Source organism: Levilactobacillus muriae, assembly GCF_045862015.1.
GTDB lineage: Bacteria > Bacillota > Bacilli > Lactobacillales > Lactobacillaceae > Levilactobacillus > Levilactobacillus muriae.
The window spans coordinates 1-49852 of sequence record NZ_BAAFRU010000018.1; the positions used below are offsets into that span (position 1 = coordinate 1).

44 protein-coding genes, 1 tRNA gene, 1 rRNA gene and 1 pseudogene are annotated in these 49852 nt (G+C 48.6%); 12 read left to right on the top strand and 35 right to left on the bottom strand.

Going from position 1 to position 49852, the window contains the following annotated elements; all coding sequences use genetic code 11:
- Positions 1-71: 71 nt before the first annotated feature.
- The 23 genes from ACKTSF_RS11490 to trpS all read right to left on the bottom strand — a co-directional run bounded on the left by ACKTSF_RS11490 (position 72) and on the right by trpS (position 22558).
- Positions 72-386, bottom strand: a complete 315-nt coding sequence (locus tag ACKTSF_RS11490) for a type II toxin-antitoxin system RelE/ParE family toxin (RefSeq protein ID WP_407889560.1) — start codon at positions 384-386, stop codon at positions 72-74.
- A gap of 324 nt (positions 387-710) precedes the next feature.
- Positions 711-1061, bottom strand: a complete 351-nt coding sequence (locus ACKTSF_RS11495; RefSeq protein ID WP_407889562.1) for a DUF3899 domain-containing protein — start codon at positions 1059-1061, stop codon at positions 711-713.
- Positions 1062-1170: 109 nt separating this feature from the next.
- Positions 1171-2151, bottom strand: coding sequence for a ribose-phosphate diphosphokinase (locus ACKTSF_RS11500; protein ID WP_407889564.1), 981 nt, complete (start codon positions 2149-2151; stop codon positions 1171-1173).
- 83 nt (positions 2152-2234) lie between these two features.
- Entirely contained in the window at positions 2235-3614 is a 1380-nt protein-coding gene (gene glmU, locus ACKTSF_RS11505; RefSeq protein WP_407889566.1) for a bifunctional UDP-N-acetylglucosamine diphosphorylase/glucosamine-1-phosphate N-acetyltransferase GlmU, read from the bottom strand.
- Positions 3615-3625: 11 nt separating this feature from the next.
- Positions 3626-4465 carry a pur operon repressor gene (purR, locus tag ACKTSF_RS11510; protein WP_407889568.1) on the bottom strand — a complete coding sequence of 280 codons (840 nt, stop codon included), beginning with the start codon at positions 4463-4465 and terminating at the stop codon, positions 3626-3628.
- A gap of 476 nt (positions 4466-4941) precedes the next feature.
- Positions 4942-5739, bottom strand: a complete 798-nt coding sequence (locus ACKTSF_RS11515) for a metal ABC transporter permease (protein WP_407889570.1) — start codon at positions 5737-5739, stop codon at positions 4942-4944.
- A complete protein-coding gene (locus tag ACKTSF_RS11520; RefSeq protein WP_407889572.1) occupies positions 5732-6430 on the bottom strand; it encodes a metal ABC transporter ATP-binding protein in 699 nt (232 codons plus the stop codon). Before ACKTSF_RS11520 ends, ACKTSF_RS11515 begins: the two co-directional genes overlap by 8 nt.
- Positions 6430-7365 (bottom strand): metal ABC transporter solute-binding protein, Zn/Mn family, encoded by a 936-nt coding sequence (locus ACKTSF_RS11525; protein WP_407889574.1) that lies wholly within the window; start codon positions 7363-7365, stop codon positions 6430-6432. The genes ACKTSF_RS11520 and ACKTSF_RS11525 overlap by 1 nt, the downstream gene beginning before the upstream one ends.
- A gap of 91 nt (positions 7366-7456) precedes the next feature.
- Entirely contained in the window at positions 7457-8392 is a 936-nt protein-coding gene (locus tag ACKTSF_RS11530) for an alpha/beta hydrolase (RefSeq protein ID WP_407889576.1), read from the bottom strand.
- Between the two features lie 505 nt (positions 8393-8897).
- Positions 8898-9476, bottom strand: coding sequence for a uracil-DNA glycosylase family protein (locus ACKTSF_RS11535; protein WP_407889578.1), 579 nt, complete (start codon positions 9474-9476; stop codon positions 8898-8900).
- A gap of 19 nt (positions 9477-9495) precedes the next feature.
- Positions 9496-10350 (bottom strand): 4-(cytidine 5'-diphospho)-2-C-methyl-D-erythritol kinase, encoded by an 855-nt coding sequence (gene ispE, locus ACKTSF_RS11540; protein WP_407889580.1) that lies wholly within the window; start codon positions 10348-10350, stop codon positions 9496-9498.
- Positions 10351-10539: 189 nt separating this feature from the next.
- On the bottom strand, positions 10540-10776 hold the full coding sequence (locus ACKTSF_RS11545; protein WP_020089174.1) for a Veg family protein: 237 nt from the start codon (positions 10774-10776) through the stop codon (positions 10540-10542).
- A 98-nt stretch (positions 10777-10874) separates the two neighbouring features.
- Positions 10875-11765: a 16S rRNA (adenine(1518)-N(6)/adenine(1519)-N(6))-dimethyltransferase RsmA gene (gene rsmA, locus ACKTSF_RS11550; protein WP_407889582.1), complete on the bottom strand. Its 891-nt coding sequence runs from the start codon at positions 11763-11765 to the stop codon at positions 10875-10877.
- Complete coding sequence (gene rnmV, locus ACKTSF_RS11555) at positions 11758-12327, bottom strand: ribonuclease M5 (protein ID WP_407889584.1); 570 nt, start codon at positions 12325-12327, stop codon at positions 11758-11760. Before rnmV ends, rsmA begins: the two co-directional genes overlap by 8 nt.
- Positions 12314-13093, bottom strand: coding sequence for a TatD family hydrolase (locus ACKTSF_RS11560; protein WP_407889586.1), 780 nt, complete (start codon positions 13091-13093; stop codon positions 12314-12316). The genes rnmV and ACKTSF_RS11560 overlap by 14 nt, the downstream gene beginning before the upstream one ends.
- A gap of 976 nt (positions 13094-14069) precedes the next feature.
- Positions 14070-16112: a methionine--tRNA ligase gene (gene metG / locus ACKTSF_RS11565; RefSeq protein ID WP_407889588.1), complete on the bottom strand. Its 2043-nt coding sequence runs from the start codon at positions 16110-16112 to the stop codon at positions 14070-14072.
- A gap of 206 nt (positions 16113-16318) precedes the next feature.
- Positions 16319-17167 (bottom strand): DUF72 domain-containing protein, encoded by an 849-nt coding sequence (locus ACKTSF_RS11570; protein WP_407889590.1) that lies wholly within the window; start codon positions 17165-17167, stop codon positions 16319-16321.
- Between the two features lie 11 nt (positions 17168-17178).
- Complete coding sequence (locus tag ACKTSF_RS11575; protein ID WP_407889592.1) at positions 17179-17505, bottom strand: hypothetical protein; 327 nt, start codon at positions 17503-17505, stop codon at positions 17179-17181.
- Between the two features lie 10 nt (positions 17506-17515).
- Positions 17516-18214: an NAD-dependent protein deacylase gene (locus ACKTSF_RS11580; RefSeq protein ID WP_407889594.1), complete on the bottom strand. Its 699-nt coding sequence runs from the start codon at positions 18212-18214 to the stop codon at positions 17516-17518.
- Between the two features lie 124 nt (positions 18215-18338).
- A complete protein-coding gene (locus ACKTSF_RS11585) occupies positions 18339-19304 on the bottom strand; it encodes an IpaB/EvcA family protein (protein WP_407889641.1) in 966 nt (321 codons plus the stop codon).
- 15 nt (positions 19305-19319) lie between these two features.
- Complete coding sequence (locus ACKTSF_RS11590; RefSeq protein ID WP_407889596.1) at positions 19320-20585, bottom strand: hydroxymethylglutaryl-CoA reductase, degradative; 1266 nt, start codon at positions 20583-20585, stop codon at positions 19320-19322.
- A gap of 12 nt (positions 20586-20597) precedes the next feature.
- On the bottom strand, positions 20598-21518 hold the full coding sequence (locus tag ACKTSF_RS11595) for a Ppx/GppA phosphatase family protein (protein ID WP_407889598.1): 921 nt from the start codon (positions 21516-21518) through the stop codon (positions 20598-20600).
- A 20-nt stretch (positions 21519-21538) separates the two neighbouring features.
- Positions 21539-22558, bottom strand: coding sequence for a tryptophan--tRNA ligase (gene trpS, locus ACKTSF_RS11600; protein ID WP_407889600.1), 1020 nt, complete (start codon positions 22556-22558; stop codon positions 21539-21541).
- Between the two features lie 642 nt (positions 22559-23200).
- Here trpS and helD point away from each other — a divergent pair.
- The 4 genes from helD (at position 23201) to ACKTSF_RS11620 (ending at position 27160) form a co-directional block, all read left to right on the top strand.
- Complete coding sequence (gene helD / locus ACKTSF_RS11605; RefSeq protein WP_407889602.1) at positions 23201-25507, top strand: RNA polymerase recycling motor HelD; 2307 nt, start codon at positions 23201-23203, stop codon at positions 25505-25507.
- 115 nt (positions 25508-25622) lie between these two features.
- On the top strand, positions 25623-25979 hold the full coding sequence (locus tag ACKTSF_RS11610) for a hypothetical protein (RefSeq protein ID WP_407889604.1): 357 nt from the start codon (positions 25623-25625) through the stop codon (positions 25977-25979).
- 88 nt (positions 25980-26067) lie between these two features.
- Positions 26068-26379 carry a hypothetical protein gene (locus tag ACKTSF_RS11615; RefSeq protein WP_407889605.1) on the top strand — a complete coding sequence of 104 codons (312 nt, stop codon included), beginning with the start codon at positions 26068-26070 and terminating at the stop codon, positions 26377-26379.
- A gap of 184 nt (positions 26380-26563) precedes the next feature.
- Complete coding sequence (locus ACKTSF_RS11620; RefSeq protein WP_407889607.1) at positions 26564-27160, top strand: SdpI family protein; 597 nt, start codon at positions 26564-26566, stop codon at positions 27158-27160.
- Positions 27161-27252: 92 nt separating this feature from the next.
- Here the strand turns inward: ACKTSF_RS11620 and ACKTSF_RS11625 are convergent, their stop codons facing one another.
- Together ACKTSF_RS11625 and ACKTSF_RS11630 are read right to left on the bottom strand one after the other, a co-directional pair.
- Positions 27253-27711 carry a hypothetical protein gene (locus tag ACKTSF_RS11625; protein WP_407889609.1) on the bottom strand — a complete coding sequence of 153 codons (459 nt, stop codon included), beginning with the start codon at positions 27709-27711 and terminating at the stop codon, positions 27253-27255.
- A gap of 138 nt (positions 27712-27849) precedes the next feature.
- Entirely contained in the window at positions 27850-29034 is a 1185-nt protein-coding gene (locus ACKTSF_RS11630; RefSeq protein WP_407889611.1) for a cation:proton antiporter, read from the bottom strand.
- A gap of 304 nt (positions 29035-29338) precedes the next feature.
- On the opposite strand from ACKTSF_RS11630, the gene ACKTSF_RS11635 reads away from it, so the two are divergent.
- Positions 29339-30331, top strand: a complete 993-nt coding sequence (locus tag ACKTSF_RS11635) for a serine hydrolase (RefSeq protein ID WP_407889613.1) — start codon at positions 29339-29341, stop codon at positions 30329-30331.
- 69 nt (positions 30332-30400) lie between these two features.
- Here ACKTSF_RS11635 and ACKTSF_RS11640 read toward each other — a convergent pair whose 3' ends face one another.
- Positions 30401-31012: a TetR/AcrR family transcriptional regulator gene (locus tag ACKTSF_RS11640; RefSeq protein WP_407889615.1), complete on the bottom strand. Its 612-nt coding sequence runs from the start codon at positions 31010-31012 to the stop codon at positions 30401-30403.
- A gap of 122 nt (positions 31013-31134) precedes the next feature.
- Between ACKTSF_RS11640 and ACKTSF_RS11645 the strand changes: the two genes are divergently transcribed.
- Positions 31135-32016: an NmrA family NAD(P)-binding protein gene (locus ACKTSF_RS11645; protein ID WP_407889617.1), complete on the top strand. Its 882-nt coding sequence runs from the start codon at positions 31135-31137 to the stop codon at positions 32014-32016.
- A gap of 106 nt (positions 32017-32122) precedes the next feature.
- Here ACKTSF_RS11645 and tnpA read toward each other — a convergent pair whose 3' ends face one another.
- A complete protein-coding gene (gene tnpA, locus ACKTSF_RS11650) occupies positions 32123-32542 on the bottom strand; it encodes an IS200/IS605 family transposase (RefSeq protein WP_407889619.1) in 420 nt (139 codons plus the stop codon).
- A 130-nt stretch (positions 32543-32672) separates the two neighbouring features.
- On the opposite strand from tnpA, the pseudogene ACKTSF_RS11655 reads away from it, so the two are divergent.
- Positions 32673-33554 (top strand): annotated as a pseudogene (locus ACKTSF_RS11655) (RNA-guided endonuclease InsQ/TnpB family protein); the annotation flags it as partial.
- Positions 33555-33845: 291 nt separating this feature from the next.
- Here ACKTSF_RS11655 and ACKTSF_RS11660 read toward each other — a convergent pair.
- Positions 33846-34385, bottom strand: a complete 540-nt coding sequence (locus ACKTSF_RS11660) for a GNAT family N-acetyltransferase (RefSeq protein ID WP_407889620.1) — start codon at positions 34383-34385, stop codon at positions 33846-33848.
- Between the two features lie 650 nt (positions 34386-35035).
- Between ACKTSF_RS11660 and ACKTSF_RS11665 the strand changes: the two genes are divergently transcribed.
- Positions 35036-35614, top strand: a complete 579-nt coding sequence (locus tag ACKTSF_RS11665) for a hypothetical protein (RefSeq protein ID WP_407889622.1) — start codon at positions 35036-35038, stop codon at positions 35612-35614.
- A 10-nt stretch (positions 35615-35624) separates the two neighbouring features.
- Positions 35625-35828, top strand: coding sequence for a helix-turn-helix domain-containing protein (locus ACKTSF_RS11670; protein ID WP_407889624.1), 204 nt, complete (start codon positions 35625-35627; stop codon positions 35826-35828).
- A gap of 222 nt (positions 35829-36050) precedes the next feature.
- Here the strand turns inward: ACKTSF_RS11670 and ACKTSF_RS11675 are convergent, their stop codons facing one another.
- Positions 36051-36884 (bottom strand): hypothetical protein, encoded by an 834-nt coding sequence (locus ACKTSF_RS11675; protein ID WP_407889626.1) that lies wholly within the window; start codon positions 36882-36884, stop codon positions 36051-36053.
- 1231 nt (positions 36885-38115) lie between these two features.
- Here ACKTSF_RS11675 and ACKTSF_RS11680 point away from each other — a divergent pair.
- Positions 38116-38346, top strand: a complete 231-nt coding sequence (locus ACKTSF_RS11680) for a hypothetical protein (protein WP_407889628.1) — start codon at positions 38116-38118, stop codon at positions 38344-38346.
- Positions 38347-38693: 347 nt separating this feature from the next.
- Here ACKTSF_RS11680 and ACKTSF_RS11685 read toward each other — a convergent pair whose 3' ends face one another.
- Both ACKTSF_RS11685 and ACKTSF_RS11690 read right to left on the bottom strand, forming a co-directional pair.
- Positions 38694-40028 (bottom strand): dihydrolipoyl dehydrogenase family protein, encoded by a 1335-nt coding sequence (locus ACKTSF_RS11685; RefSeq protein ID WP_407889630.1) that lies wholly within the window; start codon positions 40026-40028, stop codon positions 38694-38696.
- Positions 40029-40263: 235 nt separating this feature from the next.
- Positions 40264-41523 carry an MFS transporter gene (locus tag ACKTSF_RS11690; RefSeq protein WP_407889632.1) on the bottom strand — a complete coding sequence of 420 codons (1260 nt, stop codon included), beginning with the start codon at positions 41521-41523 and terminating at the stop codon, positions 40264-40266.
- Between the two features lie 104 nt (positions 41524-41627).
- On the opposite strand from ACKTSF_RS11690, the gene ACKTSF_RS11695 reads away from it, so the two are divergent.
- Both ACKTSF_RS11695 and ACKTSF_RS11700 read left to right on the top strand, forming a co-directional pair.
- Positions 41628-42512, top strand: a complete 885-nt coding sequence (locus ACKTSF_RS11695; RefSeq protein WP_407889634.1) for a helix-turn-helix domain-containing protein — start codon at positions 41628-41630, stop codon at positions 42510-42512.
- Positions 42513-42719: 207 nt separating this feature from the next.
- Positions 42720-43250, top strand: a complete 531-nt coding sequence (locus ACKTSF_RS11700) for an NUDIX hydrolase (protein WP_407889636.1) — start codon at positions 42720-42722, stop codon at positions 43248-43250.
- Between the two features lie 1301 nt (positions 43251-44551).
- On the opposite strand, the gene ACKTSF_RS11705 is transcribed toward ACKTSF_RS11700, so the two are convergent.
- The 4 genes from ACKTSF_RS11705 to rrf form a co-directional block, all read right to left on the bottom strand.
- Complete coding sequence (locus tag ACKTSF_RS11705) at positions 44552-47956, bottom strand: hypothetical protein (RefSeq protein ID WP_407889638.1); 3405 nt, start codon at positions 47954-47956, stop codon at positions 44552-44554.
- Between the two features lie 447 nt (positions 47957-48403).
- Entirely contained in the window at positions 48404-49303 is a 900-nt protein-coding gene (locus ACKTSF_RS11710) for a C39 family peptidase (protein ID WP_407889639.1), read from the bottom strand.
- Between the two features lie 282 nt (positions 49304-49585).
- Positions 49586-49658, bottom strand: a tRNA-Thr gene (locus ACKTSF_RS11715).
- A 69-nt stretch (positions 49659-49727) separates the two neighbouring features.
- Positions 49728-49844, bottom strand: a 5S ribosomal RNA gene (rrf, locus tag ACKTSF_RS11720).
- Between the last annotated feature and the right edge of the window lie 8 nt (positions 49845-49852).

Here is a 49852-nt window from a genome sequence, read left to right on the forward strand (position 1 = left end):
TACAACGGCCAAAATTTTGAGCGAACGCATCGAGGTTTCAAGCAAATTCAAGATACGTTAGAATCCATGTATTAGAAGCTAGCTAATGGGAGAGGACTTCCATTTACACAAAAAATTTGACACTCCCTATTTTCTGCATCAACACCTCTAAAGATTAACCGTACGTTCTGCGTAACATCAATTGCAAAGCATCCTGAATATTTCCCTAACAAGGCGTGTAGCCTTTGCGGTGGCAAGTGCGAAATCTCATCCAAGTTTTCAGCGATCCTTAAATCTTGCATTCTCCGGTGAACGCCTGCCGCAACCTTGGGTCCAAACTTCCTGGTAAGCATCGTTTTACTTTTAAAAAACTTTTCTAACCGCCCATGTTCAAATCGAATTTCCACTTACATTCGCCCTTCCTAGAAAGCTCCTGCGAGCTCCTAAGGACTAACTCCGTAATTGCGATCGAAATAAACCTGAGATTATCAACTTTTAAAAGTTTCCGTCAATGTGGTTGGTGTAGCTCATATTACACGACTCCCCAGTTGATTGATAGGAAAAGCAGTCGTAATCGTATTGATGGTCGAAATGGTTAAGTTTAAACACCGTCATTGTTTAAAATCAATTTCATTTTCCACCACCTATCATTAAATCACCGAAAAAAAGGGATGCTCGCCACCAGGCCAGCATCCCATCATACTTTGATTTAATTCTTAACAGCCGAACGTCTAAAACAGGGTCAAAATAACACCAACAATGATATAGCAAGCCCCCGCCAACAAGCCAAAACGAGCACCAGCATTCACAACAATCGGTGAATTTTTCACACTTGCCACATGACGCACGTCGACCTTTTCTCCAGGTAGTGGCTCCTGCCCTTTCTTACGTCGGTGCCGCCAACCGGTAAACATGTGTCCCTTAGCCAAAACACAGATCAAACCAAAGAGCACCAAAGCTAGCCCCACCATGAATAAAAGGTTCCCAATCACCATCAAGGGTTGCCCCAAGATGCGCATAGCTAAGGCCACTAGCAGGCCACCGGCAACCCAGCCCGTAGTCCATCTCTGCCAACTTCCCATTGCATAAACTCCCTTCAGCGTTAGCCAGACAACTAACGGGTTTTATTTCAAAACGATATGAGAAAAAACTTGAGCCAACGCCCAGCGCCGCTCAAGTTCTTTGCCTGTTTTATTGCTCGTGACTCCGGAAACGATTCTTGAACAATGGGCTGACTGGCCGATTTTCGTTGATCCGCTTGATGGCTTGGCCAATCAGGGGACCGACAGAAATTTGTTGAATCTTTTCAATCTGCTTGTCGGCAGTCAATTGAATCGAGTCCGTCACCACTAATTTCTTGATTGGTGATTTCTTGATTCGCTCGATTGCGGGACCGGACAATACCGGGTGGGTACAGCTAGCGTAGACTTCCTTAGCGCCAGCGTCCATCAAGGCTTGAGACCCTAACGTAATGGTCCCAGCGGTATCGATCATATCATCGATCATGATACAACGCTTACCCTTGACGTCCCCAATAATATTCATAATTTCCGCAACATTGGCCCGTGGCCGCCGCTTGTCAATAATGGCAATCGGCGCCTTCAGGAATTCAGCCAACGCCCGTGCCCGCGTCACCCCACCATGGTCAGGTGACACAACAACGGCGTCTTCGTCCAAATGATTGGTCAAGAAGTAATCGGCCAACAATGGCGCACCCATCAAATGGTCAACTGGCACGTCGAAGAAGCCTTGAATTTGGGCAGCATGCAAGTCTAAAGCCAAGACCCGCGTAACGCCTGCCGTTTGTAACATGTTTGCCACTAATTTCGCCGTGATTGGTTCTCGTGACCGGGCTTTCCGGTCTTGACGAGCATAGCCGTAGTATGGAATGACCACGTTGATGGTCGCCGCACTCGCGCGCCGCAAAGCATCGATCATGATCAACAGTTCCATCAAATTGTCGTTGACGGGAGCCGACGTCGACTGAATCACGTAGACGTGACAGCCCCGCACACTCTGTTCGATGTTAATGCGGATTTCACCGTCGCTGAACCGGTCCACCGAAGTCTTCCCCAATTCAACACCAACTTCGTTAGCAATCTTACGGGCTAACGGTTTGTTGGAGTTCAACGCAAAGATCTTTAATTTAGGGTCAAAATATTGCGTAGCCATAATTTCCTCCAATAGCAAGTTATCTGCCAGAATTCACTACAATAATTTTATGCTATCGGGTCCCGAAACACAAGACCTTCAGCTTAATCTTCACCGCGATAAGGCAGTTTCTGGTAATAATTTGGCTTGTTGGTCTGCCGTTCCCGAGCAATTGCCATGTCATACTGATTAACGGCATCGGTAATGGTAGAACCCGCTGCGATAAAGCTATGATCAGCCACATCCAATGGTGCCACTAAGTTTGAGTTAGAGCCGATGAAGGCGTCGTCGCCCACAACCGTTTCATGCTTGTTCTTGCCATCATAGTTGACGAAGACCACACCACAACCAACGTTGATGTTCTTACCTAATTTGGCATTCCCAACATAGGTCAGATGACCCACCTTGGTGCCCTCACCAATCGTGGCCTTCTTCACTTCGACAAAGTTACCGAGGTGAACCTTAGGCCCGATATGAGATTCTGGACGTAAATGACTATTCGGTCCAATGTTAGACCCACTGGCCATGTCGGAATCTTCCAATAGGGAAGACGTCACAGTCACGTGATCCGCCAACGTGGCATTCCGTAGTTCGGAGTGAGATCCGATGTAGCAGTCGTCACCGATAACGGTGTTTCCCTTTAATTGGACACCGGGTTCAATGATTGTGTCAGCACCGATCTTTACGCCGGCATCGATGTACGTCGTAGCGGGGTCGACCAGAGTCACACCGTCACGCATGTGTTGGTCATTGATCCGTTCGCGCATAATCTTCGTAGCGTTAGCCAATGCAATCCGGTCATTAACTCCCATGGATTCATCGAAGTCAGCCATCTTGTAGGCTGCCACAATGTCGCCGTCGTGCTTCAGAATTTCAACAACATCAGTCAGGTAATATTCTCCCTGAGCGTTATCGTTAGAGGTCTTGTGTAAGGCCGCAAAGAGTTTCTTGTTGTCAAACACGTAAACACCAGTGTTGATTTCATGAATCTCTTGTTCTTCAGAGGTCGCATCTTTTTGCTCCACGATCTTTTCCACGATACCGATATTGTTCCGCACGATCCGGCCGTAACCGGTAGGATCTGGCGCAACGGATGTCAAGATCGTAGCGGCCGCATGCTTGGCTTCGTGATAGGCGAAGAGGTCTTCAAACGTCTGTGCTTGGAACAGAGGCGTATCCCCACTCACAATCAGTGTGGTTCCCTCTTCATCTTTCAAAATGGGTTCTGCTTGTAAGACAGCATCCCCGGTTCCGAGTTGCTTGGCTTGCAGGGCGTATTGCGTCCGTTCACCTAGTGTGGCCTTCACGTCATCGGCACCGTAGCCGACGATTGTGACAACCTTATCCATGTTGGTCTTTTCAACTTGGGTCAGCACGTGGTCGACCATGGCCTTGCCACAAACCTTGTGTAGAACCTTATACAGCTTTGACTTCATCCGCGTACCCTTACCGGCTGCGAGGATAATCGTATTTCTCGTGCTCATTCCGATATCTCCTAATTTAATGACTTATTTTCATCGCCGAAGATCTGGGTCAGGTAATTTCCTGGCGCCACACGGATCTGCTCGTCCGCGGTCTGAATCTTCAGTAATGAGGTGTACTTGCTAACCGTTCGTTGCCCATCAAAATCACCTTCGGCAAAGACTGCCACGCCGGCGAGTTGTGAATCAAACTCATCCACCAGGGAACGCAAACCACCAACGGTCCCGCCACCCTTCATGTAATCATCAACGATTAACACACGTGAATTTGGTTTCACGCTACGCTTGGACAGCGCCATCCGTTCGATGCGCTTAGTCGAGCCGGAAACATAGTTCACACTCACCGTTGAACCTTCGGTAATCTGAGAGTCGTGGCGCACAATGACAAATGGCACATTCAGGTAGCTGGCAACACTCTCAGCCAACGGAATCCCCTTGGTAGCCACCGTCACGACAACATCGACGGACTGGTTCAGATACTGCGTTGCCAGGATTCGACCAATCTGCCGCAAAGCTGCGGGCCGGCCCAGAATATCTGACATATAAACGTAGCCACCGGGCAGATACCGGTCAGCTTCGGACAATTCGGTCATCATTTCATCAACAAATTGTTCGGCTTCTTCTCGTAAAATGTAAGGGATAAAACGGGCACCACCAGCGGCGCCGGGAACGGTCTCCAGTAGACCAGTCCCACGTGCTTGGAGAGTCCGTTTCAAAATAGTCAGATCTTCACTGATGGAAGACTTGGCCGATTCATACCGCGCTGCAAAAAATGTCAAAGACACCAGTTGGTGCGGGCGTTCTAATAAATACCGAGTCATATCGACCAAACGGTCACTTCTTCTGACTTTCAACCTTTTCACCTCATCTATTTCTTTAGAGTTAATTGTAAGCCCAATTTTAGCATAAATGTTCGGGTTTTTCGTTACATTTCGGTTAGAATTAATAATTTCTTGGGACTTTTGTCAAAATGAAAGCATAATCCGAGATTATCTGACTATGAAAGCCAAGAAAGGTCTGAACCATTGACGATTAACCGGCCTCGTTTGTCGCTAATCCTGCCGCTTCCAGTTATCAGCCTATAGGTTTCCCCAGCCACTTTCAACTGATTACCATCGCAAAATACACAAAAGCTGCGACGAATCAACACTAAACGTTGATTCGCCACAGCTTTAGACTATTTTTGATTTAACGACTACAGGTTGAAAGCCGTCATACACGCTCATACCTGATGACGTCTTTGGAGACTGACGCGTTTTGTCAGGCTTCACACCGAGCCGGAGGACCGTTTCTCAGGCCGCAGGCGGTAATTTTTGCACTGTATGTTAGCTCATTCCGCAGTCTGTAGCCGTTGCCACCCCAGGGCAATGAAGTAGAAGATGGCTTCGATGGCCGCGATAAAGAATGACACGGGGTAGTTCGTCACGTAACTCAGGACCAAGCCGCTCCAGACTCCAATCAGGGCCAGCGCAATAGCCAGCACCATCATCCCCCCAACCGTGTGGGCGAAATACTTGGCCGTAGCGGCTGGCAGCGTCAGTAAGATAAAGATTAACAGAGACCCCACGATTTGGGCGGCCACACTAACACTCAACGCCAACAGTACCAGAAAGGTAATCGACAATGCATTGGTCCAAAGCCCCTTGACCCGAGCGCCAGTGTGGTCAAACGAATCAAACTTCAAAAAGCGATAGATGATGAAGACCACGACCAGCACGAGCAGTGACAGCCACAACATCTGCTGCACATCACTGGCACTGATTCCAATAACACTCCCGAATAGAATGCTCGTAGCGTAACTGGCATTCTTGTTGGCTAGCGACAAGAACAGAATCCCTAGTCCAATGAATAGCGCCGAAATAGCACTGGTTGCCGCCTCTCGCCGCTCGGACCGCGCCGAAAGTTGGCCAACAATGACTGAACTCACTACCGTAAACAGGAGCATCCCATTCAGCGGTGCCCAACCGGCGAAGACCCCGAAGGCCGCCCCGGAAAAGCCAATCTCAGATAGCGTATGCGTCAAAAAAGACATGTTTCGGGCAATCACGAAGACTCCCATGATGCCACAGATGATGGCAATAATGGTCCCGGCCGCGAAGGCGTTTCGCATAAATTCATAACTAAACATTTTCGCCCTCCCACACCTTTTCGGTCGTTAAATTCGCGATAGGTCCCTGTTCTACTTTACCAGGGGTCATCATCAAGTAGTGCTGCGTATACTTCTGCGCCATTGGAATATCGTGGGTCACGAAAAGCACCGTCAATTTAAAACGCTGATTCAACTCCGTCACGAGGTCCAAGAGTTCCGTCTTGGTCACGGGATCCAGACTAGCCGTCGACTCGTCCAGAATCAACAAGTTTGGCGCTTCCACCAAGGCCTGGGCAAGATAAGCCTTCTGCTTTTCCCCACCCGAGGCTTGACCGATGGGCCGCTTAGCCAATTGCTTGAGACCCGTCTGGTCCAGAATCTTTTGAATTTTGTTCCGTTCCTTAGCAGAGAGCCATGGCAGCTTCCAGCCGGTCAGATTCAATCCAACAAAATCCTTAATGGTCAATGGATAGTCGGCGTCGATGTTTCGAAACTGCGGCACGTAACCAATTGTCACGTCGCCTTGACTCGGCAAATATGAAATTTTCCCGTGAGTCGGGTGCAATTGGTGAAGGATTGTCCGCATCAGCGTCGTTTTGCCGACCCCATTTTTACCAATAATGCTCCAGATTTCTCCCTGGCGAATCGTCAGATTAAGGTCGTTAAATACCGGGTGATTTGGAAAGGTCACACCGAGATGTTCTAATTTTAAAATGGGTGCACTTTCCATTAGGATTGTCCCTCCTTCGCTTGAATGCGTTGAACCTGCTGATACTGTTTCAGCATCCAGGTCCGGTAGCTTTGATTGGCCGGCATCGTTTCGGTCACCTTGACGATGGGAATACCGTATTTTTTGGCAAGATTGACCATCGCCGTAACGTTCTTACTGGTATTCTGTGTGTTTTCCACGAAAAATGCGATCTGGCGATGCTTGATTTGATTTTGTAGCTTCGTGATGTCAGCTGGCGTGGGATCGCTATCCTCTTCAATCGACTGGGCAAAATGACCATCACTGATCCGATAGCCCATTGCGCTTAACGCAAAATCAAAGACGGGCTCACTCACGGCGACCTTCTGCCGATTACTGTGTTTCGCAAGTTGCGCAGCGAGTTGTGGCAAAATCCGCAATTGTTTCTCATAGGCGGCTCCCCGGCGTTTGAACTCGGCAGCATGTTTCGGCTCAAGTTTGCTGAACTGGGCAACCAAGTGGCGGGTCACCTTGACCATCGTCGTGGGGTCCGTCCACAGGTGCGGATTATCCCCAGTTTTTTTACCCATGAGGGTGCCAATCGTTAACTTCTTTGTCTGAGCGTCATCGTTAGCCGCTACAACCCGGTCCATCCAACTATCGTAGCCCAGGCCATTCTCAATGACGACATCGGCCTTAGCGACCTTCTTAGCCGTCTTCACGTCTGGCTCATAACTTTCGGCATCGATACTGGGACTGTTGATGACCGTGGTCACCTGACCGCGATCGCCCAGAATGGCCTTGGCCGCTTCACCGTAGAAGCCCAGTGTGGCCACCACATGGATCCGATTGTCGGCATGCTTAGTGGTGGGCGCCGCCGAGCATGCACTCAGGGTGACTCCCACCATTAAGATGGCTAGCAAGGCCAGTAGACCTCGCCACCAAAATTTTCGTTTCCCAATCTGCAATCGACTCATCCCATTTCTCCGCTAAATATGTAAACAGTAATGATTACCGTTTAATATCTTACCAGATAATGAAAACTTGTCAACTACGCTTAAGTCTTCTTTAATCAATGTACTTTTTCAAAAAGTCCGCCATCATTTGATCATACTTGATTGGATCTGTCTCCCGTGTGGCAATGTGGCCAGCACTAGGATCACGATACTTTTCCTTCGGTCCCGCGGCCGCTCGATAGAGCACATCCAAATTCTCCACGGGAACCGTCTGATCATTGGCACCTTGGATCAACAACAGGGGTAAGTGCGTGTGCCGGAGCTGCTCAGCGATATTGCCATCGGATAGCCGATAACCCTCAGCCAATCGGGAATATTGATCGGCAATTGGCACGATCGGGTACGTTGGCAAGTGATATTTATGGCGAATTCGGAACCGCGCTTCCGCTAAAACAGAGGCATACCCAGAATCGGCAATCACGGCCTTAACGTTATGTGGTAAGTCTTCACCCGCGGTCGCCATCACCGTGGCAGCCCCCATTGAAATACCCATCAGCACAATTTCGCAATCGTCGCCATACTTCGCGATGACTTGATTGATCCAGCCGGTATAATCCAGTCGATCTGGCCAACCGTAGCCAATCGTATGGCCTTCACTATCGCCGTGAGCCCGTGCATCGGGCATCAAAGTGGCATACCCCCAGTTATGGAAGACACGTGCGTAAGGAATCATCTGTTCACGGGCGTGTCCCAGACCGTGAGCCAAAATTACCACCCGCTTCGTTGGTTTCTCAGCTTCCACTAAGCTTGCCCGAAGAATCAGTCCATCCAAGCTGGTTTGTGTCCATTCGGCTGGATCGTGTCGGAGATACCAAGCGTTATCATCCGCCGTATTCTCCATGATAGCCCGTTTCTTTGTTTTCAGTCGATTCCGACTAAAGGATTTCGTGGCCACCTGGTAGACCACCGCGGCGCCACCCAAAACACCGACCGCGCCAACGGTAGCTGCTGCCGCGGTACCACCCAGGATTTTTTGCCAAATTTTCATATTGACTCCCTCATTTCTAGTTATTGTCGACATTATCTCAGATTCAGCGGTCTCTAAAAATAGTTGTGACCTTGGACACGCTAAACCAGATTGATACAACGTCCATTTTAGGTTTATTACCTCTACTCTAGCTAAAAATGAGAGCGTTTTCCACTCTTTGCTAAAAATTAATCTTAATTTTTTAGACATCCTACGTTGAAAACACCTGGTGAAGCCACGAGAATTGACCGGCTCACTTAGACTTATTCATTTTACAGTCACTATACAATAACTTAATCAATTCCAGCTGTGTCAATTGCCCCTTCAAGGCTGCACCAACTTCGGCAACCATTCGTGGATCTACAGGGATATTTTCTCTCTCCAATGCCTTCACCTCACTTCGCTATCATGCCCGTTTTAGATGGGCAACACCAGCCAAACACCTTACAAATTTTGTTATACGCAAAAAAGCGTCAAATCAGCGTTTCCGTTGACTTGGCGTCTTATAATTTCAAGCTTATTTTTATTACATGATTTGTTTTACCCGAGCTTGTAACTTAGGCACGACACTGTCTAAGAACCAGGGATGCTGGTGCAGCCATCCGTAGTTTAATGGCGACGGATGCACCAATGGAAAGTAATCAGGTAAATAATCCTGATAGTGCGCCACCGTGGCCGTTAATGTCTGCTCACACTTAGGCAGGTAGTATTTTTGCGCGTACTGGCCAATCAACAGGGTTAACTTGATGTTGGGCATTAATTCCAGTAGAGGTGCGTGCCACTTGTCCGCAAAACCCTTGCGTGGCGGTAAGTCCCCGCCATGTGCATGTTTACCCGGATAGTAAAAATCCAATGGTAACACGGCCACTTTTCCAGAATGGTAAAACTGATCCTTAGTGACGCCCATCCAATCGCGCAAACGGTTCCCACTGGCATCATCCCAGAAAGTCATCGACGCTTGCGCTCGGCGACTTGGCGCCTGACTGACCAGCAGAATCTCTGCCCCGGGTTCAACGTGGTAGAGTGGCTGAATCCCCTGTTCAGTAAAGACTTGATTCTGCGGATCGTCCTGAACGGCTTGAAAGATCTCTGCTGCTGATTGCATCAATGTCTCCCCTCTCAGCTTACGGTAACGGCCGCACTAAATACACCTCACGACAGAACCCCTTCATCCCATTGAACACGCGTTGGGCTCGTGATTGCTTGCTACACAGGCCAAAGACGGTCGGTCCGGTCCCACTCATCTGAGCGGCATCGGCGCCGAACTTCATCAGTTGCTGCTTGAGCTGGGTAATCTCCGGATATCGATGCGCCGTCAGCGGTTCCAAAACGTTACCCATGACCGCACACATCTCCTCGATGTCTTGATTGCGCACCGCCTTCAACAAGCTATCGATGTCCGGATGTTCCAGGTCATCATAGCGAATCTGCTGGAGAATACTGGGCGTAGAAACACTCACCTTGGGCTTGGCCAAAACCACCCACGCGGCTGGGAGCTTCGACAACGGTGTAATCCGTTCCCCACGACCGCGCACGTGTGCCGTCCGACCGTAAACACAGTATGGCACGTCCGAATCAATCTGCAAGCCGAGTTCGGCCAGCTCTTGCCAGCTCAATCCCAGATTCCACAGTTGGTTAAGGCCTCGCAGCACCGCAGCGGCATCGGACGAGCCACCACCCAGTCCCGCAGCCACGGGAATATTCTTTTTGATTCGAATGTTGACCCCCTCACCCACGTTGAATTTCGTTTGGAGTAAATGGGCAGCCTGATAGGCCAAGTTTCGCTGATCGTTTGGTAAAAAACCACTATCCGAGGCAACTCGGATGCGCTTATGTTTGGTTAACGTTTGAATTTCGACATAGTCCGCCAAGTCCACGGACGTCATGACCATGTTCCACTCCTCCGCGCCATCCTGATGATGGTACGGGGTGTCAAGCCCGAGGTTTATCTTGGCAGGCGCCTTTTCAATCAGTTGCATGAGCTCACCTTAATTCCAGATAGGCCACTGCCTACCGTTCTCCTGAATCTGATTAAGCCTATTATACTATGGTTGCCACCAAAATAAAAAGGGTTCTCCAACCCGCGCGCTAATTCCCAATCAGCCGGTACTCGTGAACTCAAATTCTGAATTTTGGCCAAAATAAAAAGGCCTCACTGGCCCAATTATCTATTCATCAAAGTCGACTTCGATGTTTTTGGTTAAAATATCGGTATAGCTATATGAAACCCGTTCAAACGAATTTTCGTCCTGGTCTAAATCCACAACGAATACAGCTGGATAGGTTTCCCGAAGAATTCCATGCCGTTCTGTCGTCTTCTTACGCCCGGCCTGTGCGATCACCATTAACTTTTCGCCAATGCGTTCGTCCAGTTTGTTCTTAATGTTCGCTAAACTTGTTGGCATGCACTTCACCTCTGTGAAACATGATACCATGGTTTCACAAAAAACGCAAATTATACCACACTAGCCTGCAATCCGCAAGAATCCGCAATTGAAAAGGGTTACACAAGCCCTTCATTGTGAAAAGCATTGGTTAATTCAATGAAATTTATCAAGGTTAGCCGTTCTGGCCGTAACTGTTGCGAAACGCCAACGTCTTTCAAGACCGCTTCAATCCGTTCACGAACTTCTGGTTGTTTTCCAAAAATCCCTTGGAGATTGTTCCACAATGTCTTGCGACGATGCGCGAAGCAACCCTTAACAAACTTGTACAAAGCCTGGTCGTCGTACGGTTTGACTGGTAACGGTTCGCGCGGCGTCAACCGAATGATGGCGGAGTCAACGTTCGGTTGTGGGATGAAGGCCGTCCGAGGCACTTCAAAAGCAACTTCCACGTGGGCGCGGTATTGCATGACCACGGAGAGTGACCCGTAGGCCTTGGTGCCGGGAACAGCAACTAAACGATCAGCCACTTCACGCTGCATCATCACCACAATCTCGTCGAAGCTCACCCCACTCTGCAGGACACCCATTAAAATCGGGGTCGTGATGTAGTAAGGCAGATTAGCCACGATTTTTACCGGATGGCCCGGTTCAAATTCATCCTTGATAACGGCTGGTAGATTAGCTTTCAAGATGTCCTGGTTGATGACCTTGACGTTGTCATAATCCATCAACGTTTCATCGAGAACTGGCAACAAGTTTTCGTCAATTTCAAAAGCCACGACCTTCCGTGCCCGCTTGGCAATCTGTTCCGTCAACGCCCCAATCCCAGGGCCGATTTCAATGACGTTATCGTTGTCAGACACATCCGCAGCGTTAACGATATTGCGAAGGATATTTAAGTCCGAGAGAAAGTTCTGCCCCAGGCTCTTCTTTGCCACTAACCGGTAACGAGATAGGATGGCCTTGGTGCGGGCTGGTGAACCAATTTCGGGTACGCTATTATTCATGGAAATCCTCCTTTTGACGAATCTGTTGCACAGCGGCGGCGAAGTCTGCTGGTTGGATGCTAAACATCCGTAAACGCTTCTCCAATTGCTTACCATTCACGTAACCAATCTGGAGGTATTCACCGAGCTGTTCGCGCCGGGCCTTAGCACCGGCGCCACCAATCAGACCCGCAGCCATTAAGTCTTCGTGGGTGATCAGTGTGGGCGCCGCCGTTGTTTCGGTGTAGACGTGGTCGAGTGCAGCCCGGATGGCTTCCGGACTGGCATGTTCCACGCCGAGTGACCCGCCGGCCTTGTCCGGACGACCTTCCGCCTTGGGCAAAAAGGCATGTTTGGCATTCGGTACAGCCTCGGCCACAATCTTACGAATCTTTTCACCAGAAAAGTCAGGATCGGTAAAAATAATCACGCCGCGCTGGTCGGCTAACTTTTCAATAAGAGCCAACGTGTCCTCATCGATTGCGGAACCCCGCGTCTCGATGGTGTCGGCATTAACTGCGCGATTGATTGATTTGGTATCGTCTTTGCCCTCCACCACGAGGACTTCTTTAATCTTCTTCATTAATTTGATAAAACTCCTCTGCATTGTGGTAAGTGGCGGCAGCAATTTCTTCCGGCGTCGTGTCACGCTCCTTGGCAATAGCCTCAACCGTATAACGGGTAAAGGCCGGTTCATTCTGCTCCCCACGATGCGGTTCTGGCGACAGGTAAGGCGCATCGGTCTCAACCATCATCACGTCGAGTGGCGTAGCCCGCACGGCGTCGTGAACCTCGTGGGCATTCTTGAAGCTGGCCACACCGGAATAAGAAATGTGCATGCCCAGGTCCAAGAACTTCTTGAGCCACTCGGGATCGCCGTTAAAACTGTGCATGACGCCACCAATTTCGCTAATGCCACCTTCCTTGAGAATTCGGTAGGTATCTTCAAAAGCATCTCGATTGTGAATGGCAACGGGCTTCCCGACTTCTTTGGCGATCGCCACTTGCCGAGCAAATACCTTGCGCTGCACATCTTGCGGTGAACTGTCCCAATGGTAGTCCAGACCAATTTCACCAAGGGCAACGACCCGGTCGTCGGCTAACTGTGTTTCCATAACCTTCTCGGCAGCCACATCGTAATTCTTAGAATCTTCGGGGTGCCAGCCCACGGCCGCGTACAGCTGTGGGTACTGGTGCGCTAACTTAATAGCATCGGCATTCAGCTGCGTGTTGGAGCCGATGTTGACCATCTTGACAACGCCTAGGTCCGCCGCCTGCTTGAGGTAGCGTGGAACTTCATTTATAAATTCTTCGCTATTTAAATGGGTATGTGAATCAAAGATTTTCATCATGATCCTCCTATTTTCGTGAATCCCGTTTCTTTGATACTTAGTTAATCTGAACCGCGTCTCCAGGCTGGTGAAAATAGGCCGGTACGCTGGGGGGACGGACGTCCAGAGCCAAAGAATGGTCTCTGAACTTGCCTTTGAACCTCTGAGAAACGAGTTTCAAAGGCACCAATTGACTAAGCGGCAAGAATAATCCTGCCGCTAAGTCAATTCCCACGGCTGAGTCCATTTTCACCAGCCTTGCGACTCACACAGAGTTAACTTAGAACCTAACGACTGTGAATTCAACTAAAATGACACACAGAATAGTTATTCACAGGTGGATAACCATTTAGAATCGACGGTTATCAACAGTAAAATTAGCATTCCCCCCCAAATTTTTCTGCTTACCGCCATTATCGCAGACCTTATGAACAATTTCATCCACAATTCGCTAAATTATCAACTGACTTATGCACACATCGGTTTATAGGTGCCAGAAGTTGTCCACATGTCACCTGTCGTCCAATTTTACTGATCACTTTTACACCGGTGGATAAGTTCGTAAGTGGATAACTCAGGTGCCAGTGTCCTAGGGGTTGCTTCCAACCACCTAGACGCAACGTGTTCCAGAGGGTAGCTGGTTGCGCTCAACCCCGCCGCGTCATTTACTTGTTTTGCCACATGCGCATTTTCAAATGAGTCTCGTGGTTAAAAAGTTAGCTTAGCCGGAGTCAGCCAGGTATGGTGCCAGCCGTGACGATGGTGTTAGAACGGGCGATTGCTTCTTCCCGTGCTTACACCATCGGACGATCTTGGAAACTCGCGATTTTATGCGAGGTTTCAAGTCGAGGTCCAAGACCGCACTTTGGCTTGGACCGGTCCCCACGGCGGTAGAATCCTTGGCTGCCGCAGGCGACAATTTATAACCACACTCTTTTAACATAAAAACGCGGGTTGGCGTCTCTTCGACCCGCCGCCCACGTTTATGCGAACACTATTCGACTGATGAACCGTTGACCAATTCACTTGGTACGGTGATTAATTGGACCTTACCGTCGTGCTCTGCAGACAGTAACATCCCTTGGCTAACCTGTCCACGCATCTTCCGTGGCTTTAAGTTGGCCACGATGACCACCTTTTTACCCACGAGTGCTTGTGGTTCTGGATACCATTGGGCAATCCCCGACAGAATCTGGCGATTACCTTGGTCGCCGGCATCTAATTGGAACTTCAGGAGTTTGTCGGCACCGTCCACGTGGTCAACCGCTTTAACCTCGGCGACCCGCAGTTCAATCTTTTCAAATTTATCAAACCGGATCTCCGGCTTGTTTAAGGTCAATTCAGTGTCAGGTTCAGTATCGGCTTGTGCAGTCTCTTGCTGTGCCTGAGCCTTGGCAGCCATAGCGGCCCGGCCCTTGGTCTTCTCAGACTTGGTCATCTGACCTTGAATGAAGTCGACCTCTTCCTTCACGTCGATCCGTGGGAAGATTGGCGTCCCCTTGGCAACAACCTGTTTGCCAGCTGGTAAATCAGCCATGTTCAGGTCAACCATGTCGAGGGTTGCTGGGTCTAAACCAAGTTGCGCAAAGATTTCCTTAGGCGCATGCGTCATGACAGGGCTGATCAGCGTGGCGATTACCCGCAGACTGGCAGCTAAGTGCGCCATGACAGCAGCCAATTCAGTTACCTTGCTGTCGTCCTTGGCCAATTGCCAAGGCGCTGTCTCGTCAATGTACTTGTTTGTCCGGGAAACTAACTTCCAGATTTCAGAGAGGGCATCGGCGAAATGCATCTTGTCCATCAAATCATGGTAATTGGCAATGACGGATTCAGATGTGGCTTCGAGGTCCGCGTCAAATTCGGTTACGCCAACCTTAAATTCAGGCAGCTTGCCGTCTTCATACTTGTTGATCATGGCAACGGTCCGGTTTAAGAGGTTCCCCAGGTCGTTAGCCAAATCATAATTCAACCGGTCAACAAAGTCCTCAGGCGTGAAGGTTCCGTCGTTTCCATAAGGCATTGCCCGCATCAAATAATACCGCAGCGCGTCGAGGCCGTAACGGTCAACCAGTGTTTCGGGGTAAATAACGTTTCCCTTAGACTTGGACATCTTGCCGTCTCGCATCAGTAACCAGCCGTGCGCAAATAATTCATCTGGGGCTTCGATTCCCAGTGCATGCAACACGATTGGCCAGTAAATCGAGTGGAACCGGACAATTTCCTTCCCAACCATCTGAACGTTGGCTGGCCAGAACTTGTTGAACAGGCTTTCATCGTCACTGGTATAACCTAATGCCGTGATATAGTTGAGCAACGCATCAATCCACACGTAGACTACGTGCTTCGGATTGCTCTTGACGGGCACACCCCAAGTAAAGGTCGTCCGGGAAACGGCAAGGTCTTCCAGACCAGGCTTGATGAAGTTGTTAATCATCTCGGTCATCCGTGATTCCGGTTGGATGAAGTGTGGATGGCTGTGGTAGAAGTCCAGCAACCAGTCGGCATACTTACTCATCTTAAAGAAGTAGGACTGTTCCTTGACCAGGGAAACTTCGTGGCCAGAAGGCGCCTTCCCACCAATCACCTTACCATTGTCATCATGATAGACTTCAGCCAATTGGGTTTCAGTGAAGTATTCTTCGTCATCCTCGGAGTACCAACCCTCGTATTCGCCTAGGTAGATATCGCCCTGCTTCAACAAGCGTTCGAAGACTTCCTGCACGGCCGCCACGTGTTCCTTGTCGGTCGTCCGGATGAACTTGTCGTTGGAAATCTCCAACGTCTTCCAAAGTTGCTTGATACCGTCAGCCATGCCGTCCACGTATTCCTGTGGTGATTGACCTTGGGCCTTTGCCTTATCCTCAATCTTCAGACCATGTTCATCGGTCCCAGTTAAGAAGAAGACGTCGTAACCGTTGCTCCGCTTGTAACGGGCCACTGTGTCACACGCAATCGTGGTGTAAGAGTTCCCGATGTGCAGCCGTCCAGATGGGTAGTAGATCGGCGTCGTAATGTAAAAACTTGGTTTGTCTGCCATAAAATAAAAGCCTTCCCTCGCTCTAAATTGTTCCCTTATTTTTAGGTTAAATTTCAGGTTAAATTCTAATCCAGTATAGCATAAACCCCGGTTGAGCCATAGCGGTTCCCGGGGATTTTAACGCTACAAATTTTTAATCTAGTCGCTTGAACGCTACTCACATCAACAACCACAACAGCCGCAATTACGTAGCACCGCGCATTCAACTAGAACAGGTCTAGCTGCTGTGGGGCTAAGTTGTCCCATTGCAATCCCAGAATCGCCTGCAAGCGCATGGCGTTCGGCGCCGCATCCTTGCCGGAGTTATTGTTGAAGATCACACAAACATCCTTAGCCTGCGTCGCCAATTGACGAACCAAATTCGCCAGCGTCTGTAGCTCCTCTTCACTGTACTTATACAACGTCCGTGTCTTACGCCAGCTAGCCCCTTGGTTGAACCAGCCCTGCTCATTACGTCCGTGCAGCCGTACGACGGCTAGATCAGGTGTGGTTACCGTTTTAACCAGTGGAATCCCGTTGTTCAGATTGTGCGGTTCATCTGTCGTGACGTTAGTCATCTTTAATGAGTGTAGATACGCCATGACGTCGGCCGTCATCCCAGATTCTTCAAACCAACTAGGACTGCGGAATTCCACCGCTACCGGTAATTGCCCCATCTGAACGCGCACATCCCGTAAATATTGGATATTCGCCGTCGTCCGATTGAAGTACGGTGGAAACTGGAAGAGTACTGTCCGTAATTGCTTGTGGTCGGTCAGTGGCTGAATTGCTTCACGAAACTGGAGAAACGCCGTCGCCCGCTCTTCATCGGTGGCTGGCTCACTACGTTGGTCGTGACGGGTCATCACCTGATTGGCCTTCAAGATATACGCAAAGCCATCGGGCACTGCCGCCTGCCAATTTGCCACCGTACTCTGCCGGGGAATCCCATAAAAAGGGGTATCCAATTCGACGACCGGAAAGTGCCCGGCATACTCGCTCAACGTTACCGGTCGATCTTCCCCGCCAATTAAGGCGGGATGTTCCTTCCAAGTCGTTAGCCCGATCGTAATCATCCTGTCACCTCTTACTTTAAACGTTCAAACCGTTTGATCAAATCTACTTCTGGCGTGGTCAACCGCCCCGTCAGCTGACTGATCAAGCGTTTACCGGAAACCCGATCGTTATATCGAATCGCAGTCACACAGATATCAATTAGAGCAAACATGACCGTCACCAAGATGGCCTCACGTCGATTAAAGGTCGCATTAAAGAGAGTCACCAGTTGGCCACTAAATGCCAACTGAATGATACTGTAGACCAGTAGCGTATCGGGGAGAAGTTGGAGCACGTTCAACCACCGTAACCGCCACACTAGCTTTCTTAGTTGTGCAATGACTTCTTGATGACTCATCGTTTCACCCTCAGACGCGCAACGCGTCGAAGAACTCAGTTGCGTCGGCTTGAACCATATCATAGGTAAAGCCCAGGTTTAATTTTTCTTGATTCACAACCACGACCTGTGCCTGCTGATTACGGTAATCGAGGAGTCCTGCAAACGGATAGACCCGCATGGAGGTTCCCACGATGACGACTAAATCAGCTTGATTCATCGCCGCCACCGCCCGCTGCACGTTGGTGGTGTTCAAGCCTTCATCATACAGAACAACGTCGGGTCGCAGCCAGCCACCATCGGCGTCGTGGTATGGCGACTTCAGATAGTCATGCCAGTCGGCCTTGGTGCCACAGACCTGACAGTACACGTTATAGAGATTCCCGTGAAATTCAACCAAGTGTTGGGTATCCGCGACGTTGTAAAGATTATCGATATTTTGGGTAATGACCGTGGCCCGGTTCTGCCGAGTCAGGGCCGCTTGTTTCTCATGAATGACGTTGGGTTTAGCATCTGGATAGTACAGATTCTGCTTCACATAGTCGTAAAAGACCTCTGGCTCCTGTACCAAACAGCTGTGACTCAAGTAGTATTCCGCGTTTCGGTGTCCCGTATACAGACCGTTCTTGGATCGGTAATCCGGAATCCCAGACGGCGTTGATACACCCGCCCCAGTTAAGAATACAATGTGCTGAGCTTGATCAAAGGTCGCTTGTAAGCGCGCTTCCATCCCCATCATCCTTTCCTTGTCTTGGTGCTCTAACCTTGTCGTTGCTACCTCCGCCGACGACGACTGCTAGGGTGTCCGCTGGGAGACCACTTCTAGCAGCTATAGACGAATATATACGCTCAGTTTACCGCAAAATAAATGGCATTTCGAGTTTATTAAAGAGCTCTTCAACTGTCATGTCGTAAAGCTTCGTGAAGTAATCCGGCGTGTCATCCTTAGGAGCTGGTTCTGGCAACACAAAAGCGTTCTGTTCATCGGCGCGATTGAACCCCACATAGGCTCGCCGTTGCGTCTTTTTCTCATGCATATCGGAGTGATACAGTTCAAAGATTTGTTTGACTTTCAAACTGAGTTGTCGCTTAGACATGACACTGGTCAACGTGGTGAATTCGGTGTTATGGAGCGCTGGCAACTGCCAAGCTTCCAATTGCGCATCGAAGGCCTTGAACAACTTAACCACGTTCCGACGTAAGGTAAATGGTGAATCAACTGGTTTCGCTGTAATCACTGCATACAACTTCTTGGCTGCAGCTAAACTAATGGGGTAATCCTTTTCGAAATCTGCCATCACCTTTTCATCATCTGAACCAAAGAAGACCAGTGCATCCAACAATGTCAGTGTCCGCAACGTCATTTCGTCATCAACCGGTGTTGGCTCTGGTTTAATGGTGGCTTTCACACCAGCCAGGTAGAGGTCCTTGATCTCTGGCGTGATTAAACCGTGCTTCTGCTGCTCACTAACCACGACAAAGTGACTCACAATATCGTAGAGTTCAGTTCCCATGATCATCAGCTGCTCATCCAATTTCGGCTGACCCGTCGTCAGGGAGAAGAAGACTTGTGGGAACCCAGAAAGAACCATTAGCAAGTGTAGCAATTCGTGCGAAGCCGTGTAGTTAGGCGCCGTCAAATCAGCTACTTGGATGGCAATGTCCTTACCCATTTGCATCTGTTGAGCTTGGTCGTGCCGTACGTAACCGACTTGAAGTTCACCAATGAATTGGACTTCGACTTTACCAGGATAAATGGCGTTGACCTGATTCAATAATCCCTGGACCGCCTCGTTAAGTTGCACATCTTTTGCTTTCATCATTTAAGTTGTCACCTATTTCTCTAAATTTGCATGGCGCACGGCAAGCAAAGCTGCTTTGGCCTGTGCCGTCGTCGGTTGCGTATGACCGCGGAGTCGGCCCACTACCGCTGGAACTTCTCCCGGCGTCGCACCGACCGACAGCGCGAGTGATTTTAATTGTAATTGCATGTGGCCATGTTGAATACCATCTGTCACGAGCGCACGGAGAGCTGCCAAGTTCTGAGCCAATCCCACGGCGGCCGTCACACCCATTAACTCACGAGCCGAAGTGATCTGGGCAATCTGCTGATTGATGACCACTAACGGAAAGACCCGCGTGGCACCACCAACGTAACCCAACGCTAACGGTAAGGTTAACTCGCCGTGCAACGTCTCATCATCGTCCAGCCACCAACGACTGAGACTCTGATAACTGCCATGACGACTCGCATAGGCATGCGCACCACTTTCCACGGCCCGCCAGTCATTGCCCATGGCCAAGACAACGGCATCGATGCCGTTCATAATCCCCTTATTGTGGGTGACTGCCCGGTAAGGATCATGCTCAGCAAAGTCACTGGCATCACAGATCCGTTGGGCAACGGTCGCACCATCAATGGTGTTTGTTGCCAATTGATCAACTGGCACCGCTACTTCGGCGGTCGCTAGGCTGTGCGTAGCATAGTTGCTTAAGATACTCATCAAGACGTTGACGGTTAAATGTTTCTTTAAATAACTCGCAACGGCCTCACAGATGGTGTTGACCAGATTGGCCCCCATCGCTTCACCGACATCAATAAATAAATCCAGTGACATCCAATACGGCGGAACACACCGAATCCGTATCGACCGGGCGCCACCGCCATGACCAATCAGTGAGGGATGGACGTCATTGGCCACCCGCAAGAGATCATCTTGATGGGCAATTAACCAGGCTTTGACCCCAGTACAATCGGCGACGTGACTCAGGACGATCTGTCCCATGACTTCACGTCGTTCAACTGTCGTGGTGATTCCTCGTTCACTAGTCAACAGCCGCCCGCCATTGCTAGCAGCCGCGATCACGGAGGGTTCCTCCGTCACCATTGGCACCGCAATGGCCTGGCCGTTCACCCGCAGATTCACGGCGACCCCTTCAGGGAGGCCGTAAGTTGTGAGATAATTTTCAATCAAATCAGCATCGGCCGACCGCTGTCTGGCGGCAATTCTCGCCAATTGTTGAACCGTTAAATGACTCTGCTGAGCCAATAAGTCGCGCCGGGCCCCATAGGGTAGCCGGTAGAATGGTATTTGTGCCATAAGACATTCCTCCTAGCGTTGACTGAGATATTCGGAAATAATGCCCTCGCGGACCCCACTTTCGGAGAAAACAACCCGATCGGAGTCCAACATCTGTAAAAGTGTTACCAATGGCAACATCCCACCGATAATAATATCGGCGCGGTCTAGTTCTAGGCCGGAGATACGTTTACGCTCGCCCAACGGCACCCGCAGGAGGCGCTCGAAGGTCTTCATAACTTGTTCCGTAGTTAAACGATAACCGTGGATGTTCTCCACGTGCAAAATCTTTTGCTGTTGACGGTTCATCCGGGCCAGTGTCCGGTTAGCTCCGCCCAACAAGACCAATGGTAAATGCTTGGCATCGTTCAACCACCAAATATCGCGGAGTCGTTCGCGTAAGAAGACTTGCGCGGAGAATAGGTCCACCGCTCGAACCCGGTCATCTAACCGAAATTGTTCGGACAGATTGACCGCACCAAACGGCACGCTGATCAAGTTGGCATCGCGTCCCTTCTTGATGTGGACCAATTCACAACTGGCTCCACCAGTATCTAAAAGCAGACAGTCCTTCGCCTTCAAACGATTCACGGCGCCGAGGTAGTCGTAATAGGCTTCCTGGTCGCCGGACAGCACTTCGAGGTCAATGTCGGTCGCCACCGCCACGCGCTTGAGAAATTCATCTCGATTGCGCGCTTGACGGACAGCCGCTGTGGCAATCCCCCGGACAACAAGGTTCGGGAGTTGCTCGTAGTACGGTCGAAACGACTTCAGTGCACTAATCGTACGATCCATCGCCTTCGGTTGGAGAATCTTCTCGGGGCCCATGCCCTCCGACAAACGACTGTCCACCTTGACGCGATTGACCTCGCGATAGGTGCCGTCATCATGGAGTTCGTTAACGGCCATGCGGACCGAATTCGATCCGAGATCAACAATGGCTAAGTTTTGCATAGACTCTCCTCCGTTTCGGTCTAGCCGAAGTAGTCGATACCAATAGCGTGTCGAACTTCATGTAACGTCTGTGCGGCAACCTGGTTCGCTTTTTCACTACCCTGTTTCAAGATATCGTAAACGGCATCCTCGTTGGCAGCGTACTGTTCACGACGTTCGCGAATCGGTTGAAGCTTGGCCTGAAGGACTTCGTTCAAATACCGCTTAATTTTAACATCACCGAGCCCACCGTGCTGGTATTGTGCTTTCAAATCAGCAACTTGCGCCGTATCGTCGGCAAAAATATCGAGATACGTAAAGACCGTATTGCCCTCGATGTGGCCTGGGTCTTCGATGTGCACGTGCTCAGGGTCAGTGTACATCGACATTACTTTCTTCTGAATATCATCGGCACTATCAGCCAAGTAGATGGCATTGTCCAACGACTTACTCATCTTGGCGTTGCCGTCGAGGCCAGGAATCCGGCCTTGGCCCTTAGGTGGGAAGTAGCCTTCTGGTTCAACCAGAATTTCTTGTTCGTAAATACTGTTGAAGCTGCGAACAATTTCACGTGTCTGTTCCAACATCGGTTCTTGGTCTTCCCCAACGGGAACTGTGTCGGCCTTGAACGCTGTGATATCAGCGGCTTGGCTCACTGGGTAGATGAAGAACCCAGCTGGGACACTTTCACCAAACGCTTTTTGCTTGATCTCCGTCTTAACCGTTGGATTCCGATTCAACCGGGCAACGCTGACCAAGTTCAGGTAAGCCATCGTCAATTCGCTAAGCGCTGGAATCTGAGATTGAACGAGGATCGTAGACTTGGCAGGATCGATTCCCACTGCCAGGTAGTCCAAGGCCACTTGTAATAGGCTGTGGCGAATCTTTTCGGGATCACGAGCGTTGTCGGTCAACGCTTGCATGTCGGCGATCATGATGAATGTGTCGTAATCACCCGTGTTTTGCAGGGCAACCCGGTTCTTCAGTGACCCGACGTAATGTCCAATATGGAGTTTACCTGTTGGTCGGTCACCTGTTAATATAACGTGCTTTTTAGTCATTAATACTCTTCCTTTCTGAAAAAGCGCCCCATTGGAGAAGGACTCCAATAGGACGCTAACTTGCGCGGTACCACCTAAATTGTGATCGTTATGACCACCACTTTTGTCGTTAACGGGACCCCGCGATAATTGATTATCGATTGACTATTCAGACGTGACCCAATTCGACGCTAAAACCGTTTCAGCACGGGCGGTTTCTCTCTGGACTTGGCCTACTTTATATCACGACTTTCATGTTCTTATTTTAGAGGTTTTCGTTGAGAAAGTAAACCGTCTTGTCGGCCAGGAATGTCCCTAGCCGTGCCGACAATGTTAGACCGGGCGGTTTCCCCCGGCATTACATCGTGGGACGACCTGAGAGACACCTGAACTTGGCGGCTTTCAGACGAGCCGGAAGCACGTCCTTTGGCTGGAGGCGTTCCTCACAGTAGGCGGTCCCCACAGACGCCGGAATCTCTGACAGACGCAGGTGGCAATTTTCGACTAATTTTGTGGATTGACTCCCTGTTAACTGGATCATTCTAGGTGCACTTGGACTTTCAACCGTTAGTAACCGACAGCCCCAATCGCTTTGATTGACAGGAGGCTCCAAAATGACTAAACTTGTTAAGCAATTTAGCCTATCCAAAGGAGGCGGTCATTTTGACCACCAGCGAAGAATCCCAGGAACAACAGCGTGTTAACCACGTCGCTGCTCAGATCGGTGAGCGGATCGATAAGACCACGTCCGACTACACCGCTGCGCATAAAGAATTGCGCAATGTCTTGAAGAATTACAGCGAAAACACTTCGGTCAACTGGTTCGAAGTCGATGACCGAATCGAAACCAGTGCTGAACTGCAGCAACAACGGGCATTGGTCTCCCGGCTAACTGAAAATCAAAATATTATTCAAGATCAACTTGATACCTTTAAAGAACTCCAACGGTCGCCTTACTTTGGCCGGATTGATATCCAGGATCCCGGCGAAACGACGCCGGAATCTCTCTACATTGGCACGGCTTCGTTCGTCGATGACGATCAGAACTTTCTGGTCTACGACTGGCGAGCACCTATCTCCAGTATCTACTATAATGGGGTCCTCGGTCAGGTTGCTTATAACACACCCGCCGGCGACCAACAGACCGACCTTTTGAAAAAACGACAATTTCTGATCAAAGACGGTCAAATTGAAAACATGTTCGACACCAACGAAACCGTTGGCGATGAAATGCTCCAGCATGCGCTAGGTGAGCAGAACGACGCCACCATGCAAAACATCGTGGCCACCATTCAGCGAGAACAAAACGATATTATCCGCGATACGAAGAGCGACCTGCTCGTCGTCCAAGGGGTGGCCGGTTCTGGTAAGACCTCCGCAATTCTGCAACGGATTGCCTTTCTGCTGTATCACAGTCGCCGCGACCTAGAGGCTGATCAAATTGTCCTCTTCTCGCCCAACCGACTGTTCAGCCACTACATCAGTGATGTCCTCCCCAGCTTAGGGGAACGTAACATGCGTCAGGTCACTCTCGCCGAGTTTCTCACGCAACGCTTCCAAGGGCTGAAGGTCCAGACGCAGTTTGAGCGGTATGAAGCCGACCAACAAGCCCCCGTCAACCATCAGCTGCGTGACTTCCGTGAGAGCGCCGCATTGATGACGGCGGTTAGGGATTACTGCCACACCTGTCCGGCCGATGAGCTAAAGTTTACTGATATTCGATTCGATGGCCGTGTGTTCTTCAGCAAGGAAGAAATCCGCAGCATCTACACAGCATTCCCGGACGCCACTGCACCGGCCGACCGCTTTCTACGGACCAAGAATGCCTTGGAAAAACGTCTGAAACACCGTATTGCGGATGAAGCCAAAGCCGATTGGGTGCGTGACGAGATCGACCAGCTCAACGATGAAGATTATCACAATTGGTTAGGCGCTAATCATCTCGGTGAATTTGAACAGCTCGATGACGAGATTGACTTCATTGCCCGCCAAATCGTGCGGAAACGTCTGCGATCAGTCGACGACGCCATTTATAACGGTTACTTCTTGGACGCCTACAGTCAGTACACAGCCTTCTTGAAACACTGCCCGTTACCAAGTGCTGTATCCACAACTGCATGGCAGGCCGTGATTGCTGCCTATCAACACGATATTGAATTTCACCATTTAGCTTTGATTGACGCGGCACCATTGCTCTATCTACGTGACCTTTTGATCGGTGGTGGCGCCAACCATCGCATGCAACACCTGTTTATTGATGAAATGCAGGATTACTCAATGGCCCAGCTGATCTACCTACAACATGCCTTTCCACGGGCTAAGCTGACCCTGTTGGGCGACAGCGAGCAGGCCCTGTTCAAGGCCGTGGAATCACCCGAGTCCATTCTGAAGAAGTTGGATGCGGCATTGAACGTTAAACGCTCACGGTTAATCACACTGCGACGATCCTACCGCTCGACTTACCCCATTACCACCTTTGCCAAGGCGCTGTTGCCAGATGGCGACCAAATCGAGGCCTTCAACCGACCCGGCGATCTGCCTAAGGTGGTCATTCGCTACGACGAAGATGCCGCCTTCAAGGCTTTGGCTAATGAAGTCACAACAGAGCTTGCCACCAGCGGTACCGTCGCCATTCTCACCAAGAGTACGCGCGAAGCCAAACGCGTTTATCAGGAACTACACGCACAATTCGACCTGACTCGACTGACTGACACAGACCGCTCCTTACCTAAGGGCGTCGTCGTCCTGCCCATTTACTTGGCCAAAGGATTGGAATTCGACAGTGTCATTGCCTACAACGTCTCGGCGGAGAATTATCCTGACGAACAGATGACCGGGACGCTCTACACGATTGCGTCACGGGCCATGCATCACTTGACACTGTTGAGCATCGGCGCCGTTTCACCGTTGATTGCCTCAGGAAAGATGCCCCAGGCAGATTTAACGATCGAACATGAATTTCAGAACTAAACCTGACACTTTCGAACGACCTTGACCAGCGTCTGCCGGTCAAGGTCGTTTTTTAGCACCCAGCCTTGCATCTTGCCATGAAACCCATATACTCAGGACAAGGGGATGAACCATTATGAGGACAACACCATCAAAATTCAGGATCACCATTGCCTACCTATTCTCATTTATCATCCTGGCTTTCCCATTGCTCTTGATAGTCTCCGGTAGTATTGGGGTCGCGACGCACGATGTTTTCCATCCGGATACGTTTATCTTTTTCGGCCTAGTCTTGCTGGGACTCATCACGCTGGTCGCTGTTCCCATCATACTCACCAACTGGCATCGTCTGGGCTGGTCAGGTCTGTTGTCTCATCAGCGTATTCTGACAATTGCCTACAGCACCGCCTTGATCTTAGGGGTGCTGATCTGGTGGCTAGTAACTGACGTGTTGCCGCAAAGCTGGCTCACTTGGTTGGCACCCTTGGGTTAAGTTGACGACTCATGATCGTTATCGTACTTTTTCTCATAGTTCTTTCTGCTCGTATCGCGTACACTGGCAAGTAAGGGGATGAGTCATTATGCAGCACAACCGTGAAACGCGTACACTCGAACTCAGTCTTACCGCCCTCTGTCTCGGCGGTCCCATGCTAATTTTGCTGTTCGGCACCACCTTTGATGCCTCTTATCTCGGCACTTATATGCTTGGCACATTACTGACATGGGGAATCGTTGGTCTAATTGGCACCATCATTTACGCAACCCAGTGGCGCCACGTTGGCTGGAATCACCTACCGCGTTATCGCCAAGTTTTGACCGTTCTGTACACCGTCGCTTTCGTCTGTGGTCTCTGGCGCTGGCTTGCTTTGTTCGAAATTTTACCTGCATTCTAAATCCTTCACCTGAAGCTGGAACAAAATTCCGGCTTCTTTTTTATTGCCAGAAACCTTCCCTGTTCATTCAACCACCTAGTTTGATCACTTCACCTAACGAGGCCAGTCGCTTTGATTGTTTCCACCAGCCAAGCCGACTACCGTGGAACTCACACAAAGAAAATTCTGACTTGGAGTGACCACAATGCTATTACCAAAGTATTGTCAAACAAAACTTGGCATCTTTAAAATCAGTAACGCTCTCATTCTGCTCTTCTGCTGGATCGTTCAGGTGACTGCTGTCAAATTGGGCCCCATCCAGCCGCTGCGGACATTGCGCACGTTGCTGATCTTCACCGCCGCTTACGCAGTAATGCTCTATCTGCCGGTAAAATTGAAGAAATACGTAACTGCCAATGTGCTAACTGAGATTCTGTTGGATTTCAACGTCGTATTAGCTGTGTACGGTCTGATTCTACTCATCCTACCCCACGCGTTGGATACGGCTAACCTGTCTTCTTCGCAGGCTGGGCTCGGCATCTTTTTCTCCTTGCTGGGCATCCCCATGCCCTACATCCGGCCAAATGGCATTTACGGGATTCGTCTCCCCTGGACGCGCAACTCCACGGAAATCTGGGACAAGACGAATCTATTGGGCGCTCGCTTACTCTTTGTCATTGGCGTGATTAGCCTCTTGATTGGTACCTTCCAGGCCGCCTGGTTTATGATGTCGCTGATGATTGGCGTCATCATTTTGGCCGCCGCCACGGTTGGTTATGCCTACCATTTGTCGCAGCCGTAGCTTGAAAAATTTAACACCGAACGAACATAGAAAAATCCCGTCGTCGCAAATAGCTTAGGTTATTTGTAACAACGGGATTTCTGTGTGTAATTTTAAAAGATTGCTGGCGTCTTCATTGTAGGAAACGTCGTGTGGCGACCATAGTTGTGATAGCCCTTGTAGAAGTATAGTTGGCTCTTCTGAACCTTCAACTTGTAGGTCATCCGTTGGCCATCAAACTGCACTTTGCTGCCCTTGGGCGAGTATTGAATACCGGATAACTGATAGACGTGGTGGCCCAATGACCGGTACTTCAGCTTCTTCAGTCCATATCCTGGCAGCCGATAATAGTGATTGCTACCTTCGTCCAGACCAAAGAGATTCCCCGTGCTCTTGGTCTTACTGTAAGTAATATAGGCCTTATTGTCTCCTTTACCGTTATGAAACCAGGTGTGGCGCAGGACTTTAGGCGTTCCCGCATGCCACGTTGCCGCTTGTGCCGAGGTCAGGTCAGTCGCCGCTAACCCTAGCGACACGGCTGCAAGACCAAGTAAAAAATAAGGTTTAACCATGGTGCAAACTCCTCCTCCGAATAACCACCGGTGTTCCTTCTCTTTAACGATACGCATTACCCACCGGTAAAGCAAGACAATTCGTTTTAACCCTACAATGACTCAAGCGACAGACTAATCACCAACTAGTCGATTTACTCAATCGACGGCCGACGCTACGGTTGCCTTTGGCATACGCTTTAACGTCTGCTTCAACAGCAGTGGCGCTAGAATCGTGGCCAACACGATCACCAGAATCATGGCGGAATAGTTGGCATTTCCCAGCAGACCAGCTTGGTGACCAATCTGCGCGGTAATCAGCCCCATCTCACCTCTGGCAATCATACCGGTTCCAATCACGCTACTGCTGGTCCAGGAAAATCCGCACAACCGCGCACCCAGGCCACAGCCAACCAGCTTAGTCAGGCAAGCCAACACGGTTAGTCCCACAATAATCCCCATATTCTCTGCCATGTGGTCGAGCGTCATGTTCAACCCCACACTGACAAAGAAGACCGGAATAAAGATGGCGTTTCCCAGCGGCTCCACGTGATCGGCTAAGACGGCTCGGTACGGCGTATGGGCCACGGCAATGCCGGCGAAGAAGGCACCAATGGCCCCACTCAACCCGACAATATCGGCTAACCAGGCCATTCCCAAACAGATGACCATTGACATAATTGTGACGCTGGAGGCCATGACGAGCCGTTCACTTAGGTGCATCAGGTATGGTGCCACCCATTTAACCAATATGTATGTGCCACCAAAGAAGGCAATTTGCTCGATCAAGACAACGGCCAAGTTGGGTTGGCTCCCAGCAGTCTTGATGCCCTGACTAGCCAGCAAGCTGATCATTAAGGATAACAGCACCACACCCATGATGTCATCAGCCACGGCTGCACCTAGGATGGTCGCGCCCTCACGCGTAGATAGCGCGTGAAATTCCTTTAACACGGCTACGGAAATCGAGACCGATGTCGCGGAGAAAATCACCCCGATGAAGAGGGCTTCCAACGCACTAAAGCCCCACCACCAAGAGGCTAGACCCATCAGCGCAATTGGAAAGATTACGCCAAGCGTCGCGACCACGATGGCCGGGCGCAGATACTTCATCAGAAGCGCCAGATTGCTTTCCAGTCCGCCCAGAAACATCAGAATAACCACCCCAATGTCGGCAAACAGGTTGACCAAACTATTGAGTTGAATCCAGTCAAGCATGGCAGGCCCGATTAATATTCCAATGACGAGTTCGCCAATCACGGCGGGGACCCCTAACCGGTTGGCGAAATTTCCCGCCAACGTCGTCAATACCAGAATCAAACACAGTGTTCCGAGAAAAGCCATCCTCATTCCTCCTTCTTTAAAAATTAATTAGGTTCTATCATACGCTACTTTGTCAGGCCACAAAAGAGAAAACTGCCACCAATTTCCGACAGCCGCCGTCAGATGTCAGCATAAGAAGTGAATTACCCCATTAGTTTATCGTTGGCATTAATTAATTCCACCGATTTTGGTACTTTCACCTAACAATTAGTGGTAAACTTTGATTACGCTTTCAATTACAATTGATTTGCTCGGAAAGAGCGTTTAACCTAACCAACACCCCGGACAGATCCTAAAAATTCCGAATCGAAGTGAGATGCTCGCCATGAAACACGCATTCCGGCCACCTGGCCACAAAATACATATTAGCAGGCTCCTGCCCTATCTCCGCAACCGCAGAGTTCTGGCCGGCCTCGGCATCTTCTTGATTGTCCTTGCCAGCCTGATCACGGTTCAAGCACACCGTAATCAAGGGAATCAACCTACAACACCAGCGCCCCAACCTGCCACGGCACACCAGATCGCCAAAAAGCAACGCCACGTGAAGCATCAACTTCATCATTATTTAAAGTCCGTCACGGCCGATGGAACCACCAGCGTAAGCTTCTACAATTTAGGTCCGGTCGCTGGCAGTGCCGCGGCTAAGTCGACGATGGCCACCAAGTTCTACAAGTCTGGGGTCCTCGCAACCTCGGCCAATGCCCATACACCAGAGGTCTCGGCCAGCACATATAAGCTTTACATCGCGGCCTATCTCTTCCATCAGCACGCAGCCGGGCTGTATACCTGGACGCCTACTGAGGAAGATGGCTTCCACCGAATGATCGTCAACAGTGCTAATGACTTCTCCGAGGACGTCGTCGACACGTACGGTCCCGTCGCGCTCAACGACTACCTCGCAAGCCAGCACTACTACTCCCCCACCTTCGTCAGTGGTGAGGCTGCGACGACGACCGCCCACAGCTTGACCCTCGTACTGAGGGATCTCGCCACACAGAGCGGTTCGTTCAGTCATGCTAAGGATCAACAAAGGCTCCTGTCGTTGATGAAACAACAGGTCTACCGTACGGGGATTCCCGCCGGAGCTGCTGCAGCGCAAAAAGGCACGGTCGTTGCCGACAAGGTCGGTTTCTTAGCCGATACTAATAACGATGCCGCCATCGTCACTCTTCCCAACGGCGAACGCTATATCCTAGTTATCATGACCCACGGCCACGAGCAGACCGGTTTTAGTGGCTTCCCACGGATGGCTAAGATTGCCACCCACGTTCAGAAGCTCGTCTACAACCCCTCGATTGTTAAGGGACTCAGTAAATAATCCAATAAAAATTAAGATTAATGCTAGAAAACGCCATTTGGTTTTCTAGCACTAATCTTTTTTCTTATATTAACCCCTTTCGAGATACCAGGCCCGATAAACATCTGGCTGAAGGACCGCCCCCATAATCATCGCCGTTAAGTCAGCTAGTGCTTCCGGTGTGTCTGAATAAAGGCCCGCGCGCACACCATCCGCATAATGAAAAACGGGGCGCGCAAGGAAGTACCGCAAAAAATTCTGGTCGGTTGCCCGCAAGACATGCTGATCGACGCCATCCTGCAGCAACTGTTGAATCCGCTGATTAGCCAAGTCATCACGTTTCAATCCCCATTTATGTTTCAATTTAATATCATCTAACAGGATTTGAATGGCCGTAACAGTCTCTGGCTGCGCTATGGCAAACTGATACAACGCCCGCACACTGGCCACAATCTGCGTTGTCAACGGCTCTTGTCCCTTTAACGCTGCCACAACAGCCACACTCTGTTGATGGACGGTCATGCGGTAAACGGCTTCCAGCAGTGCCTGCTTATTTTGAAAATAAATATAGAGGTTCGACTGGGGAATTCCGGCCAGTCTGGCAACTTTCGTCGTGGAAAAATTAGCCATCCCCCCCTTCGCCAACACCGTCACAGCAGCAACCAACAGACGATCATGCTTTTCTTCATCTTTTAATTTCACGACTTCTCATTCCTTTTGACCAATTTTATTTAGTTTAACAGTTGACAAAGGATAAGTCTATCTCTTATAATAACAGCGAGTTAAAAGATAGACTTATATTTTATGAAAGAAGATCCTCACTTATGAAAATCACACTAACGGGTTCACTCGGCCACATCAGCAAGCCCCTTGCACAAGCCCTAATTGCCGCTGGTCATGACGTTACGATCATCAGTCACAGCGATAAACGGACGGCTGATATTGTCGCATTAGGTGCCACTCCCGCCATTGGTAGTATCGCTGACGAATCCTTCTTGACCCAAGCCTTCACCGGTGCCGATGCCGTCTACCTCATGATTACCGCCGCGACCAATGAAGCAGATGTTTTTGAAGCCGGTCGCAAGCAAGCCGAGACCTATGCTAATGCTGTAAAAGCTGCTGCTGTTAAACAAGTCGTCAATCTCAGCAGTGTCGGTGCTAATCTGGGCCCGGAAGTTGGTGCCCTCCACATCTACAACATCATTGAAGGGGTCTTAACGCACGCGCTTCCCAACGTCAACTTAACCTTCTTGCGGCCAACCGGCATGTTCTACAACCTCTTCAGCAATCTAACCACCATTAAACAAGACCACACCATCTACACCAATAGTAGCCTTACAAAACCCAATTCATGGGTTGCGCCTGTCGACATTGTCCCCGTCACTGTCGCAGCACTGACGTCACCACTTGCGGGTGTCACCAGTCAATACGTGGCCAGTGACGAAAAAAGTTACACTGAAGTCGCCGCACTCTTGGGGCATGCCCTGGGATTTGAAATCAAGCTGGTACAGATCAGTGACGACACCATGGCACAAAATTTACGCGCTAGTGGTGCCCCCACTAGCTTCACCCAACAATTTGTCAAGATGACGGCCTACGAACGCGATAACGATTTCTACGCTGATTACCGCGCCCACCAGCCTGTGCTGGGACCCACAAAATTAACGGACTTCGCTAAAGAGTTTGCTCAGGTTTACCAAAAATAACCCTATAGCATCACAACAAGGGACGAAACCACACTTTGGTTTTGTCCCTTGTTTTTAATATTGGTTAGGCAGAATTCCCTCGTTTTCAAACAAGGGATGAATGCCATCATGCCTTTCGTTGATTGGTAATGTAGTTGTCAACGGTCTCCTTGCTCATGTCACCCAAGGTACTCATGAAATAGCTAGGAGACCAGAGATGTCCACCCCAAAACTTTTGGCTTTTTATCTCGGGATGTAATTCAAAGAATAAGCGTGCTGAACCTCCTTTGAAGGCTTTGACAACGTTGGTTGGTGCATACTTGGGCTTAAAACTTAGCAACAAGTGAACATGGTCAGGCATGACTTCCATCTGCTCGATGGTGACTTCGTTCAATTGGGCTATTTTTGTTAAAATTCCCTTCATTTCAGAGACCAACTTTGGCGTTGTAAACGCCTCATGTCGGTACTTAGTGACCCAGACCAGGTGGAAATGAAAGTTATAAACATAGCCTCGTTCGTGAATAGGACCTGCAATATTTTTACTCATATGTCACCTCTATAAATATTATTATAAGTTGTTTTGCTATGGCTATAGTATGCTCATATGATATGCTGTATTCAAGCGAAAAGAGGTGGCAGGCTATGGCGAAAACGATGTCGCAATTACCCTATCATTACGGGGTTATACTCAGAGGTATCAAACGTCATGTCTTTACAGCGCTAAAGTGACGATACCAACCATGAACAATGGGAGCGTCAGATTCACTGATGCATGCCATCTATGGTTGCCCAAGTTAGGACAGCTCAGGTTCAAGGGACTTCCATTGAAGATTTTAGAACGAGCCGCTGATATTAGAATTGGAACGACGACGGTCTCAATGGATGCGACGGGCCATTACTTCGTGTCCTTACAAATTGGGTCTGAACATGCCTTTGTTGCCAAACAGCCAGCTACTAAATCTGAGGTTGGGATTGATCTAAACCTTGACAATTTTTTGACAGATTCCAATGGACGGGTGATTGACAATCCGCGTTACTACCGAATGATTAAGGGTAAACTGGCCAAGGAACAACGAGTACTGTCCAGGCGGGCTAGACGGGCTAAAAAGATGCATCGACGATTATCCACCTCACGAAACTACCAAAAGCAACGTCTACTAGTGGCTAAATTACAGCTTAAAGTTGCCAACCAACGTCAAAACTTTCTGCACCACGTCTCTACGGCCTTGATCAAAAACCACGATTTAGTCGTAGCTGAAGAACTGCGGAGTAAAAATATGTTACGTAATCACGCCTTAGCAATGAGTATTGGGGACGTGGGTTGGCGAACGTTGTTGGGTATGTTGACCTATAAGGCTGACTTGTACGGCCGAGCGTTTGTGACAATCAATCCCCGGAATACGACGCAAACTTGTAGCCATTGTGGACACATCATGACGGGTAAAAACAAGTTGACGTTAGCCGATCGAAAATGGAGATGTCCCAGTTGTGGAGCTTTTCACGTACGGGATCATAATGCAGCTAAAAATATACTAGCTAAGGGTTTAGCAACCTTGTAAGAACTGTGTCCGTCTGGCAACCTACGGACCTAAAAGGCTTTGGTAATTAGCGGATAAGTCCTATTCGTAGGCAAACGCTGTATCTAAGCAAATTGTGGTCACCATGCCATGGGGTGTGGCTCTCGCAAGCGTCCGTTTTTAAACGGGCGTGGTTGACTGCTCAAATTTCCGGAACAACATTCGTCAAAGCCGTTGAAAGCTTGAAAACCTTACTGATTGCCCTTGTATTGGGCATACTCACCGGTCTTTCCACCCTAATAAATGAAAACCACCGTCACCATCAGCCTTAGACTAGTTGCCGTTCTGTTGTTGCCATTCGTCACGCAGGCAACCATACTTCACCGAATCCCAATACTGATCCTGCCAGTAGCGGACCTGTCGCACCCGGGCCTCTTGTTGTAACCCCAGGCTTTCGGCCAACCGACACATCCGCACGTTGCCTGACCAAGTCGTGAGCCCAATGTGGGGTAAATCCATGTGCGCCCATAGCCAATCAATCCACAGGGTCAGTGCCTGCTTGCCGATACCGCGATGCCAATCGTCTGGTCGGTACACGACAATGCCAAAATCAAGCCAGCGTTGGAGCGACCCATCCTCATAGTCATACGAAACGATGCCAACCATGCGACCATCGACTCTGATGATCTGCCGAGAAGTATGCCCGATGAATTTCTGCGGTGCAATCTCAGTTAAGAATTTTTGTCGACTGGGCATCTTGTCGTGAAAATAGGGCCCATTCCATTTCAGCCATTCGGCCTGCGGATCACTAAAGGCCAACTGCCAAAAAGCTGGTGTTTCTGCCGCAGTTAACGGTGCCAATGCAACCACCATATGACCACCTCCAAAATTTTCATCAGTATACCCAAAAAATAATTACCACTCATATTCTGTTCACCATCTGGACGGCCGTTGCAGTCATTTTCGTCCTTTCAGCATTACTCACATTGCCTGGCCTCATCTTCTCCCACAGCTCTACCGCGAGATGGAAGCCATCTCAATTTTTGCGCTCTAGGTGGCCTAAATATTTTTATTTTAACCGTGATTCTGTAGATGTTTGGGTGTCAACGACCTTCCCAGGTAGCACCGTGGAAAGGTCGTCTTTTGGGAATAATCCACAACTCGCCAACAGGTATTTCCCCAACTATACGGGACTTGGGCGTGACTAGCAACGTAAAGGTACTACAAACATCAAATCCGCTACAAAGACTGTTGTGACGGCGCTTTCAGCAATTTTGTTTTCTACATTAAAGGTTGCAAGTTCCAAAACACTCATATATAGCTGTCTGCGTCCAAACTTCCCCCACTGGCATGCTCAAGCGATACTATCTTGTCACCCTTAACAATCCCCTCCCAAGAAAAAGTCACATCTCTAAACCTTTTAACACAATCATCAAGAAAAAAGTATCGTTGCTTAACAATTGATTATCGATAAACGATATGCTATTATTGAAAATGAATAATTCAATAAGGGGATGTTAACCATGTCTAAATGGTTAAAGTTTGGGATTAACTGTGTGATTGTTCTGGGGAGAATTGGTATTGTTTTTGCATATGTCTTGATTATTCTGCCATTAGGCAATTTTTACCCTGCTTTTAAGGGCGTACTGCCACAACATATTCTGCATAGTGACGAATTTCTATTATTGCCAGGAAAGCACACTGTCACGGCCGCAGCGATGCAGAGCTTTCCAAACTGGCCTTACGCCATTCTAATTTTAATTGGAACCGCCATTCTTGGTTGGGCACTCATTAAGCACCTTAGAGCCCTCATTGTAATTCTGACGAATCTTCGGGAAGCCGATTACTTTGCCATCACAACTGTGAGTGCCCTGAGACAACTTTTCATTGCCCGAATCGCCATGATTGTTAGCGACGTATTCCTTGCGAGTGGCAATCAACTAACTCGAAATTGGTTTTACGTCGTGAATAACGGCGGCTTAATGGGCGCAACTTGGTCAACAGCCATTTCCGATTTCTGGGTGTCCATCTTCTTTGGCGTCATCTATGTCGCGTACCGGTACACCCTGACCCTTAAAACCGAAAACGATTTAACTATCTAGGAGGTCTATCATGGTCAAATTAACCTTAAATGTGGTAATGGCTGAACGCAACATTACCAGCAGAGAACTAGCAGCGGCCATCGACATCACCCCTGCCAACCTCTCGATTCTGAAAACGGGTAAGGCCAAGGCCATCCGCTTCAGCACGCTGGCCAAGATCTGCAAAGTTCTCGACTGCCAGCCGGGGGATATTCTAAAATACGTTGCTGACTAAAGGCGTGCGACACAAGACGGTTATACGCCAAAAGCGAGTTTGGAATTTTATCCCAGACTCGCTTTTTCTTGCAATCAGTTCTTTTACTTGGCACAGACCAATTCGGTTTAATCAGCACCATTTGACTCGCAAGCTACTTCAACTACGCAACCGCAGTAATTCTCAGTAACGTGGTCCATATCTGCTTTTCCAGCCGGTTCTCCTCTGAACTTGCCTTAGCGCTTAGTAACTTGTGTCATCAGAAATCGGCGTGAAATAGGTCTGACTGCCTAGTTTGTAAAGACTGTAGTAAACCCCTGGCATATCGTCATCCGAGAAGCCAGCCCGATGTTGGGGTTGGTGTAAATTCTTCATAGTCAGCCGGTACTGGGCCTGGCCGCGTGTCGCCACGTGCTTCAAGGTTAGCCCCTTAATCTTTTTGCTGAAGTACAAGTAACGTGTTGCTCCCTTCACTTGCGTCCGGTTAATCTTGGCCGACTGCAGCGGCTTAGGTGTCGTTGCCCCAGTAGTTGCCACGTACTTATGAATTTCCAGGTAACCGTCTGAGGTGACTTGGACCTTCTGTTTAGCAGTAAGTTTACTAATGGCCGCCTTGCCACCAAGGTACAGATCACCATGGCTCCAGGTTGGCAAATACGCTGGCCGGCTAACCTTTTTAAAGGCTTTCACGCTAACCACGAGGTCCCGTACGCTGGGCACATAGCTCGGGTGCTGGGTGAATGCCGACTTCAAGACATGATAGCTCAACTCGTCATCATGATTGATCCACAGAACCTGTTTTCGACTAGTCACGTTAACCTTTTGGCCAGAAACGACCGTATTCTTGGGAATCTTGACGGTCTTCGTCGCGAAGGTCCCGTCAGTATGATTAGCCGTCACCTTAACTGTCACGGCCTTCGTTGACCGGTAGAACGTGCTCGTGTAGAGATAGTCTCGCGAGACCTGATCATTACCGATCTTAACGGTTGCCGACTTGGCACTAGCTTGTGTTCCCAGTCCGACCACACCAACCATGAAGGCAAACATGACGAGGCCTAATTTCGTACGCATTTTCATTGCAAAATCTCCCTTTACTTACAAATTCACATCCGATAGATGTAATTACTGACGATTCATCCCCGAAATAAATTGACACCGATTACATTATCATTGTCGCGCAAATTCGGGTCGATTGCTAGCGTCCTTCATGATAAAATCTATATTTAATTTCTTGTAATCAAAGCTAAAGCAACATCCCCGGCACTGACTGGATTCCATCAATAGTCAAATCACAGTCTCTCGTCGCATCTTTTAATGTCTTTCCATAATTTTCTTTGCAAGTAGTTATCAAAAAAGGTAAGGCATCGACCTCCCCGTCCATGCCTTACCTCCAGTGTCACAATTATTCAGTCAATCATTCGTTCATGCTTTCGGCATCCCACTCCAATGCCCAATCGTGATAAATCCCCGGTAGCGTTCTACAATAGCAACGCCCTTGTCTGTTATGCTTACGCTATGGCATAAACTGCTTAAAATTGTCTTAACACTAGCAACTCTCTCAGTATCCCCTCAAAAATTGTGAAATACTATTACAGAACATTTACAATTTTTTTCGATACGTTAAACGAAGAGCTTCAGACAACTGAAGTCACTCAGTCACGACCTTTATCCACCTCCATTTTTTGCATCCCTATCTAAAATGATTTGGTTGCTTGCCCTATTTCGACTATACTTAAGATGTTGACTCACTTATGCTAAGGGCCATTTAGGCTTGGTCTCAAAGTAATTTAACTTCAATTAGGATGTGTGCCATTTTGAAAAGAGAAACTATTAATTAACTGATAGTGGATCTCATCGCTGATCACTACGCTAAGAACGATGCGGCATTTGATTCGATCGTACTTGAATTCTTACGCGGACTAAACGCAGAGACCACAATCAACAGTCAATTAAGTGCCGTGAAGTTACTTAAGCTAATCGACTATCAAGGTGCAGTCAGGCCAACCTCAGCACCGGCCAGGAATCTCAGCGCTCACGCTGCGCTCGATCCCAAAATGGTGAAATTGGAAACCGTCCACGGTAGCCTCGCAACTATCCCAGTTCCCTTAGAAACTCGATCGAATTTAGTCAGACTATTCCCGCATGATTCAGTCAATACGCGAGGACGTTTTCTAATAACTGGCAAAGGAACTATGCCAACAACTTTGGCAAAATTAATCGCTGGTGGATCTCTCCGAAAAGTGATCACGTTGGACGTTTCAGCTAGTCTCAACGCTTTCACAAAGTCGGGGGGGGGGGGGGGCAGCTAATGCTCGCCAACGCTTTTCAGTATGCCCGTGAGCAAAGGATCGCTGTGATTGCACCAGATTTCCCCAACTTGAAAAAGAGTAATCCGCTTGTGACTTCTACTGATCTACGACGTTTTATTGGAACCTTGGTTAATCAATCAACTGGGGCCTTCTTTTTCATCACGACTGCACCGGAATACGCAGACGACTTAGCGCAACGCATGAGATTTACCAAAATTTTCAAAGTGTAGCTAAGGCCAAAATAAGAGGTGCCAGTTGCTTAATCCAGGAAGGATTGCAACCGACACCTTTTTTAAGCTCTCGCTGATATCTCTCTCATATCTGACGAGTGATTCATTGTAGCTCTGTCAAGACTACATCTAAATCATCTATCAAATCATTTTCCATTACTATAACAAAATGATTACAATTGCAGATTATCTTAGCAGTGACGTATTGCTACAGCTGTCAGAGACTCACATGGTCACCGCGACAACGCCGTATAAATCTTCCAAAACAATAGCCGCAACCATGCTGTTAACCATCTTCGTGGCAGATTCGCACAAGTTTCATTGACTAGCCTGCTATTTCTAGGTCTTTAGTTAAAGTAAGTTAAGTCTGAAGCGAGCGTTGGATAGGCCGTAATCGTCTGACCGATCTCTGCGCTACCCATGTGATTCTCGATCACAAAGTCCAGGTAGTTGATGACCTGTTCGGCCTCGCTACTCAAGACCGCCGCCCCAACAATGTGTTGCGTCGCTCGATCCACCACCACTTTGATTCTCGCGTGCGGGTCCTGAATCCGCTGGTAGCTGTACCAGTGCGTCAGATCAAGGTCATTGACTTTGTACTTATCCGATGCCTGCGCGGCCTCAGCAGTCGTTACACCCAATTGCGCCAATTGTGACTTGCCATAGACCACCGAAGGAATCGTGGGATAAACAATCGCTGGCGAATCACACGTCGTTAGTGTTTGCGTCAGGTAACGGCCTTCAAAACCGGCAACCGGCGTTAGCTTTGGCTGCGGTCGGTCGACCACATCGCCCAACGCAAAGATGTGGGGGTTGGTCGTCTGTAAACGACCATTTACCGTGATGCCATGAGCCGTCGTCGCCACGTTGACACGATCTAGGTGGAGCTCGTCAACGACTGGCTTACGACCCGCGGTAGCAAAGACCATTCCCGTCGTCCAGCTATCCCCAGCAGAAGTCGTGACCTTGAACTGATCATCTGCGGGGGCAACGGTCGTAATCGTCGTCTTTAGTTGGACATCAATTCCTTCCATCTTAAGCTGACCCAAGAGATCGTTGACGAGGTCGCCATCGAAGGCACGTAATGGGCGGTCACTGTGATGGATCAGGTGAACCCGACTACCAGCGGCATTAGCGATTGATGCGAGTTCAACCCCTACATATCCCGCCCCCATCAGGGTAATATCGGCGGGTAAATTATCCAAATCTAAGAATTCATTGCTGGTGTTCAACCATTCAGCTCCATCAATAGCGGGAATCCGTGGTTCCTGACCGGTCGCAATGATCCAGTTGGCAGCGTTAAGCTGGTTCGTACCCACCAGCAACGTGCCACCCGTTGTAAAACTAGCTGCACCATGGAACGTCGCAATCCCGGCTGCTTCCAAGCCGCCATGAGTTCCTTCAGGGATTTTAGTCGTATAGGCCCGTTTAGCGGCCATCAGTGCCGGCCAATCGATCTGCGGTACACCTGTTAGCCCATGACCTCGCAATGCTTCCGCACGTCCCTGAGCCTCTACTGCCGCCATCAGAATTTTCTTAGGATCGCATCCCCGGTTGGGACATGTCCCACCCCAGAGGTCCTTTTCTACGACAGCGACGCTCAGTCCCTGCGCGTGTAACCCATACGCCGCGGCTAATCCACCGGGGCCACCACCAATCACAACGATATCGAACTCTTGCATCTGCTTGAACCTTCCCTTCTTGGAAAAAGTGGTCATTTCATCTGGATGAACGGCCTACTTATCAGTCACTTTGTCAGCCTCAAAAGTCTGTTCTAAGCTGACCCTGCCATCTCAAACTTTCACACCAAACACATTACAGACAACTTCATTCTCAATTCTAGCACGGAACGGTAATTTCCCTACGCAATCTGCTTAATCTAACACGTCCATGAAGACGCCTTGACCATTGCCATCCCTACGCTGACTGCTTCGTTCGGTAATGTTTTTGGACAACCATGAGGTTCAGACCGATATACCCGACTATGACAATCCCAGTGACAAAGTAAACGGGGCTGGCAGGTAGGTGTTGAAAGCAGATGCCATAGACCACGGTACCCAGTGGCAAAGCCAGTTGCATGAGGGTGGAGAAGGTTGAGCCCACACGTCCCAGAAGCTGCGTTGGCACTGTCATCTGCATGTAGACCGACATGGGTGTATTCACAAATGCTAGTACGATACCGATGACAAGTGCGATGATAATCAGACCGACAATCAACGTCTGGGTTGCGAGCGGCACAATGAAGCATAGGCCAATGATGGCAATCAGGCTGCCGATAATCATCGACAATTTCAGAACAGCCAGTAGAACATTTTTGAATTTAGGTAAAATCGACAAAATCAAATTTCCGAGTAAAACACCGCCAGAGAAGGCACTCAAAACCCAACTCAACCGGTCACTGCCCAAGTGACGCGTCTGCACAATAGCGTATGGCAGACCAACATCAATCGACGCCAAAAGAAAGTTCAAAAAGATTCCCATTGTGACAACTGACAATAAGGTAAAATGGTTCCGAATGTAAAGTAGGCCCACCTTGAATTGATTCCACTGTCCTTTCGGCACAACTGGCTCTTCACTGGCTATTGCCTTTAAGGGATGAAACCTCATGCTTGACGCGATCAGCCAAGTACTGACTTCAGCGACAATCTCTACCCGAACAATCCCTTCAAATCCAATCAGGGCATACAGCATGGCAGCAAGTACTGGCGCAAGCAATTGAATACCAGCCGTCGCTGCCTGCTCAATGGTGGCCAACGTCTTCACGTGATCTGGATTAACCAATTCGTGGACTGACGCCGTAAAGGTGGTATTCGTCACCTTGTCGCAACTCGCCGTCACTACCATGAGCAAGACAGCTAACAGCATTGGATCTCTAACTCGTGTCGTGACAAATGCGTATAGAATCAGAGCACTAATCACGATAAATTTACTGATCAGAATCAGGGGCTTATGCCGCCGTCGATCGACTAAATTTCCAATTGGCATAACCAGCAATAATCCAATCATCGGGTAAATAATGGAACCAAGGCCAAAACTAACGGCCGAATGCGTTCGATGGAGCAACATTAATCCCAAAGCAAAGCTAAAGGTGTCACTGCCCAAGGTACCAATAATATCGCTGCTTGCGGCCTTCACAATCTGAATGATTGACTGCCGATTGCTAATTTGAACATCCATTGACGGTTCCCCCTTTCCCATTGAAAATAATTGTATTCGTAATTGCCGCCAATTGGTCGTATAATATGTAGCAAATTTGCCACGTTCAGAAAGGGAGACTTATCATGCAAACCATCGGTGCCACACTAAAGCAGATTCGCCAAGCCAAGGGCTTTACGCAAAAGGAAGTTTATGGTAACGTTATTTCTCGTTCGTTTGCGATCCGTCTAGAAAGTGGGCGGCATGATGTGACCGCAGAAAAACTCTTTATGATTCTAGACAGGTTGGGTGTCAGCGCTAATGAATTTCGTTTCATGCAAAATGACGATCAACCAACGGCCAACCAATTAGCTCGTAGCCAGGTGATGCTGGCCTATGATCAACAGAATTTTCCGTTGCTCAGCCACCTTGCTACCCGTTACGGCCACAGTAAAAATCCCGCAGAGCGACGGGTCGCAGTCATGGCAGATATTTTAATGCTGGCTTTTGATCGGCGAGACATTGCTCCAACATCTGCCATGGACAACCTTTGGCAGCAACTTGCCCTCACTAAGACTTGGACGCTTCAGGAAATTGAATTTGGTTCGGTCATTTTGGTGCTGACAGTTATGAAGAAGACTTCGCTCGCTGCGACAATTCGTAAGTATCACCTGGCCTGTGCACGCTACGTTTCCGCCGAGGCCGATCCATTTCGCGTCATGGATTCACGAGCAGCCTTTGACCTAGTCGCACTCCAGCAATTGCTGAACCAAAGAGACTACGTTGCGGCTAAAAACTTCAAGCAGCAATTATTAACTGGTTATACCGAACACCTCACGAATAATGGCACGCTGGAACAACAACTCAGTCTTTGGCTTTGGGAAAGTTATTTTGGCAATAGCACCCATGCAGATGGACTAGCACAAGCACTACGCCAACTGCCGGCATCTCGCTTTAGACTGGGAATCAGTACCCTACTGAGCGTTTGGGGGAAAAAGGCCACACAGTTTCGGGCCCAACGCCAGTCCTAACCGTAGAATTAGCGATGTAATCTCATTATGACGAGATACCGATCACCAAATCAATCAACTGTCCTCATACCAGTCGATCAGTAAACAAACGGCTACACTATATTGAGCTAACTGCCTACACATGCCCACATGCTTGGCCAATTACCCGGTTATTTATTGACTGGAAAGGTGGTATTCTTAATGTGAATAGACTAAGGAGGAACCCATATGGCAGCAGATCGCTTACTGGAAAATTGGCAGATTTATAACCGACAGTTACAACGCATTGGCACCCGTCGGCGAGCAGAAACGTTGGCACCCGGAGAATATCATTTGGTCGTGAATGCCTTTATCTTTAACCAAAGGGGCCAAGTTCTCTTACAGCAACGGTCGCCCAACAAGCTGTACTTCCCCAGTTACTGGGATTCCTCAGTAGGTGGCTCTGTCCAGGCTGGCGAAACAATTATAACGGCAATGCAGCGAGAGATGACTGAAGAAATTGGCTGGACCGTCCCAGTCAAGTCGGCTGATAATTATCTGATTACCCCCCACTCTCACTGGGTTAGCGCATGGTTTGCCTTTCAAACAACACGTACAGCGAGGGACTTTACCGTACAAGCAACCGAGCTCCAGCGGGTGGCCTTCTTCGATCGGCATATCGCCCACGAGCATCTGCATCAAATTGGCTTCGATCCCTACACGGCCGAGCTGGATCGGGCTTGGTCACATTTAGAACGCATTCAAAAGCAAACGATCTAAGGACCTATCACATGTCAGCGATAGGTCCTTTTCTAAAATGCCCGACATATTTGTTAAGTCACAAGGTTAGGTGGCCAGGTGAACAGAAAAGGGAATCATCACCAACAGGCCATGACTCCCTACTCACAAACGTCACTGACTATCCCCATACAGCCAAATTTTCGTTTACTTATACCGGCAAAACGTGATATTCTTTGAAAGCGTTGGTGCGTCTCAAAGATTACGCCTCCCCTTGCCGGAATTATTTAGTTAGGTGAAAATTCATTCACCATTATCCCCTACCTTTGACCCCTTATGTTAGCTGTTATACTAACGACTACTAGCATATCAGGGCTTGTCGGAAAAGGGAATCGTTTTCGTTGATCGCCATCAATAATGGTAGGGAAGACGTTAAATGCTGCTTTTGGGTATAAATTCGTGCAAGATGATAAGTCTGATAAACATTGGGCCGTATGATATCAGGTACTTAACCATTTTAGTATCCGCATATAGCTTCTATTCGCTGATTGTTAGTCCAATAATTGGTCCTTTTGCCGCTCCAGCACCCTGTTTCTACTGTGAAAACAGTCATTAATGCCCTAGGATAACTCTAATTGCCGGTCGTCGGTCTGTGATAGACGAATGCTGTATTATTCACGCTAGCCGCTAAAATCATTGGGTGACCCAAACGACCATTGTCGGAATCGTTGGCCACTATCAGATTTGTCTGACCCAGTACGATAGCTACGATAAACCAGAGACCTGCTTTAATGTTCTATTCTAATCTCCCTCCCCAATTTTCTTTTGTTCTCTTACCGGTAATCAATATATTATCAAGTTACTCTACAAAAGAAAACAGGAACCTTAAAACGAATTCAAAATTAGAATGCAATTCCACCAGTTATGAGTCTTAGATTACTGAAATACCCACATATCAACGCCTAGTGATGTATCCCATCACTAGACCAACTTTTCGAAAATTTACGATTATTTTTAAATAATCATTTTGTAAAGTGTGTCAATAGCGATGCCGATGTCGAAAAAAAGAACCATGGCTTATACCATGATTCTTTTTAATTTGACAATGACTATCGTAATCATCATCCCTATCGATCATTTTATTTCTAATGAGGACTGACCGCAACAGCCGTTCATTTTATGATCATTTTTCTTATTCGAACATTGTTGCCCTAGTCATTTCAGCTGGCCGTCACAGATACAAGCCGTGTGGTACCTATCCGTTCTTGACCAGACTGCAGGTTATCTTTGCGTCATCTTACAACGCTTCAATCAAATCACTTTTGTCCTCTTAGAAGGTTCTCTTAATCTTCGTCCTTGCGCTTACGGAAAAGTCGCCAAGTTCCAAGAACAAAAGTTGCCATTAAAGCACCAATCCAGGCCAATTTTGATTGTTTTTCATTTGCTTGTGGAAGATCAGTTGCATCATTATCTTCATCAACATTTCCGTTCTGATCAGCATCAGGGCCCATACGTGGAGTGTCATTGGCCAGTCCAGTCGTAAAGTAGTCATCGTTGACACTAAAATCTTGATCAGCAGCGATAGCATCTTCAGCGGAAACGTCATTCATAAACTCGTCTGAGGGCTTGTGATGGCTATTACCACTGGTTACTTCATCAGAGCCTCCATCAGAATCGCTCCCAGCATCGTTTTCATTACCAATAAGATCGCCTGAACCAGCATCGCTACCATTACCGGCGTCGGAACCGCCTTCTGATCCTGAATTGCTGTCTGAACCACCGTTTGAGTCGGAGTCACTATCTGAGCCCGAATCACTATCTGAATCGGAGTCACTGTCAGAGTCCGAGTCGCTGTCAGAGTCTGAGTCACTATCGGAGTCAGAATCGGAGTCGCTATCTGAGTCTGAGTCACTGTCAGAGTCTGAATCACTATCGGAATCGGAGTCGCTGTCAGAGTCTGAATCACTGTCGGAATCGGAGTCGCTATCTGAATCGGAATCACTGTCAGAATCTGAGTCACTGTCGGAATCGGAGTCGCTATCAGAGTCTGAGTCGCTGTCAGAGTCTGAGTCACTGTCGGAATCTGAATCACTGTCTGAATCAGAGTCACTGTCGGAATCTGAATCACTGTCTGAGTCCGAGTCACTGTCGGAATCTGAATCACTGTCAGAATCTGAATCACTGTCTGAGTCCGAGTCACTGTCGGAATCGGAGTCGCTATCTGAATCAGAGTCACTGTCGGAATCTGAGTCGCTATCGGAATCTGAGTCGCTGTCGGAATCTGAGTCACTATCGGAATCTGAGTCGCTGTCAGAGTCCGAGTCACTGTCGGAGTCAGAATCACTGTCAGAGTCTGAGTCGCTGTCAGAGTCTGAGTCACTGTCGGAGTCTGAGTCACTGTCGGAATCTGAATCACTGTCAGAGTCCGAGTCACTGTCAGAATCTGAATCGCTGTCAGAGTCCGAGTCACTGTCAGAATCTGAATCGCTGTCAGAGTCCGAGTCACTGTCAGAGTCCGAGTCACTGTCAGAGTCCGAGTCACTGTCGGAATCTGAATCACTGTCAGAATCCGAGTCACTGTCGGAATCTGAATCGCTGTCAGAGTCCGAGTCACTGTCAGAGTCCGAGTCACTGTCGGAATCTGAATCGCTGTCGGAATCTGAGTCGCTGTCAGAGTCCGAGTCACTGTCGGAGTCAGAATCACTGTCAGAGTCTGAGTCGCTGTCAGAGTCTGAGTCACTGTCGGAGTCTGAGTCACTGTCGGAATCTGAATCACTGTCCGAGTCCGAGTCACTGTCGGAATCTGAATCGCTGTCAGAGTCCGAGTCACTGTCAGAGTCCGAGTCACTGTCAGAGTCCGAGTCACTGTCGGAATCTGAATCGCTGTCAGAGTCCGAGTCACTGTCGGAATCTGAATCGCTGTCAGAGTCCGAGTCACTGTCAGAGTCCGAGTCACTGTCAGAGTCCGAGTCACTGTCGGAATCTGAATCGCTGTCGGAATCTGAGTCTGAGTCGCTATCTGAGTCTGAGTCACTGTCGGAATCGGAGTCACTGTCAGAATCCGAATCGCTATCCGAGTCAGAATCACTGTCGGAATCTGAATCACTGTCAGAATCGGAGTCACTGTCCGAATCTGAATCGCTGTCGGAATCTGAGTCTGAGTCACTGTCAGAATCTGAATCACTGTCAGAGTCCGAGTCACTGTCAGAGTCTGAGTCACTATCTGAGTCTGAATCGCTATCTGAATCGGAGTCACTGTCCGAATCCGAGTCGCTATCGGAATCCGAGTCGCTGTCAGAATCAGAGTCACTGTCCGAATCTGAATCGCTATCGGAGTCGGAATCACTGTCAGAGTCCGAGTCACTGTCGGAATCTGAATCACTGTCAGAATCCGAGTCACTGTCAGAATCCGAGTCACTGTCAGAATCCGAGTCACTGTCAGAATCCGAATCGCTATCCGAGTCAGAGTCGCTGTCTGAGTCCGAATCGCTGTCAGAATCTGAGTCACTGTCAGAGTCTGAATCACTATCTGAGTCTGAATCGCTGTCAGAATCTGAGTCACTATCAGAATCTGAATCACTGTCAGAATCAGAGTCACTATCGCTATCTGAATCACTGTCGGAATCAGAGTCACTGTCAGAATCTGAATCACTGTCAGAATCTGAATCGCTACTGTCCGAGTCTGAATCACTATCGGAATCTGAATCGCTACTGTCTGAATCGCTATCTGAGTCCGAATCATTACCGTCGGAACCTTCTGAATCCGAATCATCTACATTTCCAGTAGAGCCTTCCGAATCTGAATCATCTGTGTTACCAGCAGTTCCATCGGAATCTCCCGAATTATCATCTTCGCCCTCCGAGTCTGAGTCGCCCGGATTGTCAGTATTCCCTTCTGAATCGTTACCCTCGGTACTGCCAGCAAAATCCTCTGAAACTGAGTCACTTACATTATCTTCAGTGTCACTACTATCATCGGCTGATTCTGCCCCATCTTCATTACCATCAGATGAATCAACTGTATTATCAGCGTTAACTTCCGGTTCTGTTTCAGTTGTACTTTGATCAGAATCACCTGAATTTGACTCTTCAGTATTTTCAGTTGAGTCACTGTTTTCCACACTATCACTGTTACTCTCTGAACTTTCAGCATCCGAACTGTTGTCCGCAGAATCTGAATCGTTACTGTCTACACTTGCATCATCAACTTCCTCGATCGTTTCTGAGGTGTCCGTTGTCGAATCATCAGTATTGGCGATATCACCCTGAGTCTGACCATCATTGTCGCCATCATTATCAGTGATGGGCACTGTATCACTATTATCTCCGGTGATACTTGCCTCATTTTCATTCGTACTATCGTTCGTCGTGTTCGGTTCAGCGCTAGCGCCATTATCGTAGCTGCTGCTATCACCATTTGCATGATTACCAGCAGCCGTACTACCATCCGTCTGAGCATCGACGCTTGAGCTGTTATTACTTTCACTAACATTCGCAGTCGAAGTATCTTCGTTTGAGCTGTTAGAGGTTTCACTAACTGTGGCAGCAGAAGTATTCGCAGTGGTCTCAGTGTTCACTGTCTGTTGTGCTTCAACTTTTTTAGTCGAGTTGTTCACCGCTTTAGCCGGTGATTGTTCTGTTCGTAAAACATTAGCACGCGCCGTTGCTGGCTGGTCCGCAAACATTCCAGTTCCTACTAGTGCCGCCGCGGCAGTGAGCCAGAGGCTTGTTCTTACGTTCTGTGTCATCTCTTCTCCTCCAAAATTCGTTTGAGTTCTATTCCCTTTGCCGATGATTAATATACTATCAAGTTCACTGCCAGAAAGAAACAAAAACCGTTATTCACAATCAAAAAAGGAACCACTGGCTTCTACCAATGATTCCTTTCCACAGAAACGCTATTATACCGGGATTCTTAAAATAATTTTTTTAATATATCACCAGGCTGTCAACTATCGCCTAGCCTACCTAACGAAAGACTATGGCATGGGACTAACAATTATAAACATTCGTAAATATCTTAGTGGGCGTCTTATCTGGCTAATTCTTCTACAAATAAGTATCCACTACTAGAGATTGGTCCTATTGACTCGTATACGTAAGGGCAACTTTCGCACGAGTGTCTCATCGCCAAACAGCATTAGTGTGAGAAACGCCACCACATTACCTAATTACTATTTATTCCTATATTCCTCCTACTGTACCGCAACGGCAAAGTGTTTATAGTTATAGCTTCGCGTAAGCTTGCTAGCAGCCACCCAATATTTCCCCTGATTAGGATCTGCAACGTGATAATACCCCGGCTTATAGCCATCGAGTAGCATCACATGGCTGTTATTGATTCCCGTTCCCCAGAAGTAGTGACCATACTGTGCCTTAGCAAAATGCAAGGTCACGTAAACAACGACCGGATTATGTAATCGTAACTGGGCACGTAATTTGCTCAGGTTAGCACCACTCATATTTTTAACCGGTTCATATTGATTTCCCCACTTAGCCAGTGGCTTAGGGAAGATCGACTGAAAGACTCCGGGGGTAACCTTATAGGGACTCCCGGCAAACCCATTATTAGGATTATTATTTTTACTCCTCGGTAAATGCGTCATGAAGGCAATTAGTCCTGTTGTCTTCATGACGCCCTTGTTGTGTAAACCTTCCAACAAGCTTGCCGATTCACATCCCATCCAAGCCTTTACGGCATTCTGATTGATGTAAGGTGCCCGTAGATTCACCGTCGTAGGCGTCTTGAGGTAGCTACGCCAAACCCAGCCAGAATAGCGCTTATTCGACTTGCTAAGTGAACTAATATAGTAATATCGATACTGTTTCCCATTAGCTTTCTGAACCAATGCTGATTTAGAGACCACCCACGCCGTTTTAGGAAAACTGGCGAGTTGATGATTGACGATCATTTTGAGTTGCCCATCTATTGTTTTAAAAGTATATGTATTTCCCTCAACGTTACCAGTAACTTTGCCAAACTTCGGCACAGCTTTTTGAGAAACAATACGTTGTGTGGCGGCCTGCGCCGTGACTAATCCAAGGCTGCCAATCGCAATTCCTACTGCGATTGCCACCCATATTCTCTTCGTCATCTATAAAACTTCCTTCTTCTCAATATTGTTCATACTCTATTCATTTTAGGTAAAGCTAACGTAATCTTCGGCATAAGCTTAGTCATAATTATTTCTCCAAAAGGGCGTTCACTATGTATTGAAAACTTGTGCGGTATATTCATCATTACCAGCTTCACAGTCAGTATACAGCAGGGGCGACGTGGGAACAAACCTGTTTTTCATAGATGTGGCTTTGACGGAACTCAAAAAAGCCAGCGTTGAAACATTGCATCAACGCCGGCCTTCTTCGATTCAACTGTAAGCCGCTTATTGGATTTGAACCAACGACCTCTTCCTTACCATGGAAACGCTCTACCTACTGAGCTAAAGCGGCATACTACCATTATCGGTGATATTGAAAATAATGGCAATAAAAAAGGACCCTCACAGGGTCCTTTCCTTCGCGTGGCAACGTCCTATCCTCGCAGGGGGCGATCCCCCAACTACTATCGGCGTGCTAAAGCTTAACTTCCGTGTTCGGCATGGGAACGGGTGTATCCTTTAGGCTATCGCCACCACACTATAAGA

Coding starts and splice junctions, on each gene's coding strand:
- ACKTSF_RS11630 (WP_407889611.1), bottom strand. CDS start 29,034: ATGGCTTTTCTCGGAACACTGTGTTTGATTCTGGTATTGACGACGTTG.
- ACKTSF_RS11615 (WP_407889605.1), top strand. CDS start 26,068: ATGCAGCACAACCGTGAAACGCGTACACTCGAACTCAGTCTTACCGCC.
- ACKTSF_RS11700 (WP_407889636.1), top strand. CDS start 42,720: ATGGCAGCAGATCGCTTACTGGAAAATTGGCAGATTTATAACCGACAG.
- ACKTSF_RS11660 (WP_407889620.1), bottom strand. CDS start 34,385: ATGGTGGTTGCATTGGCACCGTTAACTGCGGCAGAAACACCAGCTTTT.
- ACKTSF_RS11710 (WP_407889639.1), bottom strand. CDS start 49,303: ATGACGAAGAGAATATGGGTGGCAATCGCAGTAGGAATTGCGATTGGC.
- ACKTSF_RS11560 (WP_407889586.1), bottom strand. CDS start 13,093: ATGAAAATCTTTGATTCACATACCCATTTAAATAGCGAAGAATTTATA.
- ACKTSF_RS11570 (WP_407889590.1), bottom strand. CDS start 17,167: ATGATTACGATCGGGCTAACGACTTGGAAGGAACATCCCGCCTTAATT.
- ACKTSF_RS11625 (WP_407889609.1), bottom strand. CDS start 27,711: ATGGTTAAACCTTATTTTTTACTTGGTCTTGCAGCCGTGTCGCTAGGG.
- rsmA (WP_407889582.1), bottom strand. CDS start 11,765: ATGAATAATAGCGTACCCGAAATTGGTTCACCAGCCCGCACCAAGGCC.
- ACKTSF_RS11515 (WP_407889570.1), bottom strand. CDS start 5,739: ATGTTTAGTTATGAATTTATGCGAAACGCCTTCGCGGCCGGGACCATT.
- ACKTSF_RS11670 (WP_407889624.1), top strand. CDS start 35,625: ATGGTCAAATTAACCTTAAATGTGGTAATGGCTGAACGCAACATTACC.
- ACKTSF_RS11680 (WP_407889628.1), top strand. CDS start 38,116: ATGCTCGCCAACGCTTTTCAGTATGCCCGTGAGCAAAGGATCGCTGTG.
- ACKTSF_RS11685 (WP_407889630.1), bottom strand. CDS start 40,028: ATGCAAGAGTTCGATATCGTTGTGATTGGTGGTGGCCCCGGTGGATTA.
- ACKTSF_RS11665 (WP_407889622.1), top strand. CDS start 35,036: ATGTCTAAATGGTTAAAGTTTGGGATTAACTGTGTGATTGTTCTGGGG.
- ACKTSF_RS11525 (WP_407889574.1), bottom strand. CDS start 7,365: ATGAGTCGATTGCAGATTGGGAAACGAAAATTTTGGTGGCGAGGTCTA.
- ACKTSF_RS11610 (WP_407889604.1), top strand. CDS start 25,623: ATGAGGACAACACCATCAAAATTCAGGATCACCATTGCCTACCTATTC.
- ispE (WP_407889580.1), bottom strand. CDS start 10,350: ATGCAACTGATTGAAAAGGCGCCTGCCAAGATAAACCTCGGGCTTGAC.
- ACKTSF_RS11675 (WP_407889626.1), bottom strand. CDS start 36,884: ATGAAAATGCGTACGAAATTAGGCCTCGTCATGTTTGCCTTCATGGTT.
- trpS (WP_407889600.1), bottom strand. CDS start 22,558: ATGACTAAAAAGCACGTTATATTAACAGGTGACCGACCAACAGGTAAA.
- ACKTSF_RS11595 (WP_407889598.1), bottom strand. CDS start 21,518: ATGCAAAACTTAGCCATTGTTGATCTCGGATCGAATTCGGTCCGCATG.
- ACKTSF_RS11635 (WP_407889613.1), top strand. CDS start 29,339: ATGAAACACGCATTCCGGCCACCTGGCCACAAAATACATATTAGCAGG.
- ACKTSF_RS11580 (WP_407889594.1), bottom strand. CDS start 18,214: ATGGAAGCGCGCTTACAAGCGACCTTTGATCAAGCTCAGCACATTGTA.
- ACKTSF_RS11620 (WP_407889607.1), top strand. CDS start 26,564: ATGCTATTACCAAAGTATTGTCAAACAAAACTTGGCATCTTTAAAATC.
- ACKTSF_RS11690 (WP_407889632.1), bottom strand. CDS start 41,523: ATGGATGTTCAAATTAGCAATCGGCAGTCAATCATTCAGATTGTGAAG.
- ACKTSF_RS11585 (WP_407889641.1), bottom strand. CDS start 19,304: ATGAAAGCAAAAGATGTGCAACTTAACGAGGCGGTCCAGGGATTATTG.
- ACKTSF_RS11520 (WP_407889572.1), bottom strand. CDS start 6,430: ATGGAAAGTGCACCCATTTTAAAATTAGAACATCTCGGTGTGACCTTT.
- ACKTSF_RS11530 (WP_407889576.1), bottom strand. CDS start 8,392: ATGAAAATTTGGCAAAAAATCCTGGGTGGTACCGCGGCAGCAGCTACC.
- ACKTSF_RS11500 (WP_407889564.1), bottom strand. CDS start 2,151: ATGGCTACGCAATATTTTGACCCTAAATTAAAGATCTTTGCGTTGAAC.
- glmU (WP_407889566.1), bottom strand. CDS start 3,614: ATGAGCACGAGAAATACGATTATCCTCGCAGCCGGTAAGGGTACGCGG.
- ACKTSF_RS11695 (WP_407889634.1), top strand. CDS start 41,628: ATGCAAACCATCGGTGCCACACTAAAGCAGATTCGCCAAGCCAAGGGC.
- ACKTSF_RS11545 (WP_020089174.1), bottom strand. CDS start 10,776: ATGCCAACAAGTTTAGCGAACATTAAGAACAAACTGGACGAACGCATT.
- tnpA (WP_407889619.1), bottom strand. CDS start 32,542: ATGAGTAAAAATATTGCAGGTCCTATTCACGAACGAGGCTATGTTTAT.
- ACKTSF_RS11590 (WP_407889596.1), bottom strand. CDS start 20,585: ATGGCACAAATACCATTCTACCGGCTACCCTATGGGGCCCGGCGCGAC.
- ACKTSF_RS11575 (WP_407889592.1), bottom strand. CDS start 17,505: ATGAGTCATCAAGAAGTCATTGCACAACTAAGAAAGCTAGTGTGGCGG.
- ACKTSF_RS11645 (WP_407889617.1), top strand. CDS start 31,135: ATGAAAATCACACTAACGGGTTCACTCGGCCACATCAGCAAGCCCCTT.
- ACKTSF_RS11535 (WP_407889578.1), bottom strand. CDS start 9,476: ATGCAATCAGCAGCAGAGATCTTTCAAGCCGTTCAGGACGATCCGCAG.
- rnmV (WP_407889584.1), bottom strand. CDS start 12,327: ATGAAGAAGATTAAAGAAGTCCTCGTGGTGGAGGGCAAAGACGATACC.
- ACKTSF_RS11495 (WP_407889562.1), bottom strand. CDS start 1,061: ATGGGAAGTTGGCAGAGATGGACTACGGGCTGGGTTGCCGGTGGCCTG.
- ACKTSF_RS11705 (WP_407889638.1), bottom strand. CDS start 47,956: ATGACACAGAACGTAAGAACAAGCCTCTGGCTCACTGCCGCGGCGGCA.
- metG (WP_407889588.1), bottom strand. CDS start 16,112: ATGGCAGACAAACCAAGTTTTTACATTACGACGCCGATCTACTACCCA.